This window comes from Klebsiella sp. KP20-425-1 (assembly GCF_025813515.1).
Lineage (GTDB): Bacteria > Pseudomonadota > Gammaproteobacteria > Enterobacterales > Enterobacteriaceae > Klebsiella > Klebsiella pneumoniae.
The window spans coordinates 1-57,671 of sequence record NZ_CP109615.1 but is presented as its reverse complement, the minus strand read 5'-3'; the positions used below and the strand labels follow the sequence as shown (position 1 = coordinate 57,671).

The 57,671-nt window shown below is 53.8% G+C and carries 49 protein-coding genes and 7 pseudogenes (1 of these 56 running past the window's edge); 32 read left to right on the top strand and 24 right to left on the bottom strand.

All coding sequences use genetic code 11. The annotated features are described in order from the left end of the window. Positions 1-616 carry the 3' portion of a hypothetical protein gene (locus tag OHJ17_RS25805; RefSeq protein ID WP_004193995.1) on the top strand. Its footprint begins 74 nt before the window's first position, so the window shows 616 of its 690 coding nt (coding positions 75-690); the start codon falls outside the window, past its left edge; the stop codon is at positions 614-616. A 31-nt stretch (positions 617-647) separates the two neighbouring features. Here OHJ17_RS25805 and OHJ17_RS25800 read toward each other — a convergent pair whose 3' ends face one another. Beyond that, the gene (locus tag OHJ17_RS25800; protein WP_020315560.1) at positions 648-1,337 is read right to left on the bottom strand and encodes an RES family NAD+ phosphorylase; all 690 of its coding nucleotides are present in this window, start codon (positions 1,335-1,337) and stop codon (positions 648-650) included. Between the two features lie 436 nt (positions 1,338-1,773). On the opposite strand from OHJ17_RS25800, the gene OHJ17_RS25795 reads away from it, so the two are divergent. From OHJ17_RS25795 to OHJ17_RS25770, 6 genes are read left to right on the top strand one after another with little or no spacing between them, the layout of a single operon-like run. Continuing rightward, positions 1,774-2,022 carry a hypothetical protein gene (locus OHJ17_RS25795; RefSeq protein ID WP_000272716.1) on the top strand — a complete coding sequence of 83 codons (249 nt, stop codon included), beginning with the start codon at positions 1,774-1,776 and terminating at the stop codon, positions 2,020-2,022. After that, positions 2,019-2,591 (top strand): hypothetical protein, encoded by a 573-nt coding sequence (locus OHJ17_RS25790; RefSeq protein ID WP_020805590.1) that lies wholly within the window; start codon positions 2,019-2,021, stop codon positions 2,589-2,591. The genes OHJ17_RS25795 and OHJ17_RS25790 overlap by 4 nt, the downstream gene beginning before the upstream one ends. A gap of 30 nt (positions 2,592-2,621) precedes the next feature. After that, complete coding sequence (locus tag OHJ17_RS25785) at positions 2,622-3,116, top strand: hypothetical protein (protein ID WP_020805591.1); 495 nt, start codon at positions 2,622-2,624, stop codon at positions 3,114-3,116. 43 nt (positions 3,117-3,159) lie between these two features. Next, positions 3,160-3,528, top strand: coding sequence for a hypothetical protein (locus OHJ17_RS25780; RefSeq protein WP_004197807.1), 369 nt, complete (start codon positions 3,160-3,162; stop codon positions 3,526-3,528). Between the two features lie 33 nt (positions 3,529-3,561). Beyond that, positions 3,562-3,765 carry an HHA domain-containing protein gene (locus tag OHJ17_RS25775; protein ID WP_004197808.1) on the top strand — a complete coding sequence of 68 codons (204 nt, stop codon included), beginning with the start codon at positions 3,562-3,564 and terminating at the stop codon, positions 3,763-3,765. A 13-nt stretch (positions 3,766-3,778) separates the two neighbouring features. Then, positions 3,779-3,982: a hypothetical protein gene (locus OHJ17_RS25770; RefSeq protein ID WP_004197809.1), complete on the top strand. Its 204-nt coding sequence runs from the start codon at positions 3,779-3,781 to the stop codon at positions 3,980-3,982. A 181-nt stretch (positions 3,983-4,163) separates the two neighbouring features. Here the strand turns inward: OHJ17_RS25770 and OHJ17_RS25765 are convergent, their stop codons facing one another. Continuing rightward, the gene (locus tag OHJ17_RS25765; RefSeq protein WP_000427623.1) at positions 4,164-5,168 is read right to left on the bottom strand and encodes an IS110-like element IS4321 family transposase; all 1,005 of its coding nucleotides are present in this window, start codon (positions 5,166-5,168) and stop codon (positions 4,164-4,166) included. Positions 5,169-5,246: 78 nt separating this feature from the next. Beyond that, the gene (locus tag OHJ17_RS25760; RefSeq protein WP_003100881.1) at positions 5,247-8,213 is read right to left on the bottom strand and encodes a Tn3-like element ISPa38 family transposase; all 2,967 of its coding nucleotides are present in this window, start codon (positions 8,211-8,213) and stop codon (positions 5,247-5,249) included. A gap of 74 nt (positions 8,214-8,287) precedes the next feature. Here OHJ17_RS25760 and OHJ17_RS25755 point away from each other — a divergent pair, with 74 nt between their 5' ends. The 4 genes from OHJ17_RS25755 (at position 8,288) to OHJ17_RS25740 (ending at position 9,891) form a co-directional block, all read left to right on the top strand. Continuing rightward, positions 8,288-8,578, top strand: coding sequence for a nucleotidyltransferase family protein (locus OHJ17_RS25755; RefSeq protein ID WP_001247892.1), 291 nt, complete (start codon positions 8,288-8,290; stop codon positions 8,576-8,578). Then, entirely contained in the window at positions 8,575-8,976 is a 402-nt protein-coding gene (locus OHJ17_RS25750) for a HepT-like ribonuclease domain-containing protein (RefSeq protein ID WP_001293886.1), read from the top strand. Before OHJ17_RS25755 ends, OHJ17_RS25750 begins: the two co-directional genes overlap by 4 nt. Continuing rightward, positions 8,966-9,322, top strand: a complete 357-nt coding sequence (locus tag OHJ17_RS25745; RefSeq protein ID WP_000215515.1) for a cupin domain-containing protein — start codon at positions 8,966-8,968, stop codon at positions 9,320-9,322. Before OHJ17_RS25750 ends, OHJ17_RS25745 begins: the two co-directional genes overlap by 11 nt. 254 nt (positions 9,323-9,576) lie before the next feature. Continuing rightward, entirely contained in the window at positions 9,577-9,891 is a 315-nt protein-coding gene (locus tag OHJ17_RS25740; RefSeq protein ID WP_000091613.1) for a hypothetical protein, read from the top strand. 426 nt (positions 9,892-10,317) lie between these two features. Here OHJ17_RS25740 and nhaA read toward each other — a convergent pair whose 3' ends face one another. Continuing rightward, positions 10,318-11,499: a Na+/H+ antiporter NhaA gene (gene nhaA / locus OHJ17_RS25735; protein WP_004194048.1), complete on the bottom strand. Its 1,182-nt coding sequence runs from the start codon at positions 11,497-11,499 to the stop codon at positions 10,318-10,320. Between the two features lie 534 nt (positions 11,500-12,033). Between nhaA and OHJ17_RS25730 the strand changes: the two are divergent. Further along, positions 12,034-12,126, top strand: a pseudogene (locus OHJ17_RS25730) (SMR family transporter); the annotation flags it as partial. Positions 12,127-12,158: 32 nt separating this feature from the next. Here OHJ17_RS25730 and OHJ17_RS25725 read toward each other — a convergent pair. After that, positions 12,159-12,764: a recombinase family protein gene (locus tag OHJ17_RS25725; RefSeq protein ID WP_000509966.1), complete on the bottom strand. Its 606-nt coding sequence runs from the start codon at positions 12,762-12,764 to the stop codon at positions 12,159-12,161. A 94-nt stretch (positions 12,765-12,858) separates the two neighbouring features. Between OHJ17_RS25725 and OHJ17_RS25720 the strand changes: the two genes are divergently transcribed. Then, positions 12,859-15,756 (top strand): Tn3-like element Tn5403 family transposase, encoded by a 2,898-nt coding sequence (locus OHJ17_RS25720; protein ID WP_023307208.1) that lies wholly within the window; start codon positions 12,859-12,861, stop codon positions 15,754-15,756. Between the two features lie 29 nt (positions 15,757-15,785). Here OHJ17_RS25720 and OHJ17_RS25715 read toward each other — a convergent pair. The 3 genes and pseudogenes from OHJ17_RS25715 to OHJ17_RS25705 form a co-directional block, all read right to left on the bottom strand. Continuing rightward, positions 15,786-16,376 (bottom strand): annotated as a pseudogene (locus tag OHJ17_RS25715) (DNA methyltransferase); the annotation flags it as partial. A 71-nt stretch (positions 16,377-16,447) separates the two neighbouring features. Beyond that, a pseudogene (locus OHJ17_RS25710) lies at positions 16,448-16,623 on the bottom strand (hypothetical protein); the annotation flags it as partial. Positions 16,624-16,810: 187 nt separating this feature from the next. Then, complete coding sequence (locus OHJ17_RS25705) at positions 16,811-17,041, bottom strand: hypothetical protein (RefSeq protein ID WP_020314631.1); 231 nt, start codon at positions 17,039-17,041, stop codon at positions 16,811-16,813. A 203-nt stretch (positions 17,042-17,244) separates the two neighbouring features. Here OHJ17_RS25705 and OHJ17_RS25700 point away from each other — a divergent pair, with 203 nt between their 5' ends. From OHJ17_RS25700 to OHJ17_RS25690, 3 genes are read left to right on the top strand one after another with little or no spacing between them, the layout of a single operon-like run. Further along, positions 17,245-17,490 (top strand): DinI-like family protein, encoded by a 246-nt coding sequence (locus OHJ17_RS25700; protein ID WP_020314635.1) that lies wholly within the window; start codon positions 17,245-17,247, stop codon positions 17,488-17,490. After that, the gene (gene umuD / locus OHJ17_RS25695; protein ID WP_022644717.1) at positions 17,475-17,936 is read left to right on the top strand and encodes a translesion error-prone DNA polymerase V autoproteolytic subunit; all 462 of its coding nucleotides are present in this window, start codon (positions 17,475-17,477) and stop codon (positions 17,934-17,936) included. Before OHJ17_RS25700 ends, umuD begins: the two co-directional genes overlap by 16 nt. Positions 17,937-17,947: 11 nt before the next feature. After that, positions 17,948-19,222, top strand: coding sequence for a Y-family DNA polymerase (locus tag OHJ17_RS25690; protein WP_020314652.1), 1,275 nt, complete (start codon positions 17,948-17,950; stop codon positions 19,220-19,222). 174 nt (positions 19,223-19,396) lie between these two features. Here OHJ17_RS25690 and OHJ17_RS25685 read toward each other — a convergent pair whose 3' ends face one another. Next, positions 19,397-19,624, bottom strand: coding sequence for a hypothetical protein (locus OHJ17_RS25685; RefSeq protein ID WP_020314634.1), 228 nt, complete (start codon positions 19,622-19,624; stop codon positions 19,397-19,399). 44 nt (positions 19,625-19,668) lie between these two features. Next, positions 19,669-20,310 (bottom strand): ParA family protein, encoded by a 642-nt coding sequence (locus tag OHJ17_RS25680; protein WP_223289725.1) that lies wholly within the window; start codon positions 20,308-20,310, stop codon positions 19,669-19,671. Between the two features lie 889 nt (positions 20,311-21,199). Between OHJ17_RS25680 and OHJ17_RS25675 the strand changes: the two genes are divergently transcribed. Together OHJ17_RS25675 and OHJ17_RS25670 are read left to right on the top strand one after the other, a co-directional pair. Next, entirely contained in the window at positions 21,200-21,718 is a 519-nt protein-coding gene (locus tag OHJ17_RS25675) for a hypothetical protein (RefSeq protein ID WP_088903439.1), read from the top strand. 252 nt (positions 21,719-21,970) lie between these two features. Continuing rightward, positions 21,971-22,567 carry a recombinase family protein gene (locus OHJ17_RS25670; protein ID WP_032635043.1) on the top strand — a complete coding sequence of 199 codons (597 nt, stop codon included), beginning with the start codon at positions 21,971-21,973 and terminating at the stop codon, positions 22,565-22,567. A 105-nt stretch (positions 22,568-22,672) separates the two neighbouring features. Here the strand turns inward: OHJ17_RS25670 and OHJ17_RS25665 are convergent, their stop codons facing one another. Beyond that, positions 22,673-25,426: a TrlF family AAA-like ATPase gene (locus OHJ17_RS25665; RefSeq protein WP_075606932.1), complete on the bottom strand. Its 2,754-nt coding sequence runs from the start codon at positions 25,424-25,426 to the stop codon at positions 22,673-22,675. 307 nt (positions 25,427-25,733) lie between these two features. On the opposite strand from OHJ17_RS25665, the gene OHJ17_RS25660 reads away from it, so the two are divergent. Beyond that, positions 25,734-26,948: a type II restriction endonuclease gene (locus OHJ17_RS25660; protein ID WP_148237948.1), complete on the top strand. Its 1,215-nt coding sequence runs from the start codon at positions 25,734-25,736 to the stop codon at positions 26,946-26,948. Between the two features lie 34 nt (positions 26,949-26,982). Here the strand turns inward: OHJ17_RS25660 and OHJ17_RS25655 are convergent, their stop codons facing one another. Next, positions 26,983-28,416, bottom strand: a complete 1,434-nt coding sequence (locus tag OHJ17_RS25655; protein ID WP_075606933.1) for a DNA cytosine methyltransferase — start codon at positions 28,414-28,416, stop codon at positions 26,983-26,985. Positions 28,417-28,794: 378 nt separating this feature from the next. Here OHJ17_RS25655 and OHJ17_RS25650 point away from each other — a divergent pair, with 378 nt between their 5' ends. The 3 genes from OHJ17_RS25650 (at position 28,795) to OHJ17_RS25640 (ending at position 30,776) form a co-directional block, all read left to right on the top strand. Further along, positions 28,795-29,415 (top strand): recombinase family protein, encoded by a 621-nt coding sequence (locus OHJ17_RS25650; protein WP_020314642.1) that lies wholly within the window; start codon positions 28,795-28,797, stop codon positions 29,413-29,415. Positions 29,416-29,434: 19 nt separating this feature from the next. Beyond that, the gene (locus OHJ17_RS25645; protein WP_088903441.1) at positions 29,435-29,698 is read left to right on the top strand and encodes a hypothetical protein; all 264 of its coding nucleotides are present in this window, start codon (positions 29,435-29,437) and stop codon (positions 29,696-29,698) included. Between the two features lie 124 nt (positions 29,699-29,822). Continuing rightward, positions 29,823-30,776 (top strand): Rpn family recombination-promoting nuclease/putative transposase, encoded by a 954-nt coding sequence (locus tag OHJ17_RS25640; RefSeq protein WP_020314639.1) that lies wholly within the window; start codon positions 29,823-29,825, stop codon positions 30,774-30,776. On the opposite strand, the gene OHJ17_RS25635 is transcribed toward OHJ17_RS25640, so the two are convergent. The 4 genes from OHJ17_RS25635 to OHJ17_RS25620 form a co-directional block, all read right to left on the bottom strand. Then, positions 30,773-31,384 carry a DUF2913 family protein gene (locus OHJ17_RS25635; protein ID WP_020804876.1) on the bottom strand — a complete coding sequence of 204 codons (612 nt, stop codon included), beginning with the start codon at positions 31,382-31,384 and terminating at the stop codon, positions 30,773-30,775. The genes OHJ17_RS25640 and OHJ17_RS25635 overlap by 4 nt on opposite strands. Before the next feature lie 317 nt (positions 31,385-31,701). Beyond that, positions 31,702-31,980: a hypothetical protein gene (locus OHJ17_RS25630; protein ID WP_020314648.1), complete on the bottom strand. Its 279-nt coding sequence runs from the start codon at positions 31,978-31,980 to the stop codon at positions 31,702-31,704. A gap of 37 nt (positions 31,981-32,017) precedes the next feature. Continuing rightward, positions 32,018-32,404 carry an HNH endonuclease gene (locus tag OHJ17_RS25625; RefSeq protein ID WP_223289724.1) on the bottom strand — a complete coding sequence of 129 codons (387 nt, stop codon included), beginning with the start codon at positions 32,402-32,404 and terminating at the stop codon, positions 32,018-32,020. 1 nt (position 32,405) lies between these two features. Continuing rightward, positions 32,406-35,411, bottom strand: a complete 3,006-nt coding sequence (locus OHJ17_RS25620) for a Tn3-like element Tn3 family transposase (RefSeq protein WP_001143760.1) — start codon at positions 35,409-35,411, stop codon at positions 32,406-32,408. Positions 35,412-35,573: 162 nt separating this feature from the next. Here OHJ17_RS25620 and OHJ17_RS25615 point away from each other — a divergent pair, with 162 nt between their 5' ends. From OHJ17_RS25615 to OHJ17_RS25605, 3 genes are all read left to right on the top strand, one after another. Further along, the gene (locus OHJ17_RS25615; protein ID WP_001217881.1) at positions 35,574-36,131 is read left to right on the top strand and encodes a recombinase family protein; all 558 of its coding nucleotides are present in this window, start codon (positions 35,574-35,576) and stop codon (positions 36,129-36,131) included. A gap of 122 nt (positions 36,132-36,253) precedes the next feature. Continuing rightward, complete coding sequence (locus OHJ17_RS25610) at positions 36,254-37,234, top strand: IS481-like element ISKpn27 family transposase (protein ID WP_013213985.1); 981 nt, start codon at positions 36,254-36,256, stop codon at positions 37,232-37,234. 275 nt (positions 37,235-37,509) lie between these two features. Further along, positions 37,510-38,391: a carbapenem-hydrolyzing class A beta-lactamase KPC-2 gene (locus OHJ17_RS25605; protein ID WP_004199234.1), complete on the top strand. Its 882-nt coding sequence runs from the start codon at positions 37,510-37,512 to the stop codon at positions 38,389-38,391. A 249-nt stretch (positions 38,392-38,640) separates the two neighbouring features. Here the strand turns inward: OHJ17_RS25605 and OHJ17_RS25600 are convergent. From OHJ17_RS25600 to OHJ17_RS25575, 6 genes and pseudogenes are all read right to left on the bottom strand, one after another. After that, a pseudogene (locus OHJ17_RS25600) lies at positions 38,641-39,504 on the bottom strand (IS1182-like element ISKpn6 family transposase); the annotation flags it as partial. Between the two features lie 121 nt (positions 39,505-39,625). Next, on the bottom strand, positions 39,626-39,922 hold the full coding sequence (locus OHJ17_RS25595) for a transcriptional regulator (protein ID WP_013213987.1): 297 nt from the start codon (positions 39,920-39,922) through the stop codon (positions 39,626-39,628). A 45-nt stretch (positions 39,923-39,967) separates the two neighbouring features. Continuing rightward, complete coding sequence (locus OHJ17_RS25590) at positions 39,968-40,123, bottom strand: hypothetical protein (RefSeq protein WP_013213988.1); 156 nt, start codon at positions 40,121-40,123, stop codon at positions 39,968-39,970. A gap of 127 nt (positions 40,124-40,250) precedes the next feature. Further along, entirely contained in the window at positions 40,251-40,676 is a 426-nt protein-coding gene (locus OHJ17_RS25585) for an antirestriction protein (protein ID WP_013213989.1), read from the bottom strand. Positions 40,677-40,786: 110 nt separating this feature from the next. Continuing rightward, complete coding sequence (locus OHJ17_RS25580; protein WP_013213990.1) at positions 40,787-41,065, bottom strand: hypothetical protein; 279 nt, start codon at positions 41,063-41,065, stop codon at positions 40,787-40,789. 533 nt (positions 41,066-41,598) lie between these two features. Further along, positions 41,599-42,216 (bottom strand): annotated as a pseudogene (locus OHJ17_RS25575) (replication protein); the annotation flags it as partial. Positions 42,217-42,594: 378 nt separating this feature from the next. Here OHJ17_RS25575 and OHJ17_RS25570 point away from each other — a divergent pair. Genes OHJ17_RS25570 through OHJ17_RS25540 form a run of 7 tightly spaced genes read left to right on the top strand, consistent with a single transcriptional unit; the run spans position 42,595 to position 55,158 of the window. Beyond that, entirely contained in the window at positions 42,595-44,712 is a 2,118-nt protein-coding gene (locus OHJ17_RS25570; RefSeq protein ID WP_088903447.1) for a DUF499 domain-containing protein, read from the top strand. Beyond that, positions 44,712-45,731: a hypothetical protein gene (locus OHJ17_RS25565; RefSeq protein WP_040227127.1), complete on the top strand. Its 1,020-nt coding sequence runs from the start codon at positions 44,712-44,714 to the stop codon at positions 45,729-45,731. Before OHJ17_RS25570 ends, OHJ17_RS25565 begins: the two co-directional genes overlap by 1 nt. A gap of 6 nt (positions 45,732-45,737) precedes the next feature. Next, positions 45,738-46,814 (top strand): SIR2 family protein, encoded by a 1,077-nt coding sequence (locus OHJ17_RS25560; protein WP_040228241.1) that lies wholly within the window; start codon positions 45,738-45,740, stop codon positions 46,812-46,814. Positions 46,815-46,821: 7 nt separating this feature from the next. Continuing rightward, positions 46,822-48,615 carry an ATP-binding protein gene (locus tag OHJ17_RS25555; RefSeq protein ID WP_064176592.1) on the top strand — a complete coding sequence of 598 codons (1,794 nt, stop codon included), beginning with the start codon at positions 46,822-46,824 and terminating at the stop codon, positions 48,613-48,615. Between the two features lie 10 nt (positions 48,616-48,625). Further along, on the top strand, positions 48,626-51,841 hold the full coding sequence (locus OHJ17_RS25550) for a DUF1156 domain-containing protein (protein ID WP_040228246.1): 3,216 nt from the start codon (positions 48,626-48,628) through the stop codon (positions 51,839-51,841). Beyond that, entirely contained in the window at positions 51,841-52,341 is a 501-nt protein-coding gene (locus OHJ17_RS25545) for a hypothetical protein (RefSeq protein ID WP_040228248.1), read from the top strand. Before OHJ17_RS25550 ends, OHJ17_RS25545 begins: the two co-directional genes overlap by 1 nt. 9 nt (positions 52,342-52,350) lie before the next feature. Next, positions 52,351-55,158, top strand: coding sequence for a DEAD/DEAH box helicase (locus tag OHJ17_RS25540; RefSeq protein WP_040228250.1), 2,808 nt, complete (start codon positions 52,351-52,353; stop codon positions 55,156-55,158). A 329-nt stretch (positions 55,159-55,487) separates the two neighbouring features. Here the strand turns inward: OHJ17_RS25540 and OHJ17_RS25535 are convergent. Together OHJ17_RS25535 and repA are read right to left on the bottom strand one after the other, a co-directional pair. Then, positions 55,488-55,667 (bottom strand): annotated as a pseudogene (locus OHJ17_RS25535) (SOS response-associated peptidase); the annotation flags it as partial. A gap of 987 nt (positions 55,668-56,654) precedes the next feature. Continuing rightward, positions 56,655-57,645 (bottom strand): annotated as a pseudogene (gene repA / locus OHJ17_RS25530) (plasmid replication initiator RepA); the annotation flags it as partial. Positions 57,646-57,671 lie beyond the last annotated feature (26 nt).

Here is a 57,671-nt window from a genome sequence, read left to right as displayed (position 1 = left end):
TGCTGCAGAGCGTCTTGAGAATTTTTTTCAGGATCTGGTAGAGGAAGTTCGGTCAGGTAAAACACCGATTGCTCCTGAAAGTATGGGGAATACCGATGCGGTTTTTACCATGGATGTCATCCTGAAGTTACTTGAAAATCGCGCAGTTAACAGCCTGACGCCTGAAAAAAAACGTCAGCAGCGACGTTTACACAGTAAGGCCCTTTTCCTTCAGAGACTGGAAAATGACGGCGGGGTTTACACCTCAGCTAAAGCTGCAGAAATGGTGGGCAAGAGTAAACCCACAGTTAAAACCTGGAAAGATACCGATCAGTTACTTGCTCTTGATATTGACGGTGAGTTTTACTACCCGGTGTTTCAGTTTACTGATGAGGAAGGGATCTCGGACAAAGGCGTGCTCCGGGGTGTGGCCGAACTGCTGACTATGCTGAGCAGCTTCAGTGACCGAATGAAGTATTCTTTCTTTATGGAACAGAGAAATACTGTCCTGGATGGGCTGAACCCTGCAGGGCGTTCGTTTACCGTCGCCGAGGTTCTGAAAGGCAATCCGGATGAAAAAGTGATGAATGAATTACGCCGGCTGGCTCGCAACTATGGCACACAGAACGCCGTTTAATGAAAGGGGGTGCTTGCCCCCCCTTTATCAATTATTCCTCAACAGGAATTCCCAGGTCATAAACAAGAATATCTGCCGCTTCCTTACCCTGATACTCAAACTGACTGAGACTTGTCTGGCTCCGGGTTATGGCCATCCCGGTTCCGGCCGGATCGTCATGCCATAGCACAAGGCATGGGTCACTGGTGACATTTGACGGAAACTCCATTCCATCAAACCCTGCTGAATGAACTTTTTCAGCCAGTTGATGAGTCACTGCACGTGTTGAAGTTGTTACATCATTCAACCTTAAATCACTGCATTTAATCAGCTTACTGACCTGAAGGACCCGAATATCTTTCTCAATGACTACTGTACCCATTATGTAATTATCGAGATCTGATTCCCTGAGCCCTGTTTTATGCTGAAAAACTTCCTTCATTGCCGTGTCGGGAGTTTTGGCCACGTACATAGAGCCATTCTCACCATCATTAAGACTGTAACGGCAATCCTCGCCATTACGATTGAAAAAGACACTGCTTCCGCCGTGACTACCGAGCTGAAGCCGGAACACCTCAGTTCCTGATGGCACAGTCATTCCGCACCGCTGGAGCTGTTCGTCCTGTAACTTCCCGATTTTATCGAGAGATGCCACGTCCTGTTCATTCATGCCTGCATTTAGAGAAGTTTCAACAGTCTGATTAACTTCGTCGTTTGGGTTTACCCCTGATTTTGAACTCATATTTTCCACCACCTTTCATATAAGGATTAACATAAGCCATAGGCTTAATCTCCATCGTTTTGATGTTTTGTCCCCCGGACAGAATGCCCGGCTGGACGATGTATCTGTCGCTGTGCTGACAGACCCTCAAAGCATAAACGATTGAGAATGTTAAACAACGGCTTGTAATGCACAGAGGGGCAGAAAAATTACGGTATAGGGGGACTACCATTCATAAAAGAAGACGTGCGGATCCGCTTAAGACAATTTTCGGATCTGCACGGCGGGAAACGCGCAAAGGATATGATAATCAAGCCAAGTACATAAAATCATACTGAATGTGATATTTTTCATTAATTATAAAATCATATCTGATATGATGTTTTCTAAATGTGATGTAAATTATACGAAGTATGATTTTTGATTAAACCGGACATGTTCAGACGGAGTGTGCAGGATGTATGAAGATATGTTGTTTTCGCTCAGCTATGAGCAGATGACGCAGATGGCAGAAGAGGAAATAAAGCAATGCGATTTTCGCAGGGATGGCACCCATTATGTCTGGGAAGTGAACAAGGCTCATGACATCCTCCGCTTCTGGTATCTCCTGGCGCTGCGTGGACACACTGGCCTGGCCACAACACGGGTCGAAGCAGACTATAAACGGCTTAAAACGCTCATTTCCCAGAGGAATGAGGGACAATGATGCGGGAAAAATCCCGACGTCCGTCGCCGCTGCAGCGCCGGGTGCTGATTGTGCTGGCCGCCCTTGATGCGAAACGGCCGGGCCCGGTGGCGACGCGGGATATTGAGCGGGTGCTGGAGCAGGGCGGGGACGCCCCGGTGTACGGGCCGAACCTGCGCGCCTCCTGCCGGCGCATGGAAGCCGCGGGCTGGCTGCGCACCCTGCGCGCCCCGAACCTGCAGCTGGCCGTCGAGCTGACGGAGGCCGGTCGCTGCACTGCAGAACCGCTCTTCCAGGAAGCACGCGAGGCTGAAACGGCACGAAAACGACTGACAGACGTCCGGCGTCTGCCGTTACGCCAGACGGCTGCCGGTGACGCGGTGGAGCTGCAGCTGGATGACGGCCATTACACGATCAGGGAAGCGGCCTACGTGATCCGTCTGGACGGTACCACCTGCCTGCAGCTGACGGATGCCGGCGGCATACGCCGGATAAAAGAGGGCGATCCCCTGCAGGTGGCCAGCTGGTATCAGGCCTGTTTTGATGCAGGCCTGCCGGTCACCGTCCAGGTGAATGAGAGCCGGGACTGATCGCCACCACACAAGGAATATGAGCATAAAATGAAAGTCACTGAACCCGGGCTGAATAAGCTGATCGATAACCTGAACACCCTGATTTGCGAGGACAGCCTGCTCACGCGCCAGGAGCGTGAAACGCTGGTACTGGCCGTCGCCGCTATCGGCGCCATGAAAGCGCGCGTCGGCTTGAAAAAAGGCGATGCGCCGACCGTTGCCAGACGGGAAAAAAGGGAGAAAAAAGACCGCCAGCCTGATCCGCGTTTTCCGCGAGCCGGTCATCCCTGGCAGGAAGACGAAAAAACCTTACTGAGTGATGCGCTCGATTCGGTACCGGACGAAGAGATTGGCAGGCATCTGTTCTGGCTTTCCGAGAAACTGGGCAGAACGCCTTTCAGTGTTGCTTTCCAGATCGCGGCAATCAGGGAGCTGCAGGACGGCTGGGAGGAGCAGTTCAGGGAGATTTCTGATAAAATTCGCTTGTCCGGCCTGAGCATCAGTGATTATCTGAAGCAGAACGGCACGGGCCATAACGCCTGAAGAAATTTGCGTTACAGAAAAATTATATAACTGAGGGGCAGTGATGAAAACAGCGATATGGGTGGTGGTGTATTTAACGATGTGTTTTCTGCTTTTCACCGGATGGATGTTCGCCTTTGCGCAGTATGCGCCCTATAACGGGCAGGAACACGCGTTTTCTCTGACGTATCTGCTTAATTTATTTTTTCTTCATGTTGTGATGGTACCTTACTACGAGTTTTTTCAGACTGAAACATACAGCAATGTATTAATGAGTCTGGCAGATGAATCCGGTCAGATGATACGTTTTCATCACGTGGTACCTGTTCTCCGGATATATAGTCTGTCCGCACTCTTAACTTTTGTGGGTTACATCATATATGCAAAATGGTTCACTCATAACTGGCTGAAAGGAAAGCTTCTTCCAAAATGAAACTACCGGGACACCTAAGGATATAAAAAACCAATGACGAAACAGGAATGGATTTTACGACTACGGCGCTGTACATCGAAGGAAACCCTGGAAAGGATTATAGAAAAAAATAAATATTCTCTGTCAGATGATGAGCTTGAGCATTTCAATGCCGCGGTTGATCACCGGCTGGCGGAGATGACGATGGGAAAGTTGTATGACCGGGTACCGTCAGGTGTCTGGAAATTTGTGAAATAGAACAGGAGACCTTATGAGTTACGGCTGGCTCTTCGAAAGTCCGGATGATGACATTTCGGGTGATAATCATATCAATCTGGAACACCTCCCTCCTGAGCTAAAACAGGTTGCTATCCAGATAGGGGTCGCCTCAGAAAACGGAATCTATGGTCACTCCCGTTTTTGCAACACCGATTTTGACGACAAGTTGGCTTGCTTGAATCTATCCGGCGTCTGAATGGGATTTTATTCCCGCGCCTTGATGAGTTCCGCGCCTGATGAACCTCCAGAAAATATACGGCTTCAATGAGCCTTTCCGTTTTACAGGTTCCTCAACAGGCCGGTGGGCCGTTAGTATCATCAATATCAGTATTCGCAAAACCAGATCAGTAATTCTTTAAACCGGTGTATTTCTGCCGTTATGCTACATAAGTTTGCTGTCGTGCCGTTAGGGCCCAGGCTATTCTGGCCAGCTTGTTTGCCAGAGCACAAGTGACGACAAAGTTGCTTTTCCGGCACAGTAAATCCCTGACCCAATCGGCCAATTTGCCAGACTGGTGTTCCAGTTTTTGTATGAATACCCTGGCACATTGAACCAACAAAGTTCGGATCTTTTTATTACCTCGCTTACTAATTCCCAGCAATGTCGTCCTACCTCCCGTGCTGTACTGCCGAGGTACAAGCCCTGTTGCCGCCGCAAAGTCACGGCTGCTGGCGTACTGCTTCCCGTCGCCAATCTCAGTTGAAATAGTACTCGCTGTCAGTGTTCCGACGCAGGGAATGCTCAGCAAGCGCTGTCCAACCTCATCTTCGTCCAACTTTCGTTTCAACTGGGATTCCAAATCTTTAATCTGCTCAACAAGATAGTGATAATGCTGTTGTAATTTCAGCAATAACTGGCTGAGGTAAAGAGGCAAACTATTATCCTCAAGAATGGTACTCAGTCGGCTAATAACGGCAGCTCCTCGGGGAACGCTAATGCCAAATTCCAGCAGAAAAGCATGCATTTGATTGGTTGTTTTTACCTTATCCTGAACCAGGGATTCACGGACACGATGCAGAGCCCGCATTGCCTGCTGAGATTCCGTTCTGGGCTGCACAAAACGCATAGACGGACGCGATGCAGCTTCACAAATAGCTTCGGCGTCGACAAAGTCGTTTTTATTGCTTTTAACGAACGGGCGGACAAATTGTGGTGATATCAGCTTTGGGGAATGCCCCAACTCTTCCAACTTGCGTGCCATAAAGTGAGAACCGCCACAGGCTTCCATTGCGATGGTTGTAGCGGGGCATGTCGCCAAAAATTCGATCAACTTTGGCCGGGTAAATTTTTTACGGTAAACAGCCTTCCCGCGACGATCCTGGCAATGAATATGGAAAGAGTTTTTACCCAGATCGATACCAATGAGCGCAATGTTTTCCATGATAGTTCTCCGAATGAAAGCCTGTCCTCAGCATAATACCGGGAAGGAGGGAGTGACCATCTCATTAAATAAAGCACGCTAAGCCGGTTGCAGCGGCCGTAGCGGCCTGAACTTGCCCGCGCCGATCTTGGCGCTGCTGCGCCAGAGGTAATCGCCGGTCAGGTTGATGTGCTCCCAGCCGAGCGGCGACAGGTACTGCAACAGGCCGTCATCGACGGCTTGACCGTGGCCACGCAAGGCGTTCGCGGCCCGCTCCAGATAGACCGTGTTCCATAGCACGATGGCCGCCGTCACCAGGTTGAGGCCGCTGGCCCGGTAGCGCTGCTGCTCGAAGCTGCGGTCGCGGATTTCCCCCAGGCGGTTGAAGAACACGGCGCGGGCCAGCGCGTTGCGCGCCTCGCCTTTGTTCAGCCCGGCATGCACGCGGCGGCGCAGCTCGACGCTTTGCAGCCAGTCCAGGATGAACAGTGTGCGCTCGATGCGTCCCAGCTCACGCAGGGCGACGGCCAGGCCGTTCTGGCGCGGGTAGCTGCCAAGCTTCCTGAGCATCAGCGAGGCCGTCGCCGTGCCCTGCTTGATCGAGGTGGCCATCCGCAGGATTTCATCCCAATGGGCGCGGACGTGCTTGATGTTGAGCGTGCCGCCGATCATCGGTTTCAACGCCTCGTAGGTGGCATCGCCCTTCGGGATGTAGAGCTTGGTGTCGCCCAGGTCACGAATGCGCGGGGCGAAGCGGAAGCCCAGCAGGTGCATCAACGCGAAGACGTGGTCCGTGAACCCTGCCGTGTCGGTGTAGTGCTCCTCGATCCGCAGGTCGGATTCGTGATACAGCAGGCCGTCGAGCACGTAGGTCGAGTCGCGCACGCCGACGTTCACGACCTTGGTGTGGAACGGCGCGTACTGGTCGGAGATATGGGTGTAGAACGTCCGCCCTGGGCTGCTGCCGTATTTCGGATTGATGTGGCCGGTGCTCTCGGCCTTGCTGCCGGTGCGGAAGTTCTGGCCGTCCGACGATGACGTGGTGCCGTCGCCCCAATGCTCGGCGAAGGGATGTCGGAACTGCGCGTTGACCAGCTCGGCCAGTGCCGCCCCGTAGGTTTCGTCGCGGATGTGCCAGGCTTGCAGCCAGGCCAGCTTGGCGTAGGTCGTGCCGGGGCACGATTCCGCCATCTTGGTCAGGCCCAGGTTGATCGCGTCGGCGAGGATCGTGGTCAGCAACAGGTTTTTGTCCTTGGCCAGGTCGCCTGACTTCAGGTGGGCGAAGTGCCGGGTGAAGCCCGTCCATTCGTCTACCTCCAGCAGCAATTCGGTGATCTTGACGTGCGGTAGGATCATCGCCGTCTGGTCGATCAGGGCCTGTGCGGTATCGGGCACCGCCGCATCGAGCGGCGTGATCTTCAGGCCCGACTCCGTGATGATGGCGTCCGGCAGCTCGTTGGCCAGCGCCATGCGGTTGACGGTGGCGAGCTGCGTTTCCAGCAGCGTCAGCCGGTCATGCAGGTACTGGTCGCAATCGGTGGCCACGGCCAGCGGCAATTCGCTGGCCTGCTTGAGGCTGGCGAATTTCGCGGGCGGCACCAGGTAGTCCTCGAAGTCCTTGAACTGGCGCGAGCCTTGCACCCAGATGTCGCCGGAGCGCAGCGCGTTCTTCAGCTCCGACAGCGCGCACAGTTCGTAGTAGCGCCGGTCGATGCCGGTGTCGGTCATCACCAGCTTCTGCCAGCGCGGCTTGATGAACTCGGTCGGCGCGTCGGTGGGCACCTTGCGGGCGTTGTCGCTGTTCATGCTGCGCAGCACCTCGATGGCGTCGAGTACGTCCTTGGCGGCGGGCGCGGCCCGCAACTTGAGCACGTCGAGAAATTCCGGCGCGTAGCGGCGCAGCGTGGCGTAGCTCTCGCCGATGCGGTGCAGGAAATCGAAGTCCTCGGGTTGCGCGAGCCGCTGCGCTTCGGTGACGCTCTCGGCGAAAGCATCCCAGGACATGACGGCCTCGATGGCGGCGAACGGATCGCGGCCCGCTTGCTTGGCCTCGATCAGCGCCTGGCCGATGCGCCCGAACAGCCGCACCTTGGCATTGATCGCCTTGCCGGATGCCTGGAACTGCTGCTGATGCTTGTTCTTGGCGGCATTGAACAGCTTGCCCAGGATGCGGTCATGCAGGTCGATGATTTCGTCGGTGACGGTGGCCATGCCCTCGATGGCGAGCGCCACCAGGGTCGCGTAACGCCGCTGCGGCTCGAACTTCGCCAGGTCGGCGGGCGTCATCTGGCCGCCCTCGCGGGCGATCTTGAGCAGCCGGTTCTGGTGAACCAGCCGCTCGATGCCGGAGGGCAGGTCGAGCGCCTGCCACGCCTTGAGGCGTTCGATGTGTTCCAGCATGTGCCGCGAGTTCGGTTTGACCGGGGATTGCCGCAGCCAGGCCAGCCACGTCGTCTTGCCGTTGTCGCGGCGCTTGAGCAGATCGTCGAGGCGACGGCGATGCACGTCCGTCAGCGGCTCAGCCAAGGCGTCGTAGAGACGCCGGTTGGCGCGGGTAATCGCTTCGGCGCTCGCCCGCTCGACGGCGTTGAGGGCGGGCACAATGACCGACTGCCGCCGCAGGTGCTCGATCAAGGCTCTGGCCAGCACGATGCCCTTGTCGGTTTGCATGGCCAGCTCGGTCAGCAACTGGACAGCCTGCCGGTAGTGGCCAATCGTGAACGGCTGGAAGCCGAACACCGTTTGCAGCTCGACCAGGTGCTCGCGTCGGGTCTGCTCACGCTGCCCGTACTCGTCCCAGCTTTCGATGCCGACCTTGAGCTGGTTGGCGACCAGTCTCAGCAATGGCGGGAACGGTGGCTCATCAGCGCCAAGGATGACGCCGGGAAAGCGCAGGTAGCAGAGCTGCACCGCGAAGCCCAGCCGATTGGCCGGGCCGCGCCGCTGCCGGATGATGGAGAGGTCGCTTTCGCTGAACGTGTAGTGACGGATCAACTCATCCTTGGTGTCCGGCAACGCCAGCAGGCTTTCGCGCTCGGCGGCGGAGAGGATCGAACGGCGGGGCATGCGGTTTCCTTCTTCTTGAAATTCTATTCTTGATTGCATATCATCTCAACGAGTTTCGATAAGAAAGGATGCGCATGCGACCGTCTGTTGTGCTTGACATGAAGCGAAGCGCAGTGCGTGAAGCGGTAGGCCGCTTTCGCGCCGCGAACCCGCGCGTCTTCGGCTCGGTGCTGCATGGCACCGACCGGGATGGCAGCGACCTCGACCTGTTGGTCGATGCGCTGCCCGGTGCCACGTTGTTGGACTTGGGCGATTTGGAAGAAGAACTGAAATCGCTGCTCGGCGTTGACGTCGATCTGCTGACTCCCGGCGACCTGCCGCCGAAGTTCCGGGCCAAGGTGCTCGCGGAGGCGCAACCGATATGAGCGAGAACCGCCTGCCCGATTACCTCGACCACATTCAGCAGGCCGCAACCGATGCGCGCAGCTTCGTGGAAGGGATGGCCAAGGACGACTTCTTGGCCGACAAGCGCACCCAGCAGGCCGTCATCATGAGCCTGATCGTCATCGGCGAGGCGGCCACAAAGGTGATGGATGGCTACGTCGAGTTCACCCAGGCGCATGCCGACGTGCCGTGGCGCAGCATGCGCAATATGCGTAATCGCATGGCTCACGGCTATTTCGACATCAACCTCGATGTGGTGTGGGAGACGGTACAGGAATGGCTGCCGGCGTTGCTCCAGCAATTGCCCGCCGTGCGTCAGGATGCCGACGATGAAGACCGTAACGACAACTGTGAAAGAGGGATCTCCGATGACTGTTGAATCGAGAATATTTTCTGTAGCCGAGTATGTTCAGCCGTCCGAAGGCGAGCCTATTCGTTCCGTTGTGCTTGAAACCCGAGACTCAATTATCGTGGTTTGGCATGTCCATCCCGGGCAGGAAATTGCGGCTCACATTCATCCTCACGGCCAAGACACGTGGACTGTTTTGTCGGGAATGGCTGATTACTTTCAGGGCAATGGGATTGTTCGTGCCCTCAGGGAAGGTGAGATAGCCGTGGCAAGACCGGGCCAAGTGCACGGGGCGCGAAATACAGGTACCGAGCCATTTGTGTTAGTCTCGGTTGTGGCATCAGCCAATGCCGGTTTCGTATTGGCTGAGCGATAGAGCCCAATCTCTGGAGTTGGTCCAATGAGCGGTCGGGGAGATAGGTAACAGACATGCAGCGGACACGGCTGCTAAACCAGGTCGCAAACCTCCTTGCGTCGCAGCGTGCCGCAAGCGACGCGATCAATCGAATGGGGTCGGCATGAGACTGAACACCATCCAGTTCCCGACCGCGTAGCCGCCTGTCCTGCCGATCAGGTCTTGACCATCGACGCCTGGGATCAGTCCTGAATGTTCTTGGAGACCACTACGTTATGAGCCGCAGCCGCCGCAAAACACCCATCGTCGGGCACACGACCTGCGGCAGCGAGCGCGAGGACAAGAAGCTCTGGCATCAGCGCTGGCGCACCCGTGAGCGCACGGCGCTGACCAGCGCGTCGCCCGAAGCCCTGAGCGCCCATCTGCCCCTGCTGGAAAACCAGGCCAGCAGCGTCTGGTCGATGGGCAAGGATGGCCGCTCCTACTGGCCCGTCAAGCGCCAGGCCGCCACGGCGGATCGCATCGCCAATCACAAGGGACGCAACCCGCAAGAACGCGCCTCCCTGAAAAAGCGCCTGCTTACACTGTGATTCCTTCAAAATATCTCAACGAAATTTCCCGACACCTGTTTAAGCTATCTTGCTGATATTTCTGTTTTTCGATTTTTGCCGGCGCGATGCCGGCGACGTTGGCCAGCTGCCCCGGGCGCGATACTGAGATCAGTTTCTTTGAACAAAAAAACCGCCTTTTGGCGGTCAGTATTCAGTAGCGGGGTTAGAGGGCCAGTCGTGTAAAAAACCACGTTAGCCGACTATTTATTTGAATAACATAATATTTTAACTGATATGCCAGCGTTCATCCTGACTTATCTGAACAGGGCTCCGCCTGTAAAATGTGAAAGATAGAAAGGTAATTATTTATAATAAAATTAAATAATTTCAATTTTCTCTTCAGAATATACACTGACAGTGTGAAAAAACCCCCGTTATCACGGGGATTTTCCTGTAGATAATACGTTACCTGACTTGCTTAGAAGGCGCAAAGCGCAGTATCAAAATACCGGCCAGAGCGGCCAGTATGGACCCTGCCAGAACCCCCACCTTGACCTCATCAACGAGCAGAGGGCTGCCTGTAAAGGCCAGATTGCCGATAAACAGGCTCATGGTAAAACCAATCCCACACAGTACCGAGACACCATAAACCTGTAACCAGGTACTTTTCTCTGGTCGTTTCGCCAGGCCCAGGCTGACGGCCAGTAGCGACAGGCCAAAGATACCTGCCTGTTTACCCAAAAACAGGCCCAGCGCCACGCCTACCGGAACCGGCGACAACAGGTCATTCATCGTCATGCCCGACAACGCGACGCCCGCATTGGCGAAGCCAAACAGCGGCAGTATCATAAACGTGACCCAGGGGTTGATGGCATGCTCAAGCCTGTCCAGAGGCACTTCATCAGCCGCATTCCTGGTTCGCAGCGGGATAAAGAACGCCAGCAGGATACCCGCGACGGTGGCATGCACGCCTGACTGAAGCATGAAAAACCACAGTACTCCCCCCGTCAGCAGATAGGGCAGCAGGCGCGTCACGCCGGCACGGTTCAGGCTAAACAGCAGAGCAACCATTGCCGCTGCACCACCCAGCATCAGAAGCGAAATGTTGCTGGTATAGAAGAGCGCGATGATAGCCACCGCCCCCATGTCATCCAGAATAGCCAGCGCCGACAGGAAAATTTTTAGCGAGACTGGCACACGACTGCCCAGTAAGGCGAGTACACCGAGCGCAAAAGCAATATCCGTGGCCGCCGGGATGGCCCAGCCGGAAAGGGTTTCGTCATGACCGGCATTAAACCCCACGTAAATCAGGGCAGGTACGGCCAGACCACCCAGTGCGGCAAAGCCCGGCAACGCACGCTGGCTCCAGGTGGCTAACTGGCCGGTGACAAGCTCACGCTTGATTTCCAGCCCGACCATCATAAAGAATACGGCCATCAGGGCATCGTTTATCCAGTGCTCAACGGACAGGCCTGCTGTTTTGTATTTCAGGAGTGTTTCATAACCTTCCCTGAGGGGCGAATTGGCCACGATGATAGCGGCTGCCGAAGCAATAATAAGCACAATACCGCCCGCTACAGGTGAACTGAAAAAATTAGAAACGGGCTTGATAACTTTTCTGGTTAATCCGATTGGGTTTTCTGTCACTTAATCTCCCCCTGAGATGTTGACTTACGAATTGTGAATCAGGCAACCCAGAGACTGTGCACTCCAAAAATGCAATGCACAGCCTGATTGACTGATGTAAGAAATTTAGATAATTAAATTAATAAGTTAAATTCGGTCGGTCTGTGGTTACATTTTATCATGCACCGTCAGGTAAATGGCCGCCTTCAGGTAAATTATCGTAAAGCGAAGCCTTGGCGGGGCTAGGGTGCGTTTCCATTCTGAGAAATTTGCTCAGTCTGTTTCCAGAACATGGCTGAAATTTACTATCCGCCGCGTGTCAGTAAATAGTATCTGTCAGTAAGAGCTGGCAACGTAAACTGACACGGGTAGTGATGGAAAATGATTACACAGGACACCGTTTGCAGACAGATGCTGCTCTGAGCCGCATTATCCTGAAAAGCCTGAACAGCAGCTGATGGATAATTATCCGTCCATGCCGGTGACGAATGGCTGTCAGAAAAGACATACCACAGGTCAAAATGGCGCATTTCGTTAACACTGAGGCCAGAAGTTTTGGGCTGGATATATTTATTGCTTGCCGGATGCTGTGAGATCTTTTACGCGGCGGCCATTCCGCGGACCGACGGGTTCACCCGGTTATGGCCGGGGTCGGTTCCGGCTGAGGGCGAAATGACACCCTAAGCGTTAGCTCTGTGTCGTTGCACGATGTCAGCGACGGTATTCTTGCTGATACCGAGCTCGCGTGCGATCCAGCGATAGCTGCGTCCCTCGGCCCTCATCGCAACCACCTTAGGCAAAAGTCGGTCTGATTTTGGTCGCACTCCGGCCTGACGACCAAGCCTCTTACCACGTGCCTTCGCAACAGCAAGGCCTGACTTGACCCGCTCGCTGATGAGATCCCGCTCAAACTCCGCAATGCCGGAAAGAAACGTCGCCAGCATTCGTCCATACGGCGACGAAAGATCGAACGCCATTCCATTCATGGCTATCACGGAAACCTTCCAGTTCTCCAGTTCACGTAGCGTATTGAGCAGATCGAGCGTCGAGCGCCCCCACCGGGAAAGCTCAGTGACCAGGATTGCATCAATTTGTCTGGACTGGGCAAGCGCCAGGACTTTCTTTCGCTCGGCCCGGTCGAGTTTAGTTCCTGAACCTGTTTCCTTAAATATTCCCACCACGTCGTAGCCGGCACGGCCGGCGAAGGCTCGCAGATCAAATTCCTGGCGTTCACAAGACTGATCCGCTGTTGAAACCCGGCAGTAAATGGCGGCACGATGTCCCAATTGAACCCTCCTGGATTTTTGTATCGGAACGCCCTGATTTATATGGGCTGGCTGTTGTCCAAAACAGACTATACTTCAAAAGGGACGAATTTGTATGTCACGACGCCATATTTTCACCGAACGGCAGCGAGCAGCGCTGTTCGATCTGCCCACGGACGAACTGTCGCTACTGAAGTTCTACACGCTGGGCGATGATGACCTGGAAAACATTAGGCAGCGCCGCAGACCGGAAAACAGGATTGGCTTTGCCCTGCAACTTTGTGCCTTACGATATCCGGGCCGTGCACTGGCTCCTGGTGAGATGATCCCGCGTGAAGTCCTTTCCTTCGTCGGTGCTCAGCTTGGAGTTCCGGCTGATGCGCTTCTCACTTATGCCACACGGCGCCAAACCCGTCAGCAGCACATGGACACGCTGCGCGAAATTTACGGCTACAAGACCTTCACGGGCCGTGGTGCCCGTGATCTGCGGGAGTGGACTTTCGGCCAGGCCGAAGATGCCAGATCAAACGAGGATCTTGCTCATCGTTTTATTGTGCGGTGTCGGGAAACTTCCACCATTCTGCCCGCAGTATCGACAATCGAGCGCTTGTGCGCGGATGCTCTGGTCGCCGCTGAGCGGCGGATTGAAACGCGGATTGCGGAAAATTTAACAGCGGATGTTCGCGATCACCTGGACAAACTTCTGAGTGAAATGCTCGCCGGCAATATCAGTCGTTTCATCTGGCTTCGCAACTTCGAGGTTGGTAACAACTCGGCTGCTGCTAACCGTTTGCTCGACAGGCTCGAATTTCTGCGTACCCTGAATATCAATCATAGTGCTTTGGCCAGCATACCTGCCCATCGCATTGCCCGGCTGCGTCGGCAGGGTGAACGCTACTTCACCGACGGTTTGCGTGACATCACTTCGGACCGCCGCTGGGCGATCCTTGCCGTCTGTGTTGTGGAGTGGGAAGCGGCGATTGCTGATGCCATAGTCGAAACCCATGACAGGATCGTAGGAAAAACCTGGCGGGAAGCGAAGCGCCAGCATGACGAAACAATTTCCGGCTCTAAAGCCACACTCACGGATACGATCCGTACCTTCACCGCGCTGGGAGCTTCGTTGCTTGAGGCCCGCAGTGACGGAACCCCGCTGGAGATGGCTGTCGCCAGTTCGGTTGCATGGGACCGGCTCGCTCAACTGGTAGCGACAGGGACTCAACTCAGCAACACGCTAGCCGATGAGCCTCTTGCATATGTCGGGCAGGGATACCATCGCTTTCGTCGTTATGCGCCCCGCATGTTGCGCTGTCTGAAGCTCGAAGCCGCGCCGGTCGCCGGACCATTGGTAGCAGCAGCTTTGTCGATCGGAGAGATGAAAGGTGTTGCATCGCCAGAAAGGCGTTTCCTGCGGCCCAGCTCCAAATGGAACCGTCATTTACGAGCTCAGGAAAAAGGAGATACCCGTCTTTGGGAAGTGGCGGTACTCTTTCACCTCCGGGATGCTTTTCGTTCCGGAGATGTCTGGCTCGCTCATTCGCGCCGCTATGGTGACCTCAAGCAGGTACTGGTGCCGATGATCGCGGCGCAGGAAAATGCAAAACTGGCCGTGCCTTCCAACCCACAGGATTGGCTGGCAGACAGAAAGGCGCGACTCACGATCGCTCTTAAGCGGCTGGCCCGGGCTGCCCGTAACGGCACTATTCCGCACGGTAGCATAGAAGATGGAACGTTGCGGATCGACAGGTTGACAGCAGACGTGCCGGATGGTGCCGAGGCACTCATACTGGATCTGTATCGCCGAATGCCGTCCGTTCGGATTACCGACATGCTGCTTGAAGTTGATGCAGCCCTTGGTTTCACAGATGCGTTTACCCATCTGAGAACCGGGGCTCCATGTCGCGACCGGATCGGTCTGCTCAACGTCCTGCTCGCTGAAGGGCTCAATCTGGGCCTGCGTAAGATGGCGGAAGCTACAAACACGCATGATTACTGGCAGCTCTCACGCCTTGCCCGCTGGCATGTTGAAAGCGAAGCCATGAACCAGGCATTGGCAATTGTGGTGGCCGCGCAGGGTAAACTGCCGATGTCACGCGTCTGGGGGATGGGCACGTCAGCATCGAGCGATGGTCAGTTTTTCCCGACAGCGCGGCATGGCGAAGTCATGAACATGGTCAATGCCAAATATGGTTCTGTTCCCGGCCTCAAAGCGTATACTCACGTAAGCGACCAGTTCGCGCCATTCGCTTGTCAGTCGATCCCGGCGACCGTGAGCGAGGCACCGTATATTCTCGATGGACTACTGATGAACGAGGTCGGTCGCCATGTTCGCGAACAGTATGCCGATACAGCAGGATTCACCGACCATTTGTTCGGAGCCAGTAGCCTGCTCGGCTACAATCTCGTTCTGCGAATCAGGGATCTGCCATCGAAGCGGTTGTACGTATTTAATCCCGATACGACCCCCAGGGAGTTACGCAAGTTGGTAGGTGGAAAAGCCCGGGAGGATCTTATCGTTGCGAACTGGCCTGATATTTTCCGTTGTGCCGCGACGATGACCGCTGGCAAAATCAGGCCCAGCCAACTCCTGCGCAAGCTCGCTTCTTACCCACGACAAAACAACCTTGCAGTTGCGCTTCGTGAAGTTGGTCGTATTGAACGGACCCTTTTCATTATTGAGTGGATCCTGGATACGGACATGCAGCGGCGTGCTCAGATCGGTCTTAACAAGGGAGAGGCCCACCATGCGCTCAAAAATGCGCTCCGTATCGGGAGGCAGGGGGAAATTCGCGATCGCACGACAGAGGGGCAGCACTACCGAATCGCTGGGCTCAATTTATTGACTGCGGTGATCATTTACTGGAATACCGTCCATCTTGGTCATGCCGTCACGGAGCGGCGGAACGAAGGGTTGGATGTTCCCCCTGAATTTCTTCCCCACATATCCCCATTGGGCTGGGCGCACATTCTACTGACTGGCGAATATCTTTGGCCCAAGGAACCGAAAGCTTAGGGTGTCATTTCGCCCTCAGCCGGAACCGACCCCATATAGCGGCGTCCGGCGCGGTATGCGGCGACGCAGGTCGAGGCACTCCCTGCGAACGGGTCGAGGACAATCGCGCCCGGGGCGCTGAATGACTCAATCAGCGGCTGTAGCGCCTCCACCGGTTTCTGGTTCGGGTGCAGTGGGTTGCCGGTATACGGAAAAGGCATCACATCCGGCAGCGGTCTGAGGGGCGGCACCGGGCGGCCTTTGGCAAGGACATAAGCCCCTTCATGGCGGTAGTCCACGAATCCGCGACGGTCTTTCGCATTACGGCGGTTGGAAGCATAGGTTTTGGTGAACACAAGCTGGCCCACGGCATAGAACCCCGCCGCCTTCCACGCGGCCATAAAGCGGTCCACCCGGTTCCAGCCGTAGAAACTGACCATCAGCGCGTCTTTTTTCAGCACGCGGTACATCTCAAGGGTGGCAGGCGCCAGCCATTCATCGGTTTTATCGCCGGCAATACTGCGCCCGGAACGGTCCTTAAACCCTACTAAATAAGGTGGGTCAGTCACGATAAGGTCCACGGCACGGTCGGGGAATCCGCGCATCACATCAATACAGTTCCCGAGAATGAATCTGGACATGACAGCACTCCTGTAGTCAGAGGGGGCAGGAGGCATCACCGCGATACCGTTCCCTGCCGCACGCTGCCTGTTCATCGCGTCCGGTCACGGGTCAGGCCGACCGTGGAATACCGCAGCCGTCAGTCTTTTCGACGGCAAGGATATGCCGCGAAAGCGGCTTGAAGGGCGTTCCTTAAAAGGGCGAGGGACTGGCGTACACTCTCAACGACGCCGGGCCTGAGCGGAAAAGCCGCCCGTCCCGTACCCGACCGGACGCGAGACACTGGCAGCGGGTGGCAGGCCTTCAGCGACATCAGGGAAAGAGGAGTATCGGCATACCTGTCCACAAACACGGGGTTTAAGATTGTGGATAACCTGAAGGCAGACAGCGGAGAAGCGCGGTGGGACAGGCGTCATCACGCCTGTGTTTTTTTTATACAATCAGCGACAAAGCATCAGCGGTTCCGGGATTTATCTCCGGCCACGGAGAGGCCGATATACACGCCCGCGCCCCAGATAACCTGGGAGAGCACGAAAACCCACAGCGGGACGTCGAACACCAGGAGCGGGAGCAGGCATACCGTCACGATACCAATCATGCGGCTGCCGTACTGTCTGCGTACCGGTTCGCTGCTGTCGACGGGTACGCCGGCAAAGCGGAGAGCATTTCTGAAGACGGGGGACATAAAGACCTCCTGGATAAAAATTCATTGGTTATCTGTATATTACAGGATACCGCTACCTGTGTAGCCCCGATATACGTTTTTTCAGGTCACTCATTTTTTCGCAACCACAGCAATGTTTTAGCCCGGAACGGCATAAAGAGGCTTGCAAATTCTGACAACCGGGAAAATAATAACTGTACATCCATACAGTAAAGAGGTGCGCCATGTTGCAGATTTCCGTCCGTTTTTCCCCGGAGCAGGTGAAGGCCATGCGCAGCGGCACCTTTGCCGCACTGCAGCAGGAAATTGAGCGCCGCCTCACCCCACGATACCCTCAACTCTGGCTGAACATCGGAAAAAGTTCGCAGACCGCGCTGGATGTCAGCGGCGCGCGCAGCGACAAGGAAAAGTCGGACATCATGAACACACTTGAAGCCATCTGGCAGGACGACACATGGCTGCCGGAATGAGTCGCAGGGAGCCCCTGTTTGACCCGGAGGCGGTGTTCACTCTTCCGGCCACGCCATCTTCCCTGCAGCTGCCCCTGTTTGCGGATGCCTGTGCGGCGGGTTTTCCGAGCCCTGCCGGGGATTATGTTGAGCAGGAGCTGGATTTAAACAGCCTGTGTATCCGCCATCCGGCAGCCACTTATTTCCTGCGCGCCAGCGGAGAGAGTATGAAAGACCTCGGTCTGTATGACGGCGACATTCTGGTCGTGGACCGGTCGGAGACCGCCGTGGACGGCGATGTGGTGATTGCGGAAGTGGACGGCGGGTTTACGGTAAAGCGGCTGCGTCTGCATCCCCGCCCTGCCCTGGAGCCGATGAATCCGGCTTATCCGACGCTCTGGCCGGAAGAACTCACGCTGTTCGGCGTGGTGATGCACTTCATTCATCGTACCCGCGCCCGCCTGTAAGGAGTACCGGTATGTTTGCCCTGGCTGACGTCAACAGCTTCTATGCCAGCTGCGAGAAGGTCTTTCGCCCGGACCTGCGCGACAGGCCGGTGATAGTCCTCAGCAACAATGACGGCTGCGTAATCGCACGCAGCCGCGAAGCCCGCGCCATCGGTATTCCGATGGGCGCCCCCTGGTTTAAGGTGAAGGGACTGGCGGAAAAGCATAACGTGGCCGTGTTCTCCAGCAATTATTCGCTGTACCACAGTATGTCAGAACGGGTCATGCGTTGCCTTGAGGCGCTGGCGCCGCGCGTGGAGCAGTACAGTATCGATGAGATGTTCCTCGACGTCGCCGGCATCGACAACTGCGTGGATTTTGAGGATTTTGGGCGCCAGTTGCGAGAGTATGTGCACCGCCACACCGCGCTGACCATCGGCGTCGGTATGGGACCCAGCAAAACGCTGGCAAAATCAGCCCAGTGGGCTTCCAAAGAGTGGCCGCAGTTTGGCGGCGTACTGGCTTTGACCCCGGATAATCCCCGCCGGACAGAGAAACTGCTTTCACTGCAGCCGGTGGAAGAAATATGGGGTGTTGGGCGCCGGATCTCGAAGAAGCTGAACACAATGGGGATCACCACAGCACTGCAGCTGGCGCGCGCGAATCCAGCATTCATCAGGAAGAATTTCAACGTGGTGCTGGAGAGAACCGTCCGGGAACTCAACGGAGAAAGCTGTATTTCGCTGGAAGAAGCGCCTCCGCCAAAACAGCAGATAGTCTGCAGCCGGAGTTTTGGTGAACGCATCACGGAATATGACGCAATGCGCCAGGCTGTCTGCCAGTACGCGGAGCGTGCTGCGGAGAAACTACGCAGTGAGCGGCAGTACTGCAGACACATCGCGGTCTTTGTGAAAACGTCGCCGTTTGCCGTGAAGGAGCCTTACTACGGAAACATGGCCAGCGAGAGTCTGCCGTTCCCGAGCAGAGACTCGCGGGATATCATCGCCGCTGCCGTCAGAGCCCTCGGACGCATCTGGGTCCCCGAGCACCGTTATGCCAAAGCCGGCGTGATGCTGAACGATTTCACGCCTGCGGGGGTTTCTCAGTTGAGTCTGTTTGATGATGTTCAGCCCCGGGCAAACAGCGAAGCCCTGATGAACGTTGTGGACGGGATTAATCATTCAGGACTTGGGAAAGTCTGGTTTGCGGGACGAGGCATCGCTCCTGACTGGCAGATGAAGCGAGATTTACTGTCGCCAGCATATACCACAAGATGGGCGGACATTCCGTCAGCAAGGCTCTGTTAAAAAACAGCATGAAGTCATGAAGTCATGAAGTCATGTTTTTTCAGGTTCGCTCAAACATATGTGTCATTATCGATGAAGTGCAAAACCGAGGGTTTCTGGAGCTAGAGACAGGCTTAAAAAATCGCATGAAAGAATGACATCATGAAAAACCACTTTCATGATGTCATGCTAACATTATTTCATTTTATTTCTGTACATGTCATACCCGGCAAGGAGCATATCGGTCATCGAGATCCCCTGCTCTGCTGCATATGCCTTCATTTCTTTATGTTTCGACACCGGAACTTTGATTTGGATAGGTTTGACAGCCGAATCCGGAACAGCCCCTTTTCCGGTAACATCCAGTGTCGGTTCGTCCTCTTTCGGGGGCTCAATTTTAATTGATTTACCAGGGCCTTTCATAAACTTCCTCATGCTCAGGGTAATGATATCGTTAAATCATGCTATCATGAATTAATTATATCATGAATCTCTTCAATCATTTGTTTTGCAGTCTCATTCAACGATTTGAATGGCGTTTCATGTAATGCCCGTCCAGTATCAAGAGCTTCGCCGTAACTGGTTTTGAAGGGGATGACTGTATTGATTACTTTATAACCCCACGCTTTGATTGTTTCCTGAGCTTTTTCGCCCTGCGATTGAGATGGTGATTTAGAAACGATAAAGACAATCTTGCTCTTATCAATCCCCTTCTTTATCAATTCACGAGCCAGTTCAAGTGAGGGTTCAAGATCATCAATAGTAGTCCCCGTGGTAATAATGACGAGGTCAGATTCATCTGCGACATCCAGTGACGTTGTCTCTGCTGCAGGGCGCCCATCGATGATCAGCAAATGACAGCTATCTTTCATCCTGACAGCAGTTTCAACCCGGCGGTAAAGAGCACAATCTATCGGGCTTAGCCCACTTTTCTCGCGTCGTTCTGTCCACTTCAGTGAGGTTTGTTGTTTGGTGTCTATATCAGCCAGATGCGTCTTCCATCCAGCTTCTGAAAATCCAACAGCAAGCGTTCTAGCTTCGGTGCTTTTTGAACCACCGCCTTTCTGACCAACGATCGATATAACCTTTCCCATGGTATCACCCTTCATTAAATCATGATTTCATTATCAAGTTCTACAACTAAGCTAACTATGACATAGCTGAGGTAAAGGAACAACATTAAATCATGATTTAATGATTTCAGTAAAACATGCAAAACAATAATGACTTAAATTACAATAGCATAAAAATAAATGAAATCATGATTTAATTATAACATGATTTCATTTATTGAGTAACTAAGGCGACCTGACTTGTCCTGACATAGAAACCTCCGCTACTAAACGTCCCCCCAAAAAAAAGCCGCATTAGCGACTCTGTTTACGGATGAATAGTTCTATGAAGCATCAATTGCCAGGCGGTACATTTCAGCCGATATCCTGTGCCTTGTGCAATCAATCGTTAGATCACGACCTCTACCATGCTTGGCTATTCCACCACCGTGTTAAATCGAAACCGCGAGTCAGCTCGGAAAAGCGAGGGGCTGGACAAGCCTGGAGGGCGCGTTAGCCTGACACATTAGGGTATATCCCAGAGTGACTGGCAGACGCGATCTACGGGCTTATGTATAGGCATTACTGTCGGCACTGTTTCTAATTTTTTGATGAATGAACCTTTATATTATTGAAAGGCTCTAGCTTTACATTTAAGAGACTCTGCTCACCAGACGTATCTCGGCTGAATAATTTTCGATATCCAAATAGACCCCTATTTACTGTTCTCGCTCCATTCTGAGCTGCTAGGTCGCGCAGCCAGTACTGGCTCCCCCGATAACCTGCTCCCGGGCTCCCTTCTGCTTCTCCAGAGCATGGTAGTTGGCATAGCTGAGGACAATTTTTTCACGTTCAACTGATTAATTCTAGCTAAAAAACTAGTTATGTAATATAACTATAATTCATAGCTAATTTGTATATCATCCACGCTTACAGGAGAGAGAATATGTACGTAAAACCCACAGATGTTTTATCCCCCAGAGGCCATGTAGAGGTGCTAGATGTGCTTTACGATGCGGGCGAATGGGACGTGTCCGTCGCCCGCATTAACTACCGGGACGAACTGAACCAGCCCTTCAGCGAATGTACCGGCATACGCTGGAATGGTAATCTGGATGAGGGTAGTAAAGGTATGCCGCTGTCGCGGGGATATCCCGTGTGGTTTGTAATCCCCAAGGAGTTTGCCGCGTGTATTCAGGCTAGAGCACTGGAGCTCAACACCGATAATATTCCTGCGGTCATTGCCGAAATTAAAATGAAAGTCGAGTCTGAGCGCGCATCGAACCCTAACACTAACATGTTGGAATACAAAACAGCGCGTCAGCTGTCAGAAACTGACGTCGATGCGATACTGGGCGGTCTGAAAGACGTCGGGATTTTTGAGGCTTTCACGGAAGGCGCCCATACGATCGATATCAACGGTGTTCACACCCTGATGCTGATGTTTCCGGCCAAAAGAAAATAGGCAAGTAGAAAAATCGGATACCAATATAAACTGGTTGGGCAGGGAGGCATTCAGTGCTGACTTTGCCAGCCAGCCACAACTTATGTGGTCACAATAATATTACTTTAAGTGGAACACATAGAGCATACAATATGGGATGTACAAAACCGACCGGTTTCGTACATGTAAGATATAGTATGTCCGAAAGTTAGTGTTTTTAGTTTCGGACATGCGCTATAATAAGTACATCCATTTCGTACATAAAATAACTATATGTCACGAGTTTTTGCCTACTGCAGGGTATCGACCCTCGAACAGAACACTGAAAACCAGCGTCGTGAGATCGAAGCGGCCGGCTTTTCCATCAGACCCCAGCGACTGATTGAAGAGTACATAAGTGGTTCAGTCGCGGCTGCTGAACGCCCTGGATTTATGCGTCTCCTTGATCGAATGGAAAACGGGGACGTTTTAATCGTAACGAAGCTGGATCGCCTCGGGCGAAACGCCATGGATATCAGAAAAACCGTTGAGCTACTTTCTGCGTCAGAAATACGGGTACACTGCCTGGCGCTGGGAGGGGTAGACCTCACCAGTCCGGCCGGAAAGATGACAATGCAGGTAATCTCGGCGGTTGCTGAATTTGAGCGCGATCTGCTACTTGAACGTACACATGCTGGTATTGCGCGGGCTAAGGCATCCGGAAAGCGTTTCGGCCGCCCGCCGGCTCTGGATGACGAACAAAAGAAAGCGGTGTTCTTGCGTCTTAGTGAAGGGAAGAGTATCAGCGCGATCGCCCGCGAATTTGACACCACACGGCAGACCATTTTAAGAGTGAAAGCGATAATGGAGGACGCTGATGCTCGTTCATGAGTTGCTTTTCTGAGTATGTCTGCTTTGTGCCAGGAGCAGACATTAACGACCAAGCATTGGCGGCAATTGAGCTCAGCGCAATTGCCGTTCAAGTGCAACTCCGTTCTATGTGATTGCTGCATTGATTCGTTTATATCTTTGGGTAAAGGCCTCTCTGCCACCTTCCATCACTCTGCATATCTCATCGCGTATGGAAGGTTCTTGAAGACCCCCTTGCGTCACAATTCTGGTTTGGCCAGACCGAATATCAAGGGCAATGACGTTTTCCGCATCACCATTCACGACGATGTTAGCGTTGTGCGTGACTACTAAAACCTGCCGTTTTTGTTTGATCTCACGCAATTGCGTTACGATCAGATCATAGATCAAGTGGTTATCAAGATCATCCTCAGGCTGATCAAGTATAAGAGGCTCATTGCCATATGAAAGGATAAATGCAAGGAGAGCCGCCGTTTTTTGCCCCGGAGATCCTTGCTCTACGGGTTTGAAACTCTCGCCGTTCTTGAGGCTATATCTGATATCCAGAGAATCACCAGGAAACCAGCACTGAATTCGATCTATCTGTTCCGGAGTTAGCCCCTGAATGTGGGATACAAAACGTCGATCTTTGCAGGAATCCACCGCCACAGTATCGTTTTCATGGATTGCAAGTAGCGATGATTTTATTTTCTCAATTTTATCATCCATAGTATTGGATTGGTCTTGCGTTAAATAAGCCAGCAAGCCCTCATCCCCGTCAACAACTCCAATGTCGCGGTCAAATCCGCCACTACTGCGGCCGATCAGGTTACGGAATTCTTCCTCAACCGTAAGCTTGTTTCCAAACGGAATGACATTGATCTGTACATATGAATTGCCGACGAGGGTATCCTTGAGAAAGTCCTCACGGAGCTTGGTTATCAATGCTCGATGCTCATGGAGCTTGACCAAGTATTCTTCCGCGCTCTTCTGATGCTGCGCAAGAGTTTCTCTCTTTTTGTCGAATCCCTTGAGCTTATCTTCGAAATCTTGTCGCTGCTTAACCAGAACACCATATGCAGATGGATCACCTGCGTCTGCTGCGCTGAGTTGACCGAGGAGGCCGGTGTATTCATGGCTCGCCGCTGTAATTCTTTTCGATATTCCCAAGTCTGACCGAGTTTGATTCCATGAGTTCTTTACATCATCAATCCGCTGCGCGATCGAGTTCATCTCTGTCTGAAGCTTCTCAAACGTCGCACGGATGCCCTTGATGGTATCGAAGAGTTCTTTGTCATCCGCATTCCCAATGTCGAAATATTGTAGATCCAATTCTGCTGGCAGCAGTCTTCCAGAAATATCTCGGACCTGTTCGGCGGAACCCTCCCAAGTCGTTACCCAAGAGTCCATAGCCTTACTCTGGTTCTGTCTGAGTTGGTAAGCCTTAAGGACATCCGCGTGGCCCGCCTTTTCAAAAACATCGAGTTTGCGTTTGACGTCTTCAAGCTGACCTTTGGTTACCGATTCCTCCTGAAGCCCGGTCTGAACTTCACGCTCTTGGGCGCGAAGCGAGAAATATTTGGAAACCAGTTCATCCCACTTAAGCTGCCAATCACGATGATTGACCACCGCGGCATCATCGACAACTTGCAAGAGTGCTTGGGGATGCTTTGCCAATTCGAATATCTGTTTCTGGCTGTAAATCCTGACAGGAAATCGTTGTGCTATGTCTCCCTCGGAAGCACACCAGACTCCGGGAGCGGTCTCTTCCTCGATGCTGTATATGTCGTCGGTATTAGACCAGGTGATTCGGAAACGGCCACCGTCTTTTCGAAAGCCTACAGTTATTTTCGTGGAATCTTTTAACAGCCCTTCATCTTGGCGGTCTTTCGAAGTTTGACTGTATTTGGTAAATTCCTTTTCAAGGCTCTTGGGGATTTCTCCCTTTCGTTTAAGAGCAATCCGCAGGAATTCCAACGATGTCGATTTCCCAGTGCCTCGTCCACCAATGATAGTGTTGAGCCAGGGGTTCAGTTGACAAGATAAAGATTGCCCTCGCCCTAAGTACTTCGCATCATCAACCACGATACTTTCGATGGCAAGTTGTCCATGGATATTGGGGTCACCAGTGAAGTTGTCCGACCGCTTCAGTGAAAGAGCACCATCAATGAGCGCCAGCCGTAATCCGTCATAAGATGGCTCCGACATTTTTACCCAAGTGAAATGGCTACCCGGATAGCGTTGATTTCCGGTACCGGACGGATGATGGGAATCGGTTCCAAGAATCTCTGCCCAATTCAAATTCTTGCTAATGTAGAGCTGCGGTTTTGCTTTAGCAAGGTCCGTTACCTCCATAGCAAAAACACATTTGTTGTCAAGCACCTGCTCTAGTGTGTTGCCCGTACAGACCGTAAAAAGTCCGCTAACCTGATCTACATGAGCAGGTATTGCAAGCCCTCCTGACCTAGCAATTTCGTCGATCACCTCAACTGCCGAGCATTCAGAGCAGCCGTCGCTCTTTCCTTTGGTGGCGCGATACCTGACCGCACCAAGCAGTGAGTCGATATCAGAGGTTGTCTTGTCTTCTCCGAAAATGGCCAGAATATGGATATTCCCCTGAACAGTAAGCTCAACACCAGGGAATAAGTAGAGTGGTCGATAATCTTCATGACTCTCAGATGCCAGTTCCTTGAGTGCATGCTTGAGCGGATCAATCCAAGCGCCTGAATTATGGTCCGTGACAGCGACACAATCGATGCCTTGTCGCATGTAGTTGAGCAGCCAATCTTTATGAGTGATCTGCATATACTGGGCCTGATTAGGGCCTTTTCCATAATCGTCCGATGCCGGAGTGTGATTATGGAAGTCGAATTTCCACCACCGAGAACCAATCCAGTTCATTTGTACCGTTCCTATTCTTTTTATTAGTGCGGCTGCGCGAGGTCGCTAACTTTGCAAACTAGATTACCTTGTAAGGTTGGGAAGTCCAACGTCCGCTGTTCGCTCATAGCGGACTTTAGCCAGCTGCAGGATTTGACCTTGCATTGCACCATCAGAATCTGGCGAGCCGTAGGAGCCCAGAAGGATACTTTTCTTTTTTCTGATTACAGTCGGTTTCAGCTGCAGGCAGAGCATCTACAAAAGCCTTCCTAGCAGCTTCTGTCTGACTGTGGAAAAATGACGAGTTGAATTTCAGGACAACAGAGGGATATGTATGTCGGCTTTTCATAACTGGCTACTTGAGATCGCAGGCGGGAATTACTTCGTTTACATTAAACGCCTTTCCGCCAATGACACTGGCGCAACAGGCGGTCATCAGGTCGGGCTTTATATCCCTTCTGGTATCGTTGAGAAGCTATTTCCGTCTATCAACCATACCCGTGAGCTCAACCCTTCAGTCTTTATCACAGCACATGTGTCATCACATGACTGCCCGGACAGCGAAGCCCGGGCAATTTATTACAACAGCCGTCATTTTGGTAAAACCCGAAACGAGAAGAGGATTACACGCTGGGGAAGAGGCAGCCCGCTTCAAGATCCTGAAAATACCGGAGCCCTGACTCTTCTGGCTTTCAGGCTTAATGAGCACGGCGGGGACAGTACGGCTGTCGACATCTGGGTCTGCGTCAGCCCTGATGAAGAGGACATTATTGAGACGGCTATTGGTGAAGTGATCCCCGGAACGCTTATATCCGGGGCTGCCGGGCGAATCCTAGGCGGCCTGTCTCTGCAGCAAATGCCCGTTAATCATAAATACACTATCCCGGAGGACTGGCAGCAGCGCTTTCCGTCCGGAAATGAAATTATTGAGTATGCCGCCGGCCATTATGTGAAAAATTCCCTTAATCCGGATGAGCAGCTTATTGACCGTCGGCGCGTCGAGTACGACATTTTTCTGTTGGTTGAGGAACTCCATGTTCTGGACATAATCCGGAAAGGATTTGGCTCCGTGGATGAATTCATTGCGCTGGCCAACTCTGTCAGTAATCGTCGTAAATCCCGGGCCGGAAAGTCACTGGAGCTGCACCTGGAGCATCTCTTCATTGAGCACGGGCTACGGCACTTTGCTACGCAGGCAGTTACGGAGGGCAATAAAAAACCTGACTTCCTTTTCCCTTCCGCAGAGGCTTACCACGACGCCGAATTTCCCGCAGAAAATCTGCGTATGCTGGCAGTTAAGACCACCTGCAAAGATCGCTGGCGCCAGATACTGAATGAAGCCAACAGAATTTCTCCGGTTCATCTGTTTACGCTGCAGGAGGGCGTATCACAGGCACAGTACAGAGAAATGCAGGCGGAAGGGGTCAGGCTGGTCGTGCCGTCGTCAATACATAAAAAATACCCGGAAGCGGTAAGGGCAGAATTAATGACGCTGGGCGCCTTTATTGCCGAGCTCACAGGGCTTTACGCCGATCTTGCTTAAATAATCTCCCGGCATACCCTGCCGGGAGGTGCACTCAGATGTTATCCACCTTCCCAGCACCGGCAGAAACGGCTTTCAGAATGTAAGGCTCCAGCAGTCTCGCAACCGCTTCAAACACAGGAACCACTACGGAGTTACCGAACTGACGGTAAGACTGCGTGTCCGACACCGGAATACGGAAAGGCCTGCCGTCGGGCTTCTCGAAGCCCATGAGGCGCGCGCACTCACGCGGCGTCAGCCTGCGTGGCCGATGCGCCTGATTTTCTTCGTTCGCGAAATCTGTTTCACCCGTAGCCATATCCCAGCCACGATCAATCAGAATTTCAGATCCGTCTTTGTGATAGCGGGCAGAAAGCGTACGGGCAACGCTTTCCCTGTTTTCAGGGTTTACCAGGCCAAAACCGAAGCCGTTCCCCTTAGCCGCGTGCTTTTTGGCGTAGTTGTAAAGGTACTCCCAGAGCTTTGGCGTCAGGATATATTTGCTGTCCACCACTGGCTCCAGTAGTTCGCCAAATGACGGCCGCTGTTCCGGATAAAAACGACTGACATCCCGCAGGGTAAAACCCTGGTGAATATTCAGATCGCGGCGGAAACCAACCAGCACGATACGTTCACGGTGCTGAGGCAGGAAATGCTTTCCGTCGATGACTTTAGGATCGCTTTTGCCCATGTCAGCCGCATCCGCCACTTCATAACCCAGCTCGTCCAGGGTCTCCATAATGACTTTAAAGGTTTTACCCTTGTCATGGCTCTTCAGGTTTTTAACGTTTTCCAGCACAAAGACAGCCGGCTTTTTGGCGCGGATAATGCGCGCGACATCAAAGAAAAGGGTTCCCTGCGCTTCACATTCGAAACCGTGCGCCCGGCCGAGTGAGTTTTTCTTACTCACGCCAGCAAGGCTGAACGGCTGACAAGGGAAACCAGCCAGAAGTACATCATGATCCGGCACATGCTCGTCAATGTAGGCATAGGCATCAGTTTCTGGTACTTCAGGTTTGTCACTGAGCGTAACTTCCCGGATATCGAGATTAAACGTGTGTGCCTGCTCATCGTTAAACCAGTTGGCTTTATACGTGCGCACAGCCTCTTTATTCCATTCACTGGTAAAAACGCACTGGCCACCGATGGCTTCAAAGCCTTTTCGTATACCGCCAATGCCGGCAAACAGGTCAATAAACCGGAAAGCATAGTCCGGGTGATGCGCTGGCGCTTCCGGCAGCATTTTTCGCAGAAGAGCCTCTTCGGCTGACGTCAGCGACTTAGGTGAACACTTACCATTAATCCAGCGATTAAGAGTCTCGCGAGTCCACTCGTTTTTGCCGACTTTCCTAAGTAACTCGGCCACGTACTTCTGATCATAGATTTCCAGCACCTGCTCAATTAGCTTTTTATCATTTTCCTGCCGGAGCTTTTCGTCTATCTCTGCTTTCTCAAGCAGATCCTGCGCCAGTAATTCAAATTCAGACATAATGCCTCCAATGGGTCTTATAGGTGAAACTTTATCACTCATCTGACCCAGAGGGAAAGGTTTAATCTGGATATTTAAACAGTACCAACCATCGATAGCTGCTGTTTCTAAAAAGCACCTTAAGTGAGGCTTGGAACGGGAAATGGCTTCTTTACATAGTGATATGAGATTTATTAAGAGGGGAGTTAAGCGATCTTTACAATCGATCACGCTACGTGAATTCTGCTTAAAATTCGGCAGGTATGGCATAAAGCGGAGAAAATCGGCCCAGTATACTTTATATGTACCACCCAAAAAGATACCGGGTAATTTTATTGTGACTACTTAAGTGATACCATGATGAGCAGTACCACTTAAATGTTACCATCAGGACAAAAAATGTTCGTTTTTGGGTATCTCCGGGCATCCACTTCAGAGCAGGATGCCAGCCGGGCAAAAAATGTACTGAAGGCGTTTGCAAACCAACATGGCCACCGTATTGCTGGCTGGTATATCGATAATGTCTCCGGTACGACAATGAACCGCCCTGAACTGATCAGGCTTCTTGGTGATGCGGAACCTGGTGATGTGATCCTCATTGAACAGGTCGACAGGCTCACTCGCCTGGATGATGCAGGCTGGGAGACACTCAGAAAGCAAATTACAGACAAGCAGCTGGCCATCGTCAGTCTTGATCTACCGACCAGCTATCTGGCGCTATCCAGCACAGTAAGTGATGACTTTACCCGAAGCATGCTGAAGGCCGTAAATGGCATGATGCTGGATATGCTGGCCGCTATTGCCCGAAAAGATTACGAAGACCGTCGACGTCGACAGTCAGAGGGTATCAGTAAGGCGAAAGCAGAAGGAAAATACCGGGGCAGGGTGGCCGATGCGCAGAAACACGAACTGATTCGCACTCTGCGCCTGGTCAATGGAAAATCGCTGCGAGAAACAGCTCGCCTGGCTGGCGTTTCTAAAATGACTGTGATCCGGGTCTGCTCCAGCGCTGATAAATAACGTTTACAAAGGAAGTAAGATGAAAACAAAAAAGATACCCCTGGTAATTTATACGGTAATCGTTGCAGGACTCACTATTCTGGGAACGCGACTCTACGACTCCGTTTCGGACACAACAGATCCTGCCATTGCAAATGGTCCCTTCTGGGCTGGATTGTGTGTGAAAACGGACAGTAAAGATGGAATGAATGAATTAATTTGTTCGAATATCAGGATTTTCGTGAAAGCCGAAGATTATGATCGCTCTGTTCGCAAACGTGAGTTGTCCGGCATCCCTGAATGATTGATATGCGAGAAGACTGACTGAGCGGCCTTACAGGAAAGAAAAACATCATCATCCGCCAGGCCATTATGTGCCGCTCGTGCCTGTGATAGCATATCCGGGTCAATTTTCAGAGCCAGGGCTGATGAAGAAGAAAAACAGCACACCCACTCCTCACGATGCTACGTTCAGGCAGTTTCTGACGCAACCGGATATTGCCCGGGATTTCATGGAGCTGCACCTCCCGGCAGAGCTGCAGGCCATCTGCGACCTCAGCACACTGAAACTGGAATCCGGCTCGTTTATTGAGGATGATCTCCGCCAGTATTTCAGCGACGTTCTCTACAGCCTGAAAACTACCGCCGGGGATGGCTACGTTCACGTGCTCATTGAGCATCAGTCCTCACCCGACAAACATATGGCTTTTCGCCTGATACGCTATGCGGTGGCCGCCATGCAGCGACACCTGGAAGCTGGCCATAAGAAGCTGCCACTGGTGATACCGGTCCTTTTCTATACCGGTAAACGCAGCCCGTATCCGTACTCCACCCGCTGGCTGGATGAGTTTGACGACCCGATTCTGGCCGGAACACTCTACAGCAGCGCTTTCCCGCTGGTAGACGTCACGGTCATTCCGGATGATGAAATCGCCGGGCATCGCAGTATGGCTGCCCTGACCTTGCTGCAGAAACATATTCATCAGCGCGATCTCGCTGAACTGGTTGACCGCCTGGCGCCCATTTTGCTGGCCGGATATCTGTCTTCATCACAGGTAGTATCGCTGGTACACTATATCGTGCAGGCAGGTGAAACATCGGACGCCGAAGCCTTTGTACGCGAACTGGCACAGCGTGTGCCGCAACACGGAGACGCCCTCATGACGATCGCACAACAGCTCGAGCAAAAAGGTATTGAGAAGGGTATCCAGCAGGGGATCGAGCAGGGCATCCAGCTGGGTGAACAACGTGGTATTGAAAAAGGCGAGCGCGAAGCTACTCTTAAAATTGCCCGTACCATGCTGCAGAACGGCATTGACCGCAATACTGTCATGAAAGTGACCGGTCTGACGGAAGAAGACCTGGCGCAGATCCGCCACTAATCCCCCTTTCCTGGCACTCCCTGTCCGGCCATCAGTGAATACTGGTGGGGCAGGGAGGCACCAGACTCAGGCTCTGCCTGCCAGCCACAGCGATTTAACAGCTTCATTACCCCTGCTACGCTCCCTGTCAGACGTGCTGTCAGCGGATTTGTCTGCTGGCCATTGTCGTCAAAAGCGGCATCGAGGTTTGTCCGTAAGAGATAAACGCCGTTTACTCCAGGATTGAGTACCAAGGCATATCGCCCGGCCCATTCTCTGTCGCTCATTACGCGGTAATTCCAGCCCATGTCTTTCGCTGTTTCCAGCGCATACGTCAGCCGGAACATGTCGTTCTGTTCAGTCAGCTCGCCGCTGCAGGAGCGCCAGACATAGTCCAGTTTGTCGGCCAGTTTTGCTCTCACACCCAGCAAACGCCCCTGATTCAGTAACCATTCGATATCGGGTGTAACATCGCGCGGAAATCGCCGCTGTTTCAGCGCTGTCGCCAGCCAGCGGGTGAGAAAAAGGTTTTCCTGTGCAGGAGACAGCTCTCCCTGCTCCTTTCTGGCCAGTGCCAGCGCGACAAGTGCGCACCATGCCAGATGCCCTGTTTTGTGTGTCAGCGCCACGCGGACTCACTCCCTTTGGTCTTATAGTGGTCAGTCAATATAGTGACAATTATGACAGGTAAGCCTGTTCAAAAGACAGGCCTGACTGTCATTACGGGAGGGACTGGCGCGCCATACAGCGTTCTGAAGGGACCGTGCCTGATTGCATAAAAAAAGCCAGCGTGAAAGGCTGGCCGGACACAATTGTGGTTCGTCAAAGGGAGCAAATCCCCGGAGTGTGGGACAGACACAATGCATCCGGTGAGAAGACTGTAGTCGTGGACTGCAGGAATGCCACTGCTGAAATAAAAGAATTATTTCAGCAATTCAGCCACTCATCACACGGACCCGGCTCTCAGCTGCCAGGTTACCCCACCAAAACAGGTCACGCCGACCACCTGCTCCCACGTTTCCTTCTGCTCCAGCTGCTTCTCCAGCGCATGAAAGTCTGCATGACTGAGCACGATATCTTCCCGCTCCCCGGGTGACTCCAGAATATACCCCTCGGGTATCCGTGCTGACGATTCAGCGGCCTGTCGTGACGATATACGCCAGAAGGTTTTGATGCATCCTCCGCGAGTGAGGGCATCGAGGATGATATGTTCAGCAACGCGCATGCAGAGCTCCGGTTAACAGTATTTCAAATGCCGGCATTCAGCCGGAGGGCCTCATCATGGCGCGTAATTCCTCAACGGACAACGGCTTTGCCTCATTGCCCCGATGAATCATGGCATGGCAGTTCGGGCACAACGGGACCAGCTCGTTGACCGGGTCAATCTGATAGTCAGGTCCGAGTGTTCTCAGCGGCCGGATATGATGAACGTGGATAAATCCTTTCCCGTGCTCACCCCAGGTTTTCTCAAAATCGAATCCGCAGCACTGACAGACGGCACCATGATACGCGATACAGGCCCGCCGTGCGGCCGGGTCGCGTTCATACGCGTTGATGGTGATGGATTTTGTGGCGCCCTCAATATAGCTACCGGCGACGGACAGCTCTTCGGGATAAGGGGTCTGACGCTCAGTGGAACGAAAACTCACGTTAAGCAACGTTTTCTGCCTCTGACGCCTCTTTTAATGGTCTCAGATGTCCTTTGGTCACCAGTTCTGCCAGCGTGAAGGAATAATGGCCGAGCATATTGATATGTCCGTGGCAAAGCGGGGAGAGGCGTGCGATATCTTCATCATTCAGTGTTTCACCCTGCGCCCGGAGATGATCCAGGGCTGCCTGCATATAAATAGTGTTCCATAACACGACGGCGTTAGTGACCAGCCCCAGTGTGCCCAGTTGATCTTCCTGACCGTCGGTATATCGTTTTCTTATCTCACCTTTTTGACCGTGACAGATGGCTCTGGCAACGGCATGGCGACTTTCTCCCCGATTAAGCTGGGTCAGAATGCGCCGGCGGTAATCTTCATCATCAATATAATTAAGCAGATACAGCGTTTTGTTGATGCGCCCCACTTCAATGATTGCCTGAGTCAGTCCGGAAGGACGTTCACTTTTCAGCAATGAACGGACCAGCACTGAAACCTGTACTTTGCCCAGCTTCAGGGAGCCAGCGGTCCGGATCATTTCGTCCCACTGAAGGACTATTTTTCGGGGATCTGATTGCCCTCTGGCAATATCATTCAGCACGCCATAGTCGGCATCATGGTCCATTCGCCAGAAAACCGAAGCACCGGCATCAGCCAGGCGTGGAGAAAACTGGTATCCCAGCAGCCAGAAAAGGCCAAAGACAAGTTCGCTGGCACCTGCTGTATCGGTCATAATTTCGGTTGGATTCAGCCCGGTCTCCTGTTCCAGAAGACCTTCCAGCACAAAGATAGAGTCCCTCAGCGTCCCCGGTATAACGATGCCATGAAAGCCGGAATACTGATCGGACACAAAGTTGTACCAGGTGATCCCTCTGTTATTACCAAAGTATTTGCGGTTCGGTCCGGCATTGATTGTTCTGACTGGCGTAACAAAGCGCATTCCATCTGCAGATGCCACTTCTCCTCCACCCCATATCTGTGCCAGTGGCAGCGTTGCCTGAAAATCAACCAGTCTGGCATTAGCGCTGGTGATAGTTTCAGCCCGCAGATAGTTCGCTTTTGTCCAGTTCAGCCGGTGTCGGGTCAGTGCAGGAACATTTGATCTGATCAGTGGTTCCAGACCGATATTGCAGGCTTCAGCCATCAGCACGGCGCTGATGCTGACGGGCAGATCATCAACTCTGGCACTGGCTTCACTAGCATGGAAAAACTCATCAGCAAATCCGGTATGGGCGTTAATTTCGAGCAGCAACTCCGTTAAATCCACCGGAGGGAGTAGATCACTGATCATTTTGCTCAGTCGTTTCAGACTGTCCGGCTCATCAAGACTGGCGAGGGGAGAAATTGTCAACCGGGGCTTCGGGCCAGAAACATCGAGTTCGACAGCCTCATTTTCGCAAAGACGTGCAGCAACCTGTCTGTAACGACTATCAAGCTGATGACCCAGAGATTTTATTGCTTCCTGCGGGTCTGTCGGGTGCCCCAAAGAACGATAAACCTTAATCCGGTTTGCCTGCCAGTCAGCACCCTGTAGTAATCTTGCACGAGGATCTCCCCACCGGTTACTGCCGGTAACGTAGACATCCCTCCGCCTCAGACTATCCTGCAGTTTACTGAGAAAGCAGAGCGTGTATCCCCTGCGGGTGATATGTTTTTCCTTGTTAATCACCAGCCGTTTCCATGACCGACTGATAATTTCCGTTGGTGCGTCGTCAAAAAACTGCCGCCGTGAGCTGAACTCCCGGCTGAGGTAGTCACAGGCATTCAGAGTGGTAACCCCGGCAGGTGCGGATGAAAATTTAACGGTATTCAGCAGATGGGGCAGGAAACGACGAACGCGCCCGTACTGCTCCACCATTTCTTCATGAAAATTATCGTCTGAGGGCCGGGCAATTTCACGGACAAGCGTGATGATTTCAGCCAGCTTTTGCCTTGGGATGTAGCTGAACACCTCAGCACGAATCGATTCGTCCGGTGTTTCTTCTTTCAGCAGGTACGAACATGCGCTGGCGAGCGCCAATGCAGATTTATCCAGATCCTTCAGCGAGCGGAGCCGTTTTTTCTGCCCAATCTTTCTGGCGTCACGGATGATAACGGCCAGCATGGCGTCCAGAACGTCCAATGCATCATCCAGCGCCAGCGTTTCCCATGCAAGGACAAAGGCAACCAGAACCGCCATCCTTTTCTGCGGTGACATCCTGGCAATATTGAACACCGAAGTCATACCAGCATAACGTGCGAGATTTTTCAGGCGCACAGCCGGGAGTGTACTCAGGTTTTCAGCATGCAGGCCAAAATCGTTCAGAGTTTTCCAGCGTTCAATTGCTTCATTAAACGCCGGACCACTGATGGTCACAGGGCCCTTTTTCAGTGATTCCAGTAAAGACAGGCGGCTGCAATCAGTTGGCCCCAGCAGCATCTCCAGCTGTGAACGCTGTTCGGCTGACGGTATCAGTGCCAGTTTGTTCCACAGGCGCAACGTCGCCTTTTCCCTTACCTCTGAAATCAACCGGGTCAGCGTAGTGGCTCCGGGGAGAATAATACGATGTTGCATAAGCCACCCTGTCGCCAGATCGAAAAGCAGGCCAGGACGTTCGTTGCTTATCCAGCTCCGGGTATATAAAAGACGGGTAAGGCGAAATGTCCAGGGCCAGGCAAATTCACGATACTGATAGTGCTGACGTATCAGCGCTGCATGCTCACGGCGGGTATTTTCCCTCTGACCGTATTCTGCAAGAACGGTGATATCACGAATCCCGAGCTGTCTGGCGGTAAAATGCCGGACGCCGGAAGGAATATGATTCATATCGGTGAGGAAGGTGCCCAGAAAACGGACACATCCAATTTGCAGGGCAATGCCCAGACGGTTGTGATCACCTCTGCTTTTTCCGATAAATTCCTTGTCTGCTTCATCAAGGTGAAAATATCGTGCCAGCTGAAGCTCATCCGGTTCACCGGTGAATCTGCCATAGCTTTCAGTCTGCTCAGTGGTCAGAAAGTCAACGGGCATATCGGCCTCCCTGCCTGACGGGCATTTAGTAACATTTTTCCAACCGTACGAAATGTTATAAATTATCAGACATAGTAAAACGGCTTCGTTTGAGTGTCCATTAAATCGTCATTTTGGCATAATAGACACATCGTGTCTGATATTCGATTTAAGGTACATTTTATGCGAATTTTTGGTTATGCGCGGGTCTCAACCAGCCAGCAGTCCCTCGATATTCAGATCAGAGCGCTCAAAGATGCAGGGGTAAAAGCTAACCGCATCTTTACCGACAAGGCATCCGGCAGTTCAACAGATCGGGAAGGGCTGGATTTGCTGAGGATGAAGGTGGAGGAAGGTGATGTCATTCTGGTGAAGAAGCTCGACCGTCTTGGCCGCGACACCGCCGACATGATCCAACTGATAAAAGAGTTTGATGCTCAGGGTGTCGCGGTTCGGTTTATTGACGACGGGATCAGTACCGACGGTGATATGGGGCAAATGGTGGTCACCATCCTGTCGGCTGTGGCACAAGCTGAACGCCGGAGGATCCTAGAGCGCACGAATGAGGGCCGACAGGAAGCAAAGCTGAAAGGAATCAAATTTGGCCGCAGGCGTACCGTGGACAGGAACGTCGTGCTGACGCTTCATCAGAAGGGCACTGGTGCAACGGAAATTGCTCATCAGCTCAGTATTGCCCGCTCCACGGTTTATAAAATTCTTGAAGACGAAAGGGCCTCGTGATACGCCTATTTTTATAGGTGTCTGGACTCGTGGGATCATGTACCCATGCGTAGCTGGCCGCTCTTCAAGGCCAGACACGTTTTGCGTACACTGTTCCAATCCGACTCTTCACTGGCAACTCGATGACCCAGGCACTGCACAGCCAAGCCCGTACTACCCACCTGATCCGTGAGGAAATCAGGAACTCGACGCTCCCGCAGGCCGAACTGGCCAGGATGTACAACGTCACCCGCCAAACCATCCGAAAGTGGCAAAACCGCGAGTCTCCTGAAGACAAGTCGCATGCGCCGAACAAGATGTACACGACGCTCACGCCCGAGCAGGAGCTCATCGTGGTGGAGCTGCGCAAGACGTTGCTGCTGCCCACGGACGACCTGCTGGCGGTCACGCGCGAGTTCATCAATCCAGCCGTCTCGCGTGCCGGCCTGGGACGTTGCCTGCGCCGCCACGGTGTCTCGGATCTACGTAACCTGGTCGAGCAGGAAGGCACTGCGCCCGCCACGAAAAAGACCTTCAAGGACTACGAGCCGGGCTTTGTGCACATCGACATCAAGTACCTGCCGCAGATGCCCGACGAGACGGCAAGGCGCTATCTCTTCGTTGCCATCGACCGTGCTACGCGCTGGGTCTTCATCGAGCTCTATGCCGACCAGACCGATGGCAGCAGTGGCGACTTCCTCAACAAAGTCCAGCAAGCCTGTCCCGTCAAGATCGTCAAGCTTCTGACCGACAACGGCAGCCAGTTCACCGACCGCTTCACGGCTGGCGGCAAGAAGAAGGAACCCAGCGGCACACACGTGTTCGACCGCCTGTGCAAGCAGCTCGGCATCGAGCACCGGCTCATCCCGCCTCGTCATCCGCAGACCAACGGCATGGTGGAGCGCTTCAACGGTCGTATCAGCGACATCGTCAACCAGACCCGTTTTGGTTCAGCTGCCGAACTGGAATCGACGCTGCGCAATTACGTCAAGATCTACAACCACAGCATTCCGCAACGCGCGCTCCAACACAAAACACCCGTTCAGGCGCTCAAGGAATGGCATGAAAAACGCCCTGAATTGTTCAGGAAACGCGTGTATAACCAGCCGGGTCTTGACATATAGGTTAATGTCATGATAATAATGGTTTCTTAGACGTCAGGTGGCACTTTTCGGGGAAATGTGCGCGGAACCCCTATTTGTTTATTTTTCTAAATACATTCAAATATGTATCCGCTCATGAGACAATAACCCTGATAAATGCTTCAATAATATTGAAAAATGACTTCTTAACGTGAGTTTTCGTTCCACTGAGCGTCAGACCCCTAATCCCAGCTGTAGCGGCCTGATTACATCCGGCCGCTACACCTAGCTCCACCTTCAAACAAGGAATATCGTTGATGTCACTGTATCGCCGTCTAGTTCTGCTGTCTTGTCTCTCATGGCCGCTGGCTGGCTTTTCTGCCACCGCGCTGACCAACCTCGTCGCGGAACCATTCGCTAAACTCGAACAGGACTTTGGCGGCTCCATCGGTGTGTACGCGATGGATACCGGCTCAGGCGCAACTGTAAGTTACCGCGCTGAGGAGCGCTTCCCACTGTGCAGCTCATTCAAGGGCTTTCTTGCTGCCGCTGTGCTGGCTCGCAGCCAGCAGCAGGCCGGCTTGCTGGACACACCCATCCGTTACGGCAAAAATGCGCTGGTTCCGTGGTCACCCATCTCGGAAAAATATCTGACAACAGGCATGACGGTGGCGGAGCTGTCCGCGGCCGCCGTGCAATACAGTGATAACGCCGCCGCCAATTTGTTGCTGAAGGAGTTGGGCGGCCCGGCCGGGCTGACGGCCTTCATGCGCTCTATCGGCGATACCACGTTCCGTCTGGACCGCTGGGAGCTGGAGCTGAACTCCGCCATCCCAGGCGATGCGCGCGATACCTCATCGCCGCGCGCCGTGACGGAAAGCTTACAAAAACTGACACTGGGCTCTGCACTGGCTGCGCCGCAGCGGCAGCAGTTTGTTGATTGGCTAAAGGGAAACACGACCGGCAACCACCGCATCCGCGCGGCGGTGCCGGCAGACTGGGCAGTCGGAGACAAAACCGGAACCTGCGGAGTGTATGGCACGGCAAATGACTATGCCGTCGTCTGGCCCACTGGGCGCGCACCTATTGTGTTGGCCGTCTACACCCGGGCGCCTAACAAGGATGACAAGCACAGCGAGGCCGTCATCGCCGCTGCGGCTAGACTCGCGCTCGAGGGATTGGGCGTCAACGGGCAGTAAGGCTCTGAAAATCATCTATTGGCCCACCACCGCCGCCCTTGCGGGCGGCATGGATTACCAACCACTGTCACATTTAGGCTAGGAGTCTGCGCGGCAGAGCCGTGTGACCGGTTTTCTGTAGAGCACTGACGATGGCGGCGGCGCTCTCTGCAATTGGCAAGGCGTCGGCGCCAAGGATACCAATCTTGCGGCGCGCGGCGTGTTATGACGACTGGGGTGCATTTGAGCCGCCCCATTTAACCTTCGCCCTCACAGATACGCCATTCGCCTCAGATTTAGCGCCATGCAGACGAGCTTCCACTCGGCTTGCACCTTGTCCAGGCCCCTCATGCTGAACTGACGCAATCCCATCACCGCCTTGATCCAACCATTCGGAGCCTCCACGATCGACTTGCGCCGGCGGTAAGCTGCATCGCCTTGCTCCGTTTTCAATTTCGCCGCAATCGCCGCCGTATGCGGATGGGTCTTGGCATTGACCTTGGCATCTTCACGTCCCTCGCGGCCGAGGGCAACGATGACATCGCCGTGGTGATCGGCGACCTTTGCCAGAACAGCCTCACTACGGAATCCCGCATCCGCCAGCGTCTGGGCCGGCATTTCTCCGGTGTTGGCCTGAACTGCTGCCAGCATGCCCAGCAGCGCCTGACTGTCCGCGGCGCAGTTGGTCAACTCCGCCGCCACGATGATCTGGTGCTCGGCATCGACCGCTGTGTACCCGTTGTAGCTCTGCTCGGAGCCACCACCGGCGTGTTTCATGATCCGGCTGTCCGGATCGGTGAAGCTTTCCTGATCACGGTCATCCGGCACACCAAACTCGCGTTTGTACGAGCCACCGCCCTTGTCCGAGCCATCCGGATGGCGAGGCCGGCGGCCATCGTCTTCGCTGCGCCCCCGGGCCTGGTCCGCTTCACGCTGGCGCGCTTCCAGGCGCGCCTTTGCCGCCTGGATCGCCTCCAGGCGCTTCTCGCGGCGAGAAATCTCGGCAGGAATGTCCAGCTCCGGCTCGTTACGCTCCTGGTCGTCGGTAGCCTTGGCGCGATCAAGCAGCGCCTTGATCTCGCAATGCAATTCGTCCTCGGCCGGCTTCATGCGCTTATAGCTCATCGCCTTGTGGTCGCCATGTTTGGCGGCTTCGTATTCAGGTTCTTTAGAGAGATCCTTTAGATCGCCGTTCCTCACTACTGCCGGGAAGTCTCCCCAGGGAGCACGTTCGGCCTTATGTTCGGTCATGGTTTCAATCCCGGTCAGCGTCCCATATAGCCCCGAAACCTGCCAGGTGGGCCAAGATAGACCAGGCACCATAAGCAATAGGGCTAGGGTTGGTTTTGCTCACCCAACGCCTGAAGGTTCGGGTTCCCTTTCCGCTGCCTCTCTCACCAGGCAAACCAACGAGATCAGCGACATCAACGCCACTGAGAGGCTTACTAAGCCCTTTTCGTTGCCTAATCAGCTCCAACACCTCTTTGATTTCATCGGCGGTTGGAGCCTGCCAATCTTCAGCGAACGGCCTAAGCGTTTCAGGTCTAATCATGCGATAAATCCTCAAATAGCCCCGGTCAATGCCGGGGCTTTTTTATCAATGGGTAACGGTCGCGGCGGCCTCCCGATACGCCTTCAGTTCAATCAAGAGCAAGCCAAGCTCCCGCATCTTCATGCGCGGCATATGAACGGGGCGGCGGGCCGTCAGAGCGTCGCCAATGTGTTTTGCAAGTGATACAATATCCGTATTCATCGCGTTTATCCTCAAATTGACCGGTGAAAGCCCCTGTGATTGGTTGCAGCCATACCAGGGGCACCATTTCTTTTTCTACCTATGCACCTCCTTTAAGAGCCCCGGCCATCACCGGGGCTTTCTGTTGCTAGTCTATTGCGGCCAAGATGGCCTCTTTTTCGTCATGCTCACAAGCCCAATCCCGCAAGCTGTGATACAGCCTTGAAAACCGCTCCTGGTCAGCGCCTTCTGTGTGAAATGACAGATGGCTATAGAGGTAGAGGCAAGCGGTAATCCCGGCAGCATCGGCGCTCATTTGGCCACTAAAGTAGTTCATGGCCTCGATGTTCAGCATTTCATCACGACGCCCAGGAGCCATATAAAAGCCGCCGTTCGACAGCTCCCACATAAGCCAATAAGCCCCGCGATACTCGCGGCAGAGCCCTTTCATTTGCTGGTAAAGCATCGACTCGAAAACCACATAGAAACGGCCTACATAGCGGGGCATTGCAGCCATACGGCGAGGGGTGGCGACCAGGGAGCAGATCAGGGGATTAAGTTCTGTTTGCATCATCGGAGTTCTCCGGTATTGACCGTGGCGGGTGCCCGGCCTTCTGAGATATATAATAGGCCATTTTGGCCTATTGTGTCAAGCGGGTACAATAAAAAATAGGCCAAATCGGCCTACTTTTTTTCTCTCCAACTGAGCCACATTTTATTCAGCTCCAGGCTGCGGGCTGGCCAATCTGGCAGATTCACCGCATGGGCGCGGTAGTTGATCCGAGTATTCAGAGTGCAACGGGGAAAGGGGTTGGCCACCTTGCAGTAACGATAAAACAGACCGACGAGGCGAGCACCGTAACGATCACGCTCCCAGGTCAAAACGTTGTGCATATGCTCGCGGCGTTCGCGTATCCATTCTCGATAGAGTTGGTGAAAGGTGCGGTTAGCTGTGTGGATCATCGGAGTTCTCCGGTATTGACCGTGGCGGGTGCCCGGTCTTCTTAATTAAGATTATAGGCCAAAATGGCCTACTATGGCAAGAAAAAGCGCGCTCTACGTTAAAAAAATCACGTAGTCGCGGGGGATTGCCGCCAAGATTTCGCATAGCGTCGCCTGATTTCGTACGTACGAAATGGGCCACCTGGTCGAGCTGCTGCCGATGCCTGGTGAGTTGGCCACCTGGTTGATTTCCTTCTGGCGTCCAGATCTGAACTTGGCCACCTGGTCGAGCTGCTGCCGGTGCCTGGTAAGTTGGCCACCTGGTTGATTTCCTTCTGGCGTCCAGATCTGAACTTGGCCACCCGGTCGAGCTGCTGCCGGTGCCTGGTAAGTTGGCCACCTGGTCGAACTGCTGCCGGATCTAAAGGTGGAATATTAAGCAGGTAGTGATAGACTGAGATCCAGCATGGCTATACGCCTGCTAACCCCTCAAAAGAAAGCAGCCTCTAGGGCTGCCATCCGTTACGAAATCTCACTCACTTTGAAATAGCCATCTAAACGGCTTTACACCTGGCCGCCTGAAGGGCAACCGCTGAGGCTTCGCCATTAGTAATAGGGGAGGGACTTGTCTCACTGTTTTGTTGAGGTGAAGGCTTGCCCAGGCGATACCATTTAGCCCGGCTCATGCCCATAGCTTCCCAGGGCTTTTGCCTGCTCAATGAGTTGGCTTCATAGGCTTCACGCTCAAGCTGGCCAGCGGCGCGGCGACGTTCTTCATCACGCAGTCTATCGCGCTCTCTGCGGCGCTTCTGAGCCTCGTCAGTGCTGATAATCGTCTTCAGTTGCTCTTGTTCTTGCTGTGAGATCTGGAATAGGTTGATCAGCGTGTCGTTTTTGGGCGTGTATAGCGGTGCAAACGACTTTCCGCCGAACTCGACACGTTCCCCAGCCTCATAGGATTTCGCCTTGCTGTAGAGCGTCATAAGCTCTTTGGAGCGGTAAGACCAACGAGTATCCAGCTCGGAGGAAAGAGCGGCGGCCTCATGGTACATCTGGGCGCTGTTTGTTGCCCCGGAGAGAAGGAGAAAGTTAAGACGCCAGAAAAGATGCCTCATTCGCTCGCCTTCGTTGATTCCACCTCTGAGCTGGCCCAACTTGCGTAGGTCTTCCAGGGGGAACCGCAGAATTCGGAAAAAATCGTACGCTAAGCTAAGGAAGGTCTGAAAAAGCCCCCGCTCGAGAAATGCATCCCAGCAACCATGCGGGTTACAGAGCGGTGATTTCGCGAAACATGGGCTTTTTCAGAGCTTCCTTAGCGTTACGATAAAGCTAGCATGGAAACGATAGGTGCAAGCAAGTTAAGGGTTGCATCGCGCATGTCAATCTAGGCTATGCCTCAACCGGGCGTCAGGCACCCCACCTATGTTGCGTCAGATTAGGATCGTTTTTCGCCTTTTCTGACGATCTGCGCTCGGCCTCTCAGGCTTCAACCTGACAGATCAACCGCTAGCGTGCTTTATTTTCCGAATTCTGAGACGACCCCTGATTTGTTGGTGCTCGTGATATCCGTGCGCAATGGCGGCAGCGATGCCTACCAGCAGGTTCACCGCGTCAACCCGGTGGCCATCGACTTCAAGGCGGGGGGTAATGCCGAGCGTATACAGCAGGATCGGCGCCGGATGTTGTTGCACCGTCTGTTCGACAACCGCTTGCAGATTGCCGATGGCACCATTGAATCACTAGTTGCCCAGCACGTCTCAGAATACTTCCGCCTGCTTGATGTGCCGCCCGCCGAGCAGGATCGCAAGCGTCGCGAGTTCACCGAGTCTTGGCCTTATGCACCGCACCTGTTACGTCTGCTTGAGGAACAGGTGCTGATCGCCACTGACGCGCAGGAAACGCGCGACATGATTCGCATCTTGGCTAATCTTTACAAGAGCCGTGGCGAAGCCGTGCCTGTGCTCACCGCCGCCGACTTCCGGCTGGATGACGATGCATCGGGCATCGGCGCACTGCTGGATTCGGTTTCTAATGAGCACCATCGCACCCTGCGAGAAAAAGCGCAGCACAACATCATCTCGGTGACCGAGGCGGTATACAACCACGCCAACCTTGCACCACACCTGCAAGAGATCGTGGGGGCACTGTGGCTGCGGTCGATTGCCGTCGGCAACCTCGCGGGAGCCGATCCCGCCACGCTGCAGGTGGACATCACTCGAAACAAGCCTGTGGATGGCAATGCTTTCCAGGTCGAGCTGGCAACGATTGTCGAGAACAGCTTCAACATCCATCAGGATGGCCCGCGTATGGTCTTTCGTGAGGAAGAAAACCCTCGTGCCAAATTGATGGTTTGTGCCCGTAACGACAAGCTATTTACCGATGGCTCCGATCTGGCACAGTTGGCCAAACAGGCTCGCTATGTCATCGGCGGCAGCGATGAGGTCGCAAAAAATTTCCGCGTGATTGCACTGCCTAGATCTTGGCAGACAGACCCATGGACATCACTAGATGAAGCCGAGCAGCCAGAGCGCTGGGATGACCGTTTGCCTGTCCTGGTACTGCCGGAAGAACCGGAAAAAATCGATCAGACACTGGGCCGTTGGCTCAAAGATCACCTGCAAAAGCGCCGCAATACAGTTCGCTTCCTGTTGCCCCGATCTGGTTCCACCAATGCATTCCTGGATCGCGATCTGCTCATCCTCGCGCGCGCTGAAATGAAGGCGCAGGAATGGAGCGGCCATAATTCCACAAATCCGGCGGAATACAAAAAGCTCCACAAAGAGTTCGAAGGCACCCTGCGTGACAACCTGAAGAAGCGCTTTGACCGTTTCGCTGTCTTGCACCGCTACGATCACCAAAACCCGCAGCAATCTCTATTCAGTGTCGAGCACTTGAAAAAGCAAGGTGCACAAATTCCCGAGGGCATCGAGGAAACGCTGACCAACGATCTCTTCGTGCCCGAAGACTTCGAAGAGCTCGTGCTCGAAGCGGCATCTGAGAACGCATCCCTCGGCAAGCTGCTGCGCGAACTGCAGGAGCCACGCCCGGCAGGCCAGGATTGCATCCCTTGGCTGGGCGAAACTGCGATGAAGGAGCGCATCCTCCGTCTGTGCGCGCGCGGCAAGATCGCCATCAACCTGCGTAATCTGGAGCATCTGCAAACCCACGCAGGCGAGGACGAGGAATCTGCGTGGCGGCGCTTGCGGCCCAAACTCTCCTATACCGGGCGTCAGCTTGATGAAGTGTTCCTTATGGAACCCTCGGCTGTGCCTGCCACTGGCGGCACTACTCCACCCGTGCCGCAGCCACCTGCAGGCACCCCCAATAATGGATCGGGCGGCGATATCTTTGGCGGTGGCACGACCACACCACCCGCACCTGTTGGTGGCGATAACACTCCCGGCACCGGTACGTCGCAGAATGGAGGTGACATTTTTGGTGGCGGCACAAGCAGCACCACCAAACCGCGCATCCCGCTCTCTAACCCGCCAACCTCGCCGCTAAACCTGATCGGCAAGCTCGAAGGCTGGGGTATTGGCCCGGCCACGCCTGTGGCAGAAGTCTCAATCAAGGTGTCTGCCGCCACCGGCGCGCAGCTCAAGGAACTGCTCAAGAAGCTGCCCGATGGCATGACTTTCGAGCTGAGTCTTGAGAAGGAGGACAACTGATGGCGCTTGATGCAGGAATATTGCAGCGTCTGACTCAAGGCACCGCAGCGGATGCGTGGAGTTTCATCATCGAACGCACGCTCGATATCGCCTCACGACCATTGGCCGAGGGCAATGCCCCGGGCGAGGTCGTAAAGCGCGACCGCGAGATCGGCGAGCTCGATCTGTTCCTTGCGTCCAGTGGTTGGGATCTGTGGCGATGCTTCGGACAATCCGAGATCAGCGGCGTGGAACGCACCTCAGACCGTCTTGCGCGTTGGTGGGCCGAGCCGAGTTATGGCAACAGTGCTGCCCGCGCCGTGCTGGTTCTGGATGCCCTGAGCCTGCGCGAACTGCCTTGGTTGCTGCAGGGAGCGAAAGAACGTGGATTCACCCTGCAGGGCGTCACAGCGACCGCCTCCGAATTACCCGGCGAAACCAACGAGTTTGCCCGAGCGCTGGGCTTGTCCAGCCGAAGCCAGTTGCAGGCCAACGGCGGTGGATTGGCACACAAACTTCAACCCGCGCAGACCGAAACCATCGATCTGCCGTGGAAGGATTGCGAAGGTTTGGTGGGCAGTGCATCTGGCGCGAAGAACTGGGTGTTCTGGCATCACTGGCCAGACGCCAAGCTGCACGACTACGGCGCAGGCCAAGGTCTGGAGCTGCTGACCAAGGATGCTGCGCAGCAACTTTCTAGTGACGACTTTTGGGCCTTTGTTGAGCGCCTCGCCACTGGGCGGCGCTTGGTCATTACCTCGGATCACGGCTACGCCGCCACGGGTTACTTCCCCGATGCCGATGGTGAGGTTGTCGCCCACCTCAAGCAAACGTTCTCAAGCGGGCGTAGCAAGGCTGGTAACGGTGACACTGGCCCCTTTGTGCCTCCCGTTGCGTTGCAAATTGACAGTCCGCACGGTGCGCACCTGTTGGCGCTGGGCCGCAGAAAGTGGCGCAGTCAGGGCGGTTACCCGACATTGACGCACGGCGGCCTCTCGCTGCTGGAAGTGCTGTCGCCCTTCGTTGAACTATCGAAGTAGGTAGATATGACAGCCGCCGACTTGCCAGACGATTTTTTCGCAGATATCCAAGGGTTTTTTCGCAAAACCCCGGTGCTGCTTGTCGGCTCTGGCTTTTCCTGCGGCTATGGCCTTCCCGGCATGGGTGCCTTGGCGGAGCACTTGGCAACCGCTGTGCACGATGCTCTGTCCACCGATGGGGCAAGGAATACCTGGGCGCAATCAGTCGACGCAATCAAGGCAAATCTCGAAGCTGGGCTGAATGGCATTCCGCTTGGCATGGCGGAATGGGGAGAGATCGTGTCAGCCCTACGCGGAGAAACCGCGAAGTTGATTCTTGATAGAGCCATCGCCGCAGAGGCAAAAATTCTTGGCGAAAAGGTTGCCGGTGGTCATGCGCCGTCACGCCTCCTGAATCGTTTGTTTAGTGGCTCACCGCAGAACACGGACAGCATCCATGTCATTACGACTAACTACGATACGTTGTTGGAATTGTTTTGCGATCTCGCGGAAATCCCTCTGGACACAGGATTCACAGGGTTCCGTCGGCGTAAGCCGCGCCCCCGGCCACTCTTCCAGACGCAATACAGCCGTGTTCTGGTGGCCGAGAAACGCCAGCAGCAGGTCGATCACCGCATCTGTAAAACAGTTCGTCTGTATAAGCCTCATGGCTCAATCAGTTGGCTGACAACGGATGAGGGGCCAGTGGAAGTTCTCAACGATGTTTCCGTCGCGGAACGAGCCATCGTTGTGCCCGGCCCCTCGAAGTACCAAGACGCATTGGTCAATATCTTGTTTGACGAAATGCGTACAGCGATGAATGCGGCGCTTGCTGATGCTCAGGCGCTGTTATGTATCGGGTTTGGCTTCAACGACGATCATTTGCAAGGCGTCATCAAGCGCCGCCTGGCCGCAGGCATGCCCGCAATCATTGTCACGCGCAACCCGACTCCGAACATTGAACAACTACTTGGCGAACACCCTCACGTGATTGCCGTGTTCAAAGATGGGGACGGGGCCGTTTGTCGCTGGAAAGGGAATGCACTGCGGTCACCAGAGCCGCTCTGGCAGCTAGATGACTTTTTGAAAAAATTTGTGGAGTGAGGCGAGGATGAGCATTTTCAATTTCACCGACGAGCAGTCATTGGGCGAAGTCCGCAGTGTTGAAACCTCGCGGATCACCGTGCGGGTGACGGATGGCCAACGCCTGCAAAAGGCGCGCGTCGGTCGATTGGTTGCCATCCAGTCGATGGGCGATGAATGGCTGATCGGCATCATCGAACGAGTTTGGCGGCATCCGGTGGAGCTGCCGACGCTACCTGAAGTTGATCCGCCAGCGGATCTGGCTGGCGTGCCTCAAGAGGAAAACGGCGTGTCGATCAGCTTGGTCGGCACCTATCGTGCTCGGGATGGGCAGCGCAAGGACACCTTCACACGTGCCGTTTTCATCCTGCCGGAGATCAACCGGCCCGTGTTTCCCATTGAAGAAAAGTCGCTCGAAGACTTCATGGGGATTTTGAGCGCTTCATCCAAGGCGGATGCGGCAGCCCCACTCAAGGTCGGTACCTATACCTTGGATGGCAAGGCCAGTGCCTACATCGATGGCGACAAGCTTTTCCAGCGCCATGCCGCGCTGCTGGGCAGCACGGGCTCGGGAAAATCTTTCACCGTCGCCTCCATCCTTGAGCAGTCCGCACAACTGCCTCACGCGAATATCGTCGTGCTCGATTTGCATGGCGAGTATTCGAGCATGAAATTCGCCTCGCATTACCGCATCGCAGGCATTGGCGATATCAAGACCAAGAAAGACGGCGCGATCTTCCTGCCTTTCTGGCTGCTGACATATGACGAGATGCAATCCGTTTTTGTGGATCGCTCCGGTGACAATGCGCCCAATCAGGCGCTTGCCCTGATGGATTCGGTCGTTGAAATGAAACGCGCTGCCATCAATGCGCTAGGCAAGCCGGAGTTGCTGGAAGGGTTTACGGTCGACACACCGGTTCCCTACAAGTTGAATGACTTGGTGGAATCCCTCGACCGAAAAAACGACGAGGTCATTCCCACAGGCGAGGAATACGTCAGCGGTGCGAAGAAGGGACAGCCCAAAACCGAAAAAGGCCCGTTGAACGGCAAGCTCTCTCGCTTCCTCATTCGCTTGAAAACCAAAATGAACGACCGCCGCTATGCGTTCATGTATCAGGCACCGGAGGACTACGAGACCTACGAGGCACTACACGATCTCGCCAAGAAACTGCTCGGTACAGGCAACGTCAACGATGGCGTCAATCCGGGCATCAAAATCATCGACTTTTCCGAGGTGCCCTCGGACATCTTGCCAGTGGTTGTGGGCTTGGTCGGGCGGCTGATCTACCAAATCCAGTTCTGGAGCAGCCCGGGCGAAGACGGCGATGCGCGCCACCCGATTGTCATCGTTTGCGATGAGGCGCATCTCTACCTGCCAAGCAGCGCCGCCTCCACTGGCCCGCTGGAAAAGCGCGCCTTGGAAAACTACGAGCGCATCGCCAAAGAGGGCCGCAAGTACGGAGTTGGGCTGATGGTGGTCAGTCAGCGCCCCTCGGATGTCAGCACGACCATTCTCAGCCAGTGCAGCAACATCATCAGCCTGCGCCTGGCCAACAAGACCGACCAGGCGGTGGTCAAGCAGCTCTTGCCAGAAAGCCTGGAGGGGCTGATGGAGGTGCTGCCGACGCTGGACGTAGGCGAGGCTGTAGTGGTTGGCGACGCCACCCTGCTGCCGACCCGCATCAAGATGGCCAAGCCAAAACATGAACCGCGCAGTGCAACGATCCCCTTCTGGACCCGCTGGGCCACGCCCAAGGCCGAAGTCGATTTGGTTGCCGCCGTAGAAAACATGCGCCGCCAATCCCGCGCACAAGAAGATTAAGGAAGCTTGAATGGCCACCAAAAAAGAACTACTGGCGCAAGAAGTCGCCAAAGCCGTCGGCGCAGGCAAGACGGTCGCGCTTGAAACTGTCGATTTCAACGATCCGAATCGTCCCAAGACTTGCCTGGAGGTGGACTTCCCGATCCTGCCCGTCAATCAGGTGGCGATCATCGAAGGCAACGCGGGCAAGCCGATTTACCAGATGTCGAAGTGGTGGGCGCGGCGGCGCTCCAGCGTGTTCCGCTCAATGTTGATCGCGGCGGCGACCAAAGCCCCGGAAGACAAATCGCACGCAGCCAAGCTAGTGTGGGACAACTACTATGCCAATCACCAGAAAAAAGGTGCGTTCAAGGACCTGAAGGTGGCCGACATCTTCATGGGCGGCGGCACCACACTGGTGGAAGGCTCGCGCCTTGGAATGCAGATGGTCGGCAACGACCTGAATCCCGTCGCGTGGTTTGTGGTCAAGCAGGAACTGGCCAATGTCGATCTAGAGCAAGTGAAAAAGCTGCTGGCCGACATTGAGGCCGAGGTCAAGCCGCAGATCATGCCGTACTACTACTGCGATGGCCCGGAAGGTGAGAAAGGCTCGTGGACGCACTTACCGACCAAGAAGGTGATGCCCGCCGATTTCGACCCGCTGACCATCCCTCGTGACGAGCGCAAGGATTACCGTTACGAAGGCCCGGAGATTATCTACACATTCTGGGCCAAGCACGGCCCTTGTCAGGTAACGGGCTGCGGTCACCGCACGCCGATCATGACAAGCCCGGTGATGGCGGTGAAAACGCTCAGCGTCAAACACTGGGAGCATTCGTGCAGTAAGTGCGGCGGCGACTTCCATGTTGAGGAAGATATGGCGCGGATGGCCCCAGATGCGCCACTGTATGTGGCACCTTCCGAACATCCGTTTTCTGTGCTCGACCGCCGGAAGGGCGTGATCTGCCCGCATTGTGGCCATACGGCGATGGTTAACCTCGGCAAGGGCAAGAACAAGAAGGTGGAACTGAGCCTGCTGGTGCATCCGCAATGGCTGGCGGGTTCGCCTAAGCAGGATACGAATAGCCAGCCTTACGGCGGCTCGGCGCAGGATGATGTGGCTGCAACCACGCGGTGGGACAATGAACGCGCATCCAAGATTCGGCTGCTGGAGGTGCGCGGCGCGCTGCCGGAGGAAGTGACGTGCCCAGAAACAAAGGTCATTTTTGCTCCGCAAAATGGCACGGTACCGAAAAAATCCCATTACGTCTGCGCAGCCTGCGGCACAACTCAGGACGTACTGACCACCATCAAAGCCACAGGCAAGACCGGGCCTATGGCTGCCTATGCGGTACATGGTTACGCCCCCAAGCGCGATGCCGCAGGCAAACCCTATAGTGGGCGTTTTTTCGCCGCATATGATGCAATTCACGCATGCCAATACGATGCCGCGCTCGTTGAATGGGAAGCACGAAAGGATACCGATCTCAAAGACTATTGGCCTCGTTCAGAGGTGCCTTTCGGTTTCATGACACACATGAATAACGGCGGCATTCCAAACCACGGCTATACGCACTGGTGGACGATGTTCAACCCTCGTCAGTTGCTGGCACAAGCCCAGCTGCTGAGAGGAATTCTCACCATTGGCGATTACCCTTGGAGTGTTAGAGAGGCTCTTCTAGGTGCTTTCCAGCAGAGTATTCGCTATAGAAATATGTTCTGTTTCTGGGATATCAATTATGACAAGTTGGTGCCCCACATGAGTAATAACAACTATCACCCCAAGACAAATGTTGTCGAAGGGTCTTGCTTCGGTATTATGGGTAGTGGGCGCTGGTCATCTTGTGCTGATGGTGTCATAGAAGGGATTGAATGGGGTAAGAATCCTTACGAACTTGTCAGTCCCCAATCTGTATCTCGGGTTCGCAGTGATGGTGTTGAAAAATCAAGTAGCGAAAAGGTATTCCCCGGTGATGCAGTTGTAGACGTGGAAGTGCATCAGGGCTCGTCTACAGATCTGTCACAACTTGAAAGCGGTAGCCTAGATCTGGTGATTACCGATCCTCCGTTCGGTGGCTTACTGCACTATTCGGAGCTGTCCGATTTCTTCTACGTATGGCTTCGCCTGGCGCTCAAGAACAAATACCCAGCAATCTTTGGCTCCGAGTACACCCCAAAGTCTCTGGAGGCAGTAGCCAATCGGGCTCGCGAGCCGGAAGATCCAGATGGTTTCTATCAGCGGCTGCTTACCCAGTGCTGGCGTGAGGCGCATCGACTCTTGAAGCCCGGTGGTATCTTGGCTTTCACCTTCCACCATAGTGCGGATGAGCCTTGGGTGGCGGTATTGGAGTCGCTGTTCGATGCCGGGTATTACCTTGAAGCAACTTACCCAATTCGCTCGGATGAGACAAAAGGTGATGGAGCAAAGCCAGGTACCTTCGGTTCTCAAACTATCGAATACGACATCATCCATGTCTGCCGCAAGCGCACGGAAGAGCCAAAGCCGGTGAGTTGGGGGCGGATGCGTCGTGAGGTGATGGCTGATGTGCGTCAATTGCAAGGAATGTTGGAGAATCATGCTCAATCAGGTTTGCCCGCTGCAGATATTCAGGTTATTCGCCGTGGTAAAGCATTGGAATACTTCTCTCGCCATTACGGCAAAGTGTACGTTGATGAAGGGCGTACGATTTCAGTTAGGGAGGCTCTGGTTGGTATTAACCAACTGATTGATGAGGATGCAGATAAAGGCAACGAAGCACCACCAGTGAACGCTGAGCCCATGACCCGACAATTTTTGCGCACTTTTGGTTCGGTTAACGAGATGAAGCGCGATCAATTGCAAAAGTATTTGCGTGGAACTGTGACTACCCCAGATGATTTTGTTCAGCGTAACTGGTGTTCGGAGGCGAAGAAGGTTTTCACTCGGACTAATCCACTCGATTTTTCCCGTGATTGGCAACGAAAACATCGACGTAAGCTAACCTCCGATCTCGACCAAGCGCTGGTATTGATCGGAGCGTGCTTTGATGGCAGTGGAATTAGTGCCTCGGATACGCTGAATAACGATAATTTCAAGCCGCATGTTGCGCTGCGTTCACTGCTGGAATGGTTGCACCGTAATGGTCCGGATCAAGCTACCCGCAATGCAGCGTCCCTCGCAGTCCATATTTACCGAAATTGGCAGGCAAGTTTGGCACCATTACCGGTGCAGGGCTCCTTATTTGACGATGATGAGGAGTGGGCATAATGCGACAGACTGTAGATACCGTGTGGCAACGACGAGGCACCAGTTGGTTGTGGGACGAAGAGGCTCGCAATCAAGTCTGTGTCGCAAGTGAGGTCTGGAGTTTGCGGCAGTTTCTACAATCGCAAGGACGTTGGCCCGATGATCTCCCTAGCAATGACAACCAGACATTAGTTGTCGCCGGGCTTGATGGTTGTCTCGATCTGTTAGCTCCTGAACAGGGAGAAATCTGGCTGGGAGAAACGATTAAAAGCGCCATTCTCTCGTTTCAGGATTATTACGGTGGTGAAGCTGCGTTGATCTTCTGGTTACCTCAAGGTCACAGTCGACTTAAACAACTGGTTACTAATGATGCTGTTTTATGGTTATGCGAGGCGCCTTATCGTGAGAATCAGATTGATTTTGGTCGCCTGCTATGGGGGGAGGCTAATGAGTATCCACAGGAAATTTTGCTGCGTGAAGGCGCCAAAGTAGCTGGACTGTTTCATTTACGAATTACCTGAGGTCGACGAGTGGAAGCGGATGCATTGTTTCAACCAGGTGAGCGGATTATTCACCATGAGTTCGGGCAGGGGGTGGTGCTTGATCCTGTGCGAGATGGTTACCTGCGCGCTTTCTTTGGGGTTGGTGAACGCCGCGTACCTGTTGGCGCTGTGCGGCGCCAGCTCTCACGCACCGAGCGCATCCTGCGTGCCGTTGATGGCGGCGCAGATCGGGCGCGCAAAGCGTGGTTGTCCTATGAGGCCCATGCGTTGCCCGTCATGGAAAGTGCATCGGCACTGACTTCCGCAAAGATTGACCTGCTGCCGCACCAGGTGGTGCTGACGCACCGGATTGCGACAGCATCCCCCCGACGCTATCTGATCGCTGATGAGGTGGGGTTGGGCAAAACCATTGAAACAGCTTTGATTTTGCGTGAGTTGGCCAGCAGAGGGGAGCTGAATCGCGCACTGATGGTGGTACCTGCAGGGTTAGTGAATAACTGGCACCGGGAGCTGAACGAGGTATTCAACCTCGATTTTGAAGTGTTCGGTTCTGAGGGCGACATAACTGACCGTAAAACCAATGCATTTGCCAAGCACGATCGATTGATTGCGAGCATCGATACACTCAAACGTCCGGCGCGTATTAAACGCTTGCTGGATGCTCCTCGGTGGGATCTGGTGGTTTTTGATGAGGCTCATCATCTGACGGCTTCTCGAACGGGTGGTAAGGTCCGGAAGACGGAGAATTACAAGCTCGCCGAGGCGCTGAAAGATCACTCTCGTGACCTGATGTTGTTATCGGCCACGCCGCATCAGGGCAATCACTTTCAGTTCTGGATGCTGGCGCAGCTCCTGAACCCCACTTTGTTTGGTAGCCCAGAGGAAATGCTGGAGAACCGCCACCGTCTCAATACTGTGATGTTTCGCCGGACCAAGGCGGATGCTTGCCAACCAGATGGTTCACCACTGTTTGCTCGTCGCTGGGTTCATACCGAGTCGTTCCTTATGAATGAGGATGAGCGGCTGTTTTACGAGAGGTTGCGCGAGTATCTGGAGGATGGTTTTGACTTGGCTCGTCGTCAAGGAAACCAGGGGCGCGCGCTGGGCTTTTTGATGGCCATTTTCCAGAAGATAGCAGCATCAAGCTTCGCGGCTGTACGCCGAACGCTCAAGCGTCGTCTGCTTATGTTGACCCTCCACGAGGCATTACTGCGCGATAAAGATCTTGATATTGAAGGGCGTGAACGTCTGACTGAAGAAGCTCGAGTTTTGATTCATGAAGAATATGCTCTGCCTTACGACAGCATTGGGCGTAGCGAAGTGGATCGAGTGTTGGCCGATCTCAAGTTCCGTTTGGTCAAAAAGCTTGATGCAGAGGCGCTTGAGATGGCCTCCGATCCTTATGGCAGTGAATACTTGGCAACCAATGCCGAAGAAGCTGCGTCGGCTGTTGTGGAGCTTCACTTGCCAGAAGAGCGTTTGCGAATTGGCGATCTTCTCAATGTGTTTCCGCAGCAGCGTGAAACTAAGGCGCAGAAGCTGCTTGATGGTCTGGGTTATTTATGGCGGCAAAATGCCAGCGAGAAGATCGTTATCTTCGCCACCTATCTTGGGACTGTCGATCTAATTGCTCGCGAGATTGAACAGGCGTATCCAGGACAGGGAGTGGTGGTTTTGCGTGGTGGCGATCATGGAGCCAAGCTGGCGGCAGAACGGAAATTCCGCTTGAAGAATGGGCCGCGTGTTCTGGTTTGTACTGCAGCTGGCCGTGAAGGTTTGAATCTGCAATTTGCGCGCATCCTGTTCAATTTCGATCTGCCATGGAACCCGATGGATGTGGAACAGCGTATCGGGCGTATTCATCGCTATGGTCAAAACCACACGGCGCAGGTCTACAACCTCGTTCTCTCCGATACCATCGAAGGGCGAATTTTCTTGATGCTTGATGAAAAGCTGACGGAAATAGCCAAGACAGTCGGTAAGGTTGACGATCAAGGTAACGTAGCTGAAGACCTGCGTGCACAGATTCTTGGTCAGCTATCTGAGCGTCTAAATTATGACCGACTCTACCAAGAAGCTTTGTCAGACCCTGAATTGAAACGAACACAAGTGGAACTTGAGGCTGCGCTCTCAAATTCACGGGAAGCTCGACAGGTTGTTTTTGACCTATTCCAAGACCTTGATGGTTTCAGTCTTGATGACTACAAACCATTTTCCGATGTTTCATCTAGTCTGGATCGGCTGGTACGCTTCCTTTCGGCAGCGGTGGCAGATCGTCAGCAACGCTTGGTCAAGATCGACAACGAGACCTATGACTTAGTGACTATTGATGGGTCGAGTCAACAACGATTCACATTGAACCGAGATTTAGCGACAAGCAGCGATAACTTGGAGTTGATGGGCTTGGATCACCCTCTGGTTCAGGAAGAGCTTGGCCGCTGGCGCAGTGTTCCGCCTGAGGAAATTGGCATTGCCGTTTCTGGCGACTTAGATACCCCTGTTCTGCTCTCTCTGTGGATGGTCGAAGCTTCTTCTGGCAATGGTGAACGTCGAGTCGTGGTTCAGCCGATTGCCGTTAAGCAAGATGGTACACGAGTTCCGGTGGTTGAGCGGCAGGTTGAGCAATATCTGCAGGCACCGGTAACATTATCGAAGTTTGCGCTCGAACAACGGCAGGAAATATTCACGCATGTTATTGAGCCGACTCTGCAGCGGGAACTGAAACATAAGGGGGCCGCCAATGGGGATGGTAGTTACTCTGCAGAGCTAATTGGCTATGTCGAGATCATGAACCAGGGGGCACAGGTCAGTCCAGCCTTTGCTTCCGAAATTTGATCTGGATGACTGCATCGAATTAACTCAAGGCATTGAACAAAATGGTCAGACGTGGGAGCGCCGTTCGGCTCACATAGATCATCGCGAGCTTCGTTCTCGTGTGTTGGAGATAAATCCGAGAGCAGACCTGAGAGCGCATGAAGTGTTTAATCGTCACATCTAGGCATGGCTTACTGAATTGGTATCCCACTTTTTTACTCTATGCTTTCTCGTTATCGGTGCTGGATTTGCAGTTTGGTATCCAACTTTATTTTTATAATGCTGTTTTTCATGTCGTAGAATGCGGCTTAGAGGCGGATCAGGTATCCAACTTTATTACTCGTATACAAGTGAACCGGATCGAGCTGCAGCTGTTCGTCGCGTTCGCTCAGAAGTAACACCCTGGTACCCGGGGCGACGTTATAGCGACCGATGGGTTCCGGGTCGTAGGCAATATTTCGATCGGCTTTATTGGCGAAGAGAGAAAGATACTCTTCCCGCGTTAATGACTGAGAAAAACGTCCGCACATGGTTACCTCCAGTGGCCAGACTGAAAGTATAGAAGATGTGATCGATGTGGATCTGGAGTCAGGATGCCGCTTCAGCGGCATAGAGGCGCCAGCAGTAGTTGAATGGAGTACCGAGGGCAAATGGCGCCGTAGCCCGGCGCAGCCGGCTGCTGTTTTGACAGGTTCTGCCAATCCCTTCCCCCGCCCTGATAAGCCATACCCGCTTAAAACATCACAGACGCCTCTGTACGCGGTCGGAGTGGTCACGACAAGGCGACAGCCGCAGTCGGGGCGTATCTCCGCGTTAGCGGGCCGGAGGGCCGCTTACGAGCGTGTACCAGACAACTGACCGCAGCTCCACCCACAGCGATGAAAAGAGTAGTTACAACACCCATCATTAAAAGCGATGTCTTCCCCGGCCTTTGGCCGGGGGCGGCGGCGCTTTTCAGTGGTGGGGAGGGGGCACATATGTTGTTGAAGCGTCAGCGTTCTCCGGTGGTGGGAGGCGAGGTTTCTGCGGTGTTCTGAGTGGTATGTGCGGTGCTGAGGATTGCGCTGGTGCGGTTCACGGGGAATCTAACCGGATGATGTAACTAAATTATGTGTTGTGCCTATGCCCGCCGCATAGCGGCGGGAGGCACTTCTGGTTCTGAGCGACGTGGACGCTTGCGGCCGCTGTAAGCGAAGGCCTTTTTGATTTATTCACAATGGTGTTCAGAGACAAAAGATCTCCCTGCTGCTTGCAATGCAGGGGATAAAAATACTGGGTTAAGACTGTATTGCGGGTTTCCTGTTATTTATTTGCAGATTCTCTCATTTATCTATTTGCGGATTTTTGTGGATAACTGATCACGTGGGGGCGTTTGATGGCCAGCATGCCGGCGAAATCATCAGGGAAAGAGAAAAACTCAGGCGGGAAAAGGAAGGAAAGACAAAAATGGCCAAAAAATACCAGCACAAAAAGCCCCGGAGGGGCTATTTTTTTACAAATTTTGGCTGGCCGGACTAATGCGGCGCTGGATGGCTCAGCGAGAGTTCCAGCTGATAGAGATGCTGTACCGCCAGCTGCTCAAGCTTGTTCTCAGAATAGCCATAGAGCTCGTCTGCCGGCAGCGTCTTCTTCAGCCAGCAGGTCATCTCATAGACCTGGCGGTCCCGGGGCATTCTGGCCAGGCGGTTGGCGCGTTTGCGTGCCGCGCCTTGTGCACGACGATACTGCAGGGCCTCACGACTACGCTGCTCATACCAGCGCTTACGCGCCTTATGGACAGAAATATCCTCATGCTCGCCTAACATGCCCTCTTTAATGAGTGCCTGACGTTCCTCGCTTTCGCGCAGTTTCTTCTGCTGCTGCTCCTGCAGCTTCATCAAATCAACGCCCAGCATCCTGAAGCCGGCGGCGGTGATCCACACGTACTTTGGCAGACGTTTACGGGACTCCCGATCCCAGGCGGTTTCTTCTGACACCCCCAGGACACCAAAGCGGACCTGCTCGGCTATCAGCGCCGAAACCCGGCGAATGGTCACTTCAGTTTCCGGAATGACTTTACCTTTGCCGTCTTTCGGACTGAGCTCTCTGGCCAGCCTGGACACGCACATCCCTACCGTGTGTTTACCGGCATCACAGAAGCTGACCAGCACCGGCCACAGCGCATCGAGGAGACGCTGTTTTTCAGGACGGAAAGCATATTTTCGCCCGGCGCGCTGACGTTCCCGGACATAGAATGGGTGCAGGGACATATGCATGCGCAGGCTGTGTTGCCCCGTGAGCGGATCTTTCTTCACCAGACGGTTATAGGCGTGGCCAAGCTGGCCACCGAGCGCCTTATAGTGAGATGGCCGGAACCAGGACGGGTTTTCGCATTTGGGTTTGGTGGAGTGCTCACCACGACGACGACGGGTACGCTTCTTTTCCGGGGAAACCAGAAAAGATTCAACGTGGCCATCTTCAACGCCCTGCCAGAAACGGATCTGTTCTTCCGTATCCAGCTGACTCCAGTGTTGCGGATTGTGCTGTTCAGTCAC

Coding starts and splice junctions, on each gene's coding strand:
- OHJ17_RS25545 (WP_040228248.1), top strand. CDS start 51,841: ATGCGACAGACTGTAGATACCGTGTGGCAACGACGAGGCACCAGTTGG.
- OHJ17_RS25765 (WP_000427623.1), bottom strand. CDS start 5,168: ATGGAAAACATTGCGCTCATTGGTATCGATCTGGGTAAAAACTCTTTC.
- OHJ17_RS25560 (WP_040228241.1), top strand. CDS start 45,738: ATGACAGCCGCCGACTTGCCAGACGATTTTTTCGCAGATATCCAAGGG.
- OHJ17_RS25610 (WP_013213985.1), top strand. CDS start 36,254: ATGACCCAGGCACTGCACAGCCAAGCCCGTACTACCCACCTGATCCGT.
- OHJ17_RS25665 (WP_075606932.1), bottom strand. CDS start 25,426: ATGAACTGGATTGGTTCTCGGTGGTGGAAATTCGACTTCCATAATCAC.
- OHJ17_RS25585 (WP_013213989.1), bottom strand. CDS start 40,676: ATGATGCAAACAGAACTTAATCCCCTGATCTGCTCCCTGGTCGCCACC.
- OHJ17_RS25705 (WP_020314631.1), bottom strand. CDS start 17,041: ATGTCCCCCGTCTTCAGAAATGCTCTCCGCTTTGCCGGCGTACCCGTC.
- umuD (WP_022644717.1), top strand. CDS start 17,475: ATGGCTGCCGGAATGAGTCGCAGGGAGCCCCTGTTTGACCCGGAGGCG.
- OHJ17_RS25770 (WP_004197809.1), top strand. CDS start 3,779: ATGAGTTACGGCTGGCTCTTCGAAAGTCCGGATGATGACATTTCGGGT.
- OHJ17_RS25800 (WP_020315560.1), bottom strand. CDS start 1,337: ATGAGTTCAAAATCAGGGGTAAACCCAAACGACGAAGTTAATCAGACT.
- OHJ17_RS25650 (WP_020314642.1), top strand. CDS start 28,795: ATGTTCGTTTTTGGGTATCTCCGGGCATCCACTTCAGAGCAGGATGCC.
- OHJ17_RS25745 (WP_000215515.1), top strand. CDS start 8,966: ATGACTGTTGAATCGAGAATATTTTCTGTAGCCGAGTATGTTCAGCCG.
- OHJ17_RS25685 (WP_020314634.1), bottom strand. CDS start 19,624: ATGAAAGGCCCTGGTAAATCAATTAAAATTGAGCCCCCGAAAGAGGAC.
- OHJ17_RS25630 (WP_020314648.1), bottom strand. CDS start 31,980: ATGCGCGTTGCTGAACATATCATCCTCGATGCCCTCACTCGCGGAGGA.
- OHJ17_RS25620 (WP_001143760.1), bottom strand. CDS start 35,411: ATGCCCGTTGACTTTCTGACCACTGAGCAGACTGAAAGCTATGGCAGA.
- OHJ17_RS25675 (WP_088903439.1), top strand. CDS start 21,200: ATGTACGTAAAACCCACAGATGTTTTATCCCCCAGAGGCCATGTAGAG.
- OHJ17_RS25565 (WP_040227127.1), top strand. CDS start 44,712: ATGGCGCTTGATGCAGGAATATTGCAGCGTCTGACTCAAGGCACCGCA.
- OHJ17_RS25680 (WP_223289725.1), bottom strand. CDS start 20,310: ATGAAGGGTGATACCATGGGAAAGGTTATATCGATCGTTGGTCAGAAA.
- OHJ17_RS25670 (WP_032635043.1), top strand. CDS start 21,971: ATGTCACGAGTTTTTGCCTACTGCAGGGTATCGACCCTCGAACAGAAC.
- OHJ17_RS25655 (WP_075606933.1), bottom strand. CDS start 28,416: ATGTCTGAATTTGAATTACTGGCGCAGGATCTGCTTGAGAAAGCAGAG.
- OHJ17_RS25605 (WP_004199234.1), top strand. CDS start 37,510: ATGTCACTGTATCGCCGTCTAGTTCTGCTGTCTTGTCTCTCATGGCCG.
- OHJ17_RS25760 (WP_003100881.1), bottom strand. CDS start 8,213: ATGCCCCGCCGTTCGATCCTCTCCGCCGCCGAGCGCGAAAGCCTGCTG.
- OHJ17_RS25785 (WP_020805591.1), top strand. CDS start 2,622: ATGAAAGTCACTGAACCCGGGCTGAATAAGCTGATCGATAACCTGAAC.
- OHJ17_RS25580 (WP_013213990.1), bottom strand. CDS start 41,065: ATGATCCACACAGCTAACCGCACCTTTCACCAACTCTATCGAGAATGG.
- OHJ17_RS25700 (WP_020314635.1), top strand. CDS start 17,245: ATGTTGCAGATTTCCGTCCGTTTTTCCCCGGAGCAGGTGAAGGCCATG.
- OHJ17_RS25690 (WP_020314652.1), top strand. CDS start 17,948: ATGTTTGCCCTGGCTGACGTCAACAGCTTCTATGCCAGCTGCGAGAAG.
- OHJ17_RS25795 (WP_000272716.1), top strand. CDS start 1,774: ATGTATGAAGATATGTTGTTTTCGCTCAGCTATGAGCAGATGACGCAG.
- OHJ17_RS25790 (WP_020805590.1), top strand. CDS start 2,019: ATGATGCGGGAAAAATCCCGACGTCCGTCGCCGCTGCAGCGCCGGGTG.
- OHJ17_RS25750 (WP_001293886.1), top strand. CDS start 8,575: ATGAGCGAGAACCGCCTGCCCGATTACCTCGACCACATTCAGCAGGCC.
- OHJ17_RS25780 (WP_004197807.1), top strand. CDS start 3,160: ATGAAAACAGCGATATGGGTGGTGGTGTATTTAACGATGTGTTTTCTG.
- OHJ17_RS25775 (WP_004197808.1), top strand. CDS start 3,562: ATGACGAAACAGGAATGGATTTTACGACTACGGCGCTGTACATCGAAG.
- OHJ17_RS25645 (WP_088903441.1), top strand. CDS start 29,435: ATGAAAACAAAAAAGATACCCCTGGTAATTTATACGGTAATCGTTGCA.
- OHJ17_RS25550 (WP_040228246.1), top strand. CDS start 48,626: ATGGCCACCAAAAAAGAACTACTGGCGCAAGAAGTCGCCAAAGCCGTC.
- OHJ17_RS25555 (WP_064176592.1), top strand. CDS start 46,822: ATGAGCATTTTCAATTTCACCGACGAGCAGTCATTGGGCGAAGTCCGC.
- OHJ17_RS25640 (WP_020314639.1), top strand. CDS start 29,823: ATGAAGAAGAAAAACAGCACACCCACTCCTCACGATGCTACGTTCAGG.
- OHJ17_RS25595 (WP_013213987.1), bottom strand. CDS start 39,922: ATGATTAGACCTGAAACGCTTAGGCCGTTCGCTGAAGATTGGCAGGCT.
- OHJ17_RS25740 (WP_000091613.1), top strand. CDS start 9,577: ATGAGCCGCAGCCGCCGCAAAACACCCATCGTCGGGCACACGACCTGC.
- OHJ17_RS25720 (WP_023307208.1), top strand. CDS start 12,859: ATGTCACGACGCCATATTTTCACCGAACGGCAGCGAGCAGCGCTGTTC.
- OHJ17_RS25615 (WP_001217881.1), top strand. CDS start 35,574: ATGCGAATTTTTGGTTATGCGCGGGTCTCAACCAGCCAGCAGTCCCTC.
- OHJ17_RS25755 (WP_001247892.1), top strand. CDS start 8,288: ATGCGACCGTCTGTTGTGCTTGACATGAAGCGAAGCGCAGTGCGTGAA.
- OHJ17_RS25590 (WP_013213988.1), bottom strand. CDS start 40,123: ATGAATACGGATATTGTATCACTTGCAAAACACATTGGCGACGCTCTG.